The organism is Wolbachia endosymbiont of Anopheles demeilloni, from assembly GCF_018491735.2.
Lineage (GTDB): Bacteria > Pseudomonadota > Alphaproteobacteria > Rickettsiales > Anaplasmataceae > Wolbachia.
In genome coordinates this window covers 979,422-1,037,092 of record NZ_CP084694.1, presented here as the reverse complement: position 1 = coordinate 1,037,092, position 57,671 = coordinate 979,422, and the positions used below count along the sequence as shown (strand labels likewise).

General features: G+C 34.1%; 44 protein-coding genes, 2 tRNA genes and 10 pseudogenes (2 of these 56 cut by a window edge). 20 read left to right on the top strand and 36 right to left on the bottom strand.

Annotated elements, in window-relative coordinates; all coding sequences use genetic code 11:
- The 4 genes from gatA to JSQ73_RS05525 all read right to left on the bottom strand — a co-directional run.
- Positions 1-1,429: the 5' portion of an Asp-tRNA(Asn)/Glu-tRNA(Gln) amidotransferase subunit GatA gene (gene gatA, locus JSQ73_RS05540; RefSeq protein ID WP_214249986.1), read on the bottom strand. 38 nt of this gene lie to the left of the window's left edge; the window shows 1,429 of its 1,467 coding nt (coding positions 1-1,429); the start codon lies at positions 1,427-1,429; its stop codon lies beyond the left edge, outside the window.
- A 186-nt stretch (positions 1,430-1,615) separates the two neighbouring features.
- On the bottom strand, positions 1,616-3,988 hold the full coding sequence (gene gyrB / locus JSQ73_RS05535; protein ID WP_214249985.1) for a DNA topoisomerase (ATP-hydrolyzing) subunit B: 2,373 nt from the start codon (positions 3,986-3,988) through the stop codon (positions 1,616-1,618).
- A 221-nt stretch (positions 3,989-4,209) separates the two neighbouring features.
- Positions 4,210-5,442 (bottom strand): hypothetical protein, encoded by a 1,233-nt coding sequence (locus JSQ73_RS05530; RefSeq protein ID WP_214249984.1) that lies wholly within the window; start codon positions 5,440-5,442, stop codon positions 4,210-4,212.
- Positions 5,443-5,519: 77 nt separating this feature from the next.
- A complete protein-coding gene (locus JSQ73_RS05525) occupies positions 5,520-6,386 on the bottom strand; it encodes an ankyrin repeat domain-containing protein (protein ID WP_214249983.1) in 867 nt (288 codons plus the stop codon).
- Between the two features lie 218 nt (positions 6,387-6,604).
- Between JSQ73_RS05525 and JSQ73_RS05520 the strand changes: the two genes are divergently transcribed.
- The 5 genes from JSQ73_RS05520 to plsY are packed head-to-tail and all read left to right on the top strand — an operon-like array spanning position 6,605 to position 11,470.
- A complete protein-coding gene (locus tag JSQ73_RS05520; protein WP_063631019.1) occupies positions 6,605-7,288 on the top strand; it encodes a phosphatidylserine decarboxylase in 684 nt (227 codons plus the stop codon).
- A complete protein-coding gene (locus JSQ73_RS05515; protein ID WP_214249982.1) occupies positions 7,285-8,070 on the top strand; it encodes a CDP-alcohol phosphatidyltransferase family protein in 786 nt (261 codons plus the stop codon). Before JSQ73_RS05520 ends, JSQ73_RS05515 begins: the two co-directional genes overlap by 4 nt.
- Before the next feature lie 8 nt (positions 8,071-8,078).
- The gene (locus JSQ73_RS05510) at positions 8,079-9,413 is read left to right on the top strand and encodes an alanine/glycine:cation symporter family protein (RefSeq protein WP_214249981.1); all 1,335 of its coding nucleotides are present in this window, start codon (positions 8,079-8,081) and stop codon (positions 9,411-9,413) included.
- Positions 9,414-9,415: 2 nt separating this feature from the next.
- Positions 9,416-10,882: an alanine/glycine:cation symporter family protein gene (locus tag JSQ73_RS05505; RefSeq protein WP_214249980.1), complete on the top strand. Its 1,467-nt coding sequence runs from the start codon at positions 9,416-9,418 to the stop codon at positions 10,880-10,882.
- A 9-nt stretch (positions 10,883-10,891) separates the two neighbouring features.
- Positions 10,892-11,470 (top strand): glycerol-3-phosphate 1-O-acyltransferase PlsY, encoded by a 579-nt coding sequence (gene plsY, locus JSQ73_RS05500; RefSeq protein ID WP_410543636.1) that lies wholly within the window; start codon positions 10,892-10,894, stop codon positions 11,468-11,470.
- On the opposite strand, the pseudogene JSQ73_RS06950 reads toward plsY, so the two are convergent.
- The 4 genes and pseudogenes from JSQ73_RS06950 to uvrA form a co-directional block, all read right to left on the bottom strand.
- A pseudogene (locus JSQ73_RS06950) lies at positions 11,465-12,588 on the bottom strand (hypothetical protein); the annotation flags it as partial. The gene plsY and the pseudogene JSQ73_RS06950 sit on opposite strands and share 6 nt — an antisense overlap.
- A 7-nt stretch (positions 12,589-12,595) precedes the next feature.
- Positions 12,596-12,736 (bottom strand): annotated as a pseudogene (locus tag JSQ73_RS05485) (IS5/IS1182 family transposase); the annotation flags it as partial.
- Positions 12,737-12,994: 258 nt separating this feature from the next.
- Positions 12,995-13,700 (bottom strand): annotated as a pseudogene (locus JSQ73_RS06795) (ComF family protein).
- Positions 13,701-13,751: 51 nt separating this feature from the next.
- Entirely contained in the window at positions 13,752-16,565 is a 2,814-nt protein-coding gene (gene uvrA / locus JSQ73_RS05460; protein WP_214250203.1) for an excinuclease ABC subunit UvrA, read from the bottom strand.
- A gap of 325 nt (positions 16,566-16,890) precedes the next feature.
- Between uvrA and JSQ73_RS05455 the strand changes: the two are divergent.
- The 6 genes and pseudogenes from JSQ73_RS05455 to JSQ73_RS05430 all read left to right on the top strand — a co-directional run.
- Positions 16,891-17,670: pseudogene (locus tag JSQ73_RS05455) on the top strand (ankyrin repeat domain-containing protein); the annotation flags it as partial.
- A pseudogene (locus JSQ73_RS05450) lies at positions 17,669-18,124 on the top strand (hypothetical protein); the annotation flags it as partial. The pseudogenes JSQ73_RS05455 and JSQ73_RS05450, both read left to right, overlap by 2 nt.
- A gap of 44 nt (positions 18,125-18,168) precedes the next feature.
- The gene (locus tag JSQ73_RS05445; RefSeq protein WP_234301703.1) at positions 18,169-18,321 is read left to right on the top strand and encodes a hypothetical protein; all 153 of its coding nucleotides are present in this window, start codon (positions 18,169-18,171) and stop codon (positions 18,319-18,321) included.
- A 270-nt stretch (positions 18,322-18,591) separates the two neighbouring features.
- Complete coding sequence (locus JSQ73_RS05440) at positions 18,592-19,761, top strand: hypothetical protein (RefSeq protein ID WP_214249979.1); 1,170 nt, start codon at positions 18,592-18,594, stop codon at positions 19,759-19,761.
- A gap of 89 nt (positions 19,762-19,850) precedes the next feature.
- Positions 19,851-21,137 (top strand): hypothetical protein, encoded by a 1,287-nt coding sequence (locus JSQ73_RS05435; RefSeq protein WP_214249978.1) that lies wholly within the window; start codon positions 19,851-19,853, stop codon positions 21,135-21,137.
- 60 nt (positions 21,138-21,197) lie between these two features.
- Positions 21,198-21,740 (top strand): hypothetical protein, encoded by a 543-nt coding sequence (locus JSQ73_RS05430; protein WP_214249977.1) that lies wholly within the window; start codon positions 21,198-21,200, stop codon positions 21,738-21,740.
- On the opposite strand, the pseudogene JSQ73_RS05425 reads toward JSQ73_RS05430, so the two are convergent.
- From JSQ73_RS05425 to JSQ73_RS05415, 3 genes and pseudogenes are all read right to left on the bottom strand, one after another.
- Positions 21,714-22,031, bottom strand: a pseudogene (locus JSQ73_RS05425) (hypothetical protein); the annotation flags it as partial. The gene JSQ73_RS05430 and the pseudogene JSQ73_RS05425 overlap by 27 nt on opposite strands.
- 55 nt (positions 22,032-22,086) lie before the next feature.
- The gene (locus JSQ73_RS05420) at positions 22,087-22,983 is read right to left on the bottom strand and encodes a cation diffusion facilitator family transporter (RefSeq protein ID WP_214249976.1); all 897 of its coding nucleotides are present in this window, start codon (positions 22,981-22,983) and stop codon (positions 22,087-22,089) included.
- 28 nt (positions 22,984-23,011) lie between these two features.
- Positions 23,012-23,084: transfer RNA gene (locus tag JSQ73_RS05415), tRNA-Val, on the bottom strand.
- Between the two features lie 521 nt (positions 23,085-23,605).
- On the opposite strand from JSQ73_RS05415, the gene JSQ73_RS05410 reads away from it, so the two are divergent.
- From JSQ73_RS05410 to JSQ73_RS05400, 3 genes and pseudogenes are all read left to right on the top strand, one after another.
- On the top strand, positions 23,606-24,646 hold the full coding sequence (locus tag JSQ73_RS05410; protein ID WP_234301701.1) for a collagenase: 1,041 nt from the start codon (positions 23,606-23,608) through the stop codon (positions 24,644-24,646).
- A gap of 174 nt (positions 24,647-24,820) precedes the next feature.
- Positions 24,821-25,042, top strand: coding sequence for a hypothetical protein (locus JSQ73_RS05405; RefSeq protein WP_234301700.1), 222 nt, complete (start codon positions 24,821-24,823; stop codon positions 25,040-25,042).
- 114 nt (positions 25,043-25,156) lie between these two features.
- A pseudogene (locus JSQ73_RS05400) lies at positions 25,157-25,294 on the top strand (IS5/IS1182 family transposase); the annotation flags it as partial.
- Between the two features lie 168 nt (positions 25,295-25,462).
- On the opposite strand, the pseudogene JSQ73_RS05395 reads toward JSQ73_RS05400, so the two are convergent.
- A pseudogene (locus JSQ73_RS05395) lies at positions 25,463-25,678 on the bottom strand (recombinase family protein); the annotation flags it as partial.
- A 51-nt stretch (positions 25,679-25,729) separates the two neighbouring features.
- Complete coding sequence (locus tag JSQ73_RS05390; RefSeq protein WP_214249901.1) at positions 25,730-26,305, bottom strand: recombinase family protein; 576 nt, start codon at positions 26,303-26,305, stop codon at positions 25,730-25,732.
- 462 nt (positions 26,306-26,767) lie between these two features.
- On the opposite strand from JSQ73_RS05390, the gene JSQ73_RS05385 reads away from it, so the two are divergent.
- On the top strand, positions 26,768-27,556 hold the full coding sequence (locus JSQ73_RS05385; RefSeq protein ID WP_214249900.1) for a hypothetical protein: 789 nt from the start codon (positions 26,768-26,770) through the stop codon (positions 27,554-27,556).
- A gap of 309 nt (positions 27,557-27,865) precedes the next feature.
- Here JSQ73_RS05385 and rlmB read toward each other — a convergent pair whose 3' ends face one another.
- Entirely contained in the window at positions 27,866-28,633 is a 768-nt protein-coding gene (gene rlmB / locus JSQ73_RS05380) for a 23S rRNA (guanosine(2251)-2'-O)-methyltransferase RlmB (RefSeq protein ID WP_214249899.1), read from the bottom strand.
- 92 nt (positions 28,634-28,725) lie between these two features.
- Between rlmB and JSQ73_RS05375 the strand changes: the two genes are divergently transcribed.
- The gene (locus tag JSQ73_RS05375; protein ID WP_214249898.1) at positions 28,726-29,217 is read left to right on the top strand and encodes a Smr/MutS family protein; all 492 of its coding nucleotides are present in this window, start codon (positions 28,726-28,728) and stop codon (positions 29,215-29,217) included.
- Between the two features lie 11 nt (positions 29,218-29,228).
- Here the strand turns inward: JSQ73_RS05375 and uvrC are convergent, their stop codons facing one another.
- From uvrC to secB, 14 genes are all read right to left on the bottom strand, one after another.
- On the bottom strand, positions 29,229-31,046 hold the full coding sequence (gene uvrC, locus JSQ73_RS05370) for an excinuclease ABC subunit UvrC (RefSeq protein WP_214249897.1): 1,818 nt from the start codon (positions 31,044-31,046) through the stop codon (positions 29,229-29,231).
- Complete coding sequence (glyS, locus tag JSQ73_RS05365; protein WP_214249896.1) at positions 31,030-33,138, bottom strand: glycine--tRNA ligase subunit beta; 2,109 nt, start codon at positions 33,136-33,138, stop codon at positions 31,030-31,032. Before glyS ends, uvrC begins: the two co-directional genes overlap by 17 nt.
- Before the next feature lie 3 nt (positions 33,139-33,141).
- Positions 33,142-33,981 carry a glycine--tRNA ligase subunit alpha gene (locus tag JSQ73_RS05360; protein ID WP_214249895.1) on the bottom strand — a complete coding sequence of 280 codons (840 nt, stop codon included), beginning with the start codon at positions 33,979-33,981 and terminating at the stop codon, positions 33,142-33,144.
- Positions 33,982-34,025: 44 nt separating this feature from the next.
- Positions 34,026-34,784: a phosphatidylglycerophosphatase gene (locus JSQ73_RS05355; RefSeq protein ID WP_214249894.1), complete on the bottom strand. Its 759-nt coding sequence runs from the start codon at positions 34,782-34,784 to the stop codon at positions 34,026-34,028.
- Positions 34,785-35,475: 691 nt separating this feature from the next.
- A complete protein-coding gene (gene hemB / locus JSQ73_RS05350) occupies positions 35,476-36,474 on the bottom strand; it encodes a porphobilinogen synthase (RefSeq protein WP_214249893.1) in 999 nt (332 codons plus the stop codon).
- Positions 36,467-37,492, bottom strand: coding sequence for an NADH-quinone oxidoreductase subunit NuoH (gene nuoH, locus JSQ73_RS05345; protein WP_214249892.1), 1,026 nt, complete (start codon positions 37,490-37,492; stop codon positions 36,467-36,469). Before nuoH ends, hemB begins: the two co-directional genes overlap by 8 nt.
- Complete coding sequence (locus tag JSQ73_RS05340) at positions 37,476-37,925, bottom strand: hypothetical protein (protein WP_214249891.1); 450 nt, start codon at positions 37,923-37,925, stop codon at positions 37,476-37,478. Before JSQ73_RS05340 ends, nuoH begins: the two co-directional genes overlap by 17 nt.
- Positions 37,909-39,957, bottom strand: coding sequence for an NADH-quinone oxidoreductase subunit NuoG (nuoG, locus tag JSQ73_RS05335; RefSeq protein WP_458694697.1), 2,049 nt, complete (start codon positions 39,955-39,957; stop codon positions 37,909-37,911). The genes JSQ73_RS05340 and nuoG overlap by 17 nt, the downstream gene beginning before the upstream one ends.
- A 5-nt stretch (positions 39,958-39,962) precedes the next feature.
- Positions 39,963-40,175 carry a hypothetical protein gene (locus tag JSQ73_RS05330; RefSeq protein WP_214249889.1) on the bottom strand — a complete coding sequence of 71 codons (213 nt, stop codon included), beginning with the start codon at positions 40,173-40,175 and terminating at the stop codon, positions 39,963-39,965.
- 258 nt (positions 40,176-40,433) lie between these two features.
- A complete protein-coding gene (locus JSQ73_RS05325) occupies positions 40,434-41,930 on the bottom strand; it encodes a leucyl aminopeptidase (RefSeq protein WP_214249888.1) in 1,497 nt (498 codons plus the stop codon).
- A 96-nt stretch (positions 41,931-42,026) separates the two neighbouring features.
- On the bottom strand, positions 42,027-42,668 hold the full coding sequence (locus JSQ73_RS05320; RefSeq protein WP_214249902.1) for a protocatechuate 3,4-dioxygenase: 642 nt from the start codon (positions 42,666-42,668) through the stop codon (positions 42,027-42,029).
- A 166-nt stretch (positions 42,669-42,834) separates the two neighbouring features.
- On the bottom strand, positions 42,835-45,975 hold the full coding sequence (putA, locus tag JSQ73_RS05315) for a bifunctional proline dehydrogenase/L-glutamate gamma-semialdehyde dehydrogenase PutA (RefSeq protein ID WP_214249887.1): 3,141 nt from the start codon (positions 45,973-45,975) through the stop codon (positions 42,835-42,837).
- A 127-nt stretch (positions 45,976-46,102) separates the two neighbouring features.
- Entirely contained in the window at positions 46,103-48,706 is a 2,604-nt protein-coding gene (acnA, locus tag JSQ73_RS05310; RefSeq protein WP_214249886.1) for an aconitate hydratase AcnA, read from the bottom strand.
- A 6-nt stretch (positions 48,707-48,712) separates the two neighbouring features.
- Positions 48,713-49,201, bottom strand: coding sequence for a protein-export chaperone SecB (gene secB, locus JSQ73_RS05305; RefSeq protein ID WP_214249885.1), 489 nt, complete (start codon positions 49,199-49,201; stop codon positions 48,713-48,715).
- 163 nt (positions 49,202-49,364) lie between these two features.
- Here secB and JSQ73_RS05300 point away from each other — a divergent pair, with 163 nt between their 5' ends.
- Genes JSQ73_RS05300 through JSQ73_RS05290 form a run of 3 tightly spaced genes read left to right on the top strand, consistent with a single transcriptional unit; the run spans position 49,365 to position 51,378 of the window.
- Positions 49,365-50,024: a Tim44/TimA family putative adaptor protein gene (locus JSQ73_RS05300; RefSeq protein WP_214249884.1), complete on the top strand. Its 660-nt coding sequence runs from the start codon at positions 49,365-49,367 to the stop codon at positions 50,022-50,024.
- 14 nt (positions 50,025-50,038) lie between these two features.
- A complete protein-coding gene (gene dnaQ / locus JSQ73_RS05295; protein ID WP_214249883.1) occupies positions 50,039-50,743 on the top strand; it encodes a DNA polymerase III subunit epsilon in 705 nt (234 codons plus the stop codon).
- Positions 50,744-50,778: 35 nt separating this feature from the next.
- On the top strand, positions 50,779-51,378 hold the full coding sequence (locus tag JSQ73_RS05290; protein ID WP_214249882.1) for an SCO family protein: 600 nt from the start codon (positions 50,779-50,781) through the stop codon (positions 51,376-51,378).
- 52 nt (positions 51,379-51,430) lie between these two features.
- Here the strand turns inward: JSQ73_RS05290 and rnc are convergent, their stop codons facing one another.
- From rnc to JSQ73_RS05260, 6 genes and pseudogenes are all read right to left on the bottom strand, one after another.
- Complete coding sequence (gene rnc / locus JSQ73_RS05285) at positions 51,431-52,123, bottom strand: ribonuclease III (RefSeq protein ID WP_214249881.1); 693 nt, start codon at positions 52,121-52,123, stop codon at positions 51,431-51,433.
- 100 nt (positions 52,124-52,223) lie between these two features.
- Positions 52,224-53,291: a quinone-dependent dihydroorotate dehydrogenase gene (locus tag JSQ73_RS05280; protein ID WP_214249880.1), complete on the bottom strand. Its 1,068-nt coding sequence runs from the start codon at positions 53,289-53,291 to the stop codon at positions 52,224-52,226.
- 213 nt (positions 53,292-53,504) lie between these two features.
- Positions 53,505-53,576 (bottom strand) — tRNA-Cys (locus tag JSQ73_RS05275).
- Positions 53,577-53,581: 5 nt separating this feature from the next.
- The gene (locus JSQ73_RS05270; RefSeq protein WP_214249879.1) at positions 53,582-54,472 is read right to left on the bottom strand and encodes a class I fructose-bisphosphate aldolase; all 891 of its coding nucleotides are present in this window, start codon (positions 54,470-54,472) and stop codon (positions 53,582-53,584) included.
- A 58-nt stretch (positions 54,473-54,530) separates the two neighbouring features.
- Positions 54,531-55,232, bottom strand: a complete 702-nt coding sequence (locus JSQ73_RS05265; RefSeq protein ID WP_234301697.1) for a molecular chaperone DnaJ — start codon at positions 55,230-55,232, stop codon at positions 54,531-54,533.
- Between the two features lie 152 nt (positions 55,233-55,384).
- A pseudogene (locus JSQ73_RS05260) lies at positions 55,385-55,643 on the bottom strand (transposase); the annotation flags it as partial.
- Here JSQ73_RS05260 and JSQ73_RS05255 point away from each other — a divergent pair.
- A pseudogene (locus JSQ73_RS05255) lies at positions 55,632-55,763 on the top strand (IS5/IS1182 family transposase); the annotation flags it as partial. The pseudogenes JSQ73_RS05260 and JSQ73_RS05255 overlap by 12 nt on opposite strands.
- A gap of 91 nt (positions 55,764-55,854) precedes the next feature.
- Here JSQ73_RS05255 and JSQ73_RS05250 read toward each other — a convergent pair.
- A complete protein-coding gene (locus tag JSQ73_RS05250; RefSeq protein ID WP_214249868.1) occupies positions 55,855-57,075 on the bottom strand; it encodes a tetratricopeptide repeat protein in 1,221 nt (406 codons plus the stop codon).
- A protein-coding gene (locus JSQ73_RS05245) for a hypothetical protein (RefSeq protein WP_214249867.1) crosses the window boundary here: on the bottom strand, positions 57,072-57,671 show its 3' portion. Its footprint extends 132 nt past the window's final position; the window shows 600 of its 732 coding nt (coding positions 133-732); its start codon lies beyond the right edge, outside the window; it ends in the stop codon at positions 57,072-57,074. Before JSQ73_RS05245 ends, JSQ73_RS05250 begins: the two co-directional genes overlap by 4 nt.

The following is a 57,671-nucleotide window of genomic DNA, read 5'->3' as shown; positions in this document are numbered from 1 at the left end:
CTATCACACTTGCCATATTTAATATTCCAGCTTCATCGTAATAATTTCCAATTACTTGCAAAGCAAGTGGTAAGCCTTCATTGGAAAGTCCAACAGGAACAGAAATAGCAGGTAACCCCGCTAAGCTTGCCGGCACGGTAAACACATCATTGATGCACATAATTAGCGGGTCTGGCTTTTCATTTAAGCCAAAAGCTTCTGTTGGAGCAGATGGCACAAGTATGTAATCTATTTTTTCAAACGCTTTTATAAAATCATTTCTAATTAATGCCCTAATGCACTGTGCTTTTTCATAATACTCATTGTAATGACCTGAAGAAAGCGCATAATCACCAATTAAAATTCTCCTTTTCACTTCTTTACCAAAACCTTCTGCTCTTGTTAGCGAATACATTTCTTCAAGGGTGTCAGCATCAACCCTGAATCCGTAACGTACACCATCATAGCGAGCAAGGTTAGATGAAGTTTCAGCAGAACAAATTAGATAGTAAACCGGTATCGCATATTTAGTATGAGGCAGAGTAATGTCAACAACTTCAGCACCATTTTTTTTAAAATTGGAAGAAACTTTTTCCCAATGATGAACGATTTCTTCTGAAATTCCATCCATTCTATATTCTTTTGGTATACCAATGCGCTTACCCTTGATATCACCATTTATAAGATTAGAGAATTTAGGCACTGGTCTTTCGCTCGATGTTGAATCTTTTTCATCATAGCCACAAATTGTTTCCAGCATTAACGCTGAATCAGAAACGGAACGAGTAATTACTCCTGCTTGATCGAAAGAACTTGCAAACGCAATCATACCAAAACGCGAACACCTTCCATAAGTTGGCTTTATTCCAACAACTCCACAATAAGCTGCTGGTTGGCGTACAGAACCACCAGTATCACTTCCTAGTGCTCCAGCACATAAAAACCCAGCAACTGATGCTGCAGATCCACCAGATGATCCACCAGGAACAACTTTTTCTCCGTCACTTTTTCTAATCCATACATTTTTAACAGGACCAAAATAGCTATTTGTGTTCGCAGAGCCCATAGCAAATTCATCCATGTTAAGTTTACCAAGCATGGATGCTCCACTTTTTAAAAGCATATTAGATACCGTAGATTCATAAGTCGGGATGAAATTTTCCAGCATTTTTGAGCATGCTGTTGTTTTTATTCCTTGTGTACAGAATAAATCTTTAAAACCAACTGGTATGCCCATAAGTGATGAAATATTATCTTTTTGTTTTAAAAAGTATTCATCTGCTATTTTAGCAGCTTTTATCGCGATTTCTGGGGTTTTTGTTACAAATGCATTCAGTTGCTCATTTTCAACTGCATTAACATGCGTCTCTACAAGCTCAACAGCAGAAAAATCCCCCCGCCTTAGTCCATCATGCATCTCTGTAATAGTGAGCCTTCTCAATTCATTCATTAATATTCAATTTTAGCGAGGGATTAATTATAACAACAATAGGACAGAAAATCTATATATTTATGATCGAAAACGGGAATACAACCGAGATCAATTCAAATTTCTGAAATGGATTGGTTAGTAGTACGTTTTAAATAGCCGATTTGGCACACAATGCTAAGCCATAAGGGTTTAGCGTTTCTAAAATCAAATATCAACATCATGCACGTTAAGTGCATTGTTATTTATAAAGTCACGACGTGGTTCAACTATATCACCCATTAGCACCGAGAATATGCTATCTGCTTCCTCACAATCTTTTATTTCAATTTTTAGCAGAGTTCTAGTTTCTGGATTGAGTGTAGTTTCCCAAAGCTGATCAGCATTCATTTCACCAAGGCCTTTAAATCTCTGCAGAGTTAAACCTTTTTTACCATAATCCATTACTATTTTTGCGAGTGCACTTGGAGACTTTATTTTTATTTCAGTTTCTTGCGACTGTAAAAATGAATCACCATTAAATAAGTAAATTATGTTATCAAGAGAACTCAATATATTCCGTATTTCTTTACTTTCAAGCATACTAAGCGAGAATACATATTTATCTGCTAACCCTTGAAACAATTTAGCAATGTGAATTTTCTCATCTTTTACTTCTACTTCCCAATTATATTCACTATACATCAATTTTAAATATTTTAATATCTCATCAGCAGACAATAGAGCATTCTTTTTGCTTAAAATTAGCAATGATTCTAAGAGATCTTTTGGTATTTCCCTATCATAATTTTTGCTAATGTTTGAAATACTGAGGCACTTATTCAAAACGAAACGCAAATCTTTGCCTACACCATTTAATGTTAATTTTTTAATCGCTGAATTTACTATATACTCTTCAAAAGTTTCATCATCTTTGATATAAGTATCTTTAGCATTTTTTGTAACTTTATAGAGCGGTGGCTGCGCTATGTATAAATATCCTTTTTCAATTACTTCACGCATATGTCTAAAAAAGAAAGTTAGAATCAAAGTTCTTATATGCGAGCCATCAACATCTGCGTCTGTCATAATGATAATTTTATGATACCTAGTTTTTTCAATATCGAAGTGCTCACTCCCTATTCCAGCTCCAATTGCCGTGATCAGAGAGCCAATTTCTGCAGATGAAAAAATACGATCCAGCCCTGCACGTTCTACGTTTAGAATTTTCCCTCTTAAAGCAAGTACCGCCTGTGTTTTACGATTACGTCCCTGCTTTGCAGTACCACCTGCGGAATTACCCTCTACTATAAACAATTCCGATAACTCAGGAACTTTTTCCTGACAATCGGCAAGCTTTCCAGGTAGAGTTGCAATATTAATATTGTTTTTATTTTTAACTAACTCTCGTGCTTTTCTTGCGGCTTCTCTTCCTTTTGCTGACCTAATCGCTCTTTCTACTATACTTGCTGCTAACTTGGGGTCAGTTTCAAGTATTGTACTCAATTTGTCAAAAACTATGCTCTCTACAACTGCCCGCGCTTCAGAACTGACCAATTTATCTTTTGTCTGTGAAGAAAATTTAGGATCAGGCATCTTGAGAGATAAAACACAAGTTAAGCCTTCTCTAACATCTTCTCCAGTCAAATTCACTTTTGCCTTCTTCAAAAAACCTTCATTGTTTGCATAGTTATTTATACATCTGGTTAGTGCAGATCTAAACCCCGCCAAATGAGTACCACCATCCCGTTGTCTTATATTATTTGTGAAGCATAGCATATTCTCATAGTAGGAATCATTCCACTCCATTGATATTTCTACACTGGTACCTAGATCTTTTACATTATCTCTAATGCTGGCAATTTTAGTAACATGTGTCTTATTCTTGTCTAAGTACTGTACAAAATTAGCTGTACCAAAATTATCTTCAGACTCTTTACTATCGTTAAAATGAGACTTTACATGTGGTTTATTACGGAGATCACACAAAATGATCTCAATATTTGAGTTTAAAAATGCCAATTCTCTGATGCGACTCTCAAGAGTGGAGTAACTAAAATCAATACTACTAAAAGTCCCCGTTGATGGCATAAACGTTACTTTAGTTCCTCTTTTATTTGTGTTTTCATTAATTATCTTTAAAGATTCAATAGACTCACCATCTTCAAAGCGCATAAAATGTTCTTTTTTATTGCGCCAGATGGTTAATTCCAGCCAACTAGATAACGCATTAACAACTGAAATTCCAACACCATGTAATCCTCCAGAAACCTTATAGGTATTGCTGTCAAATTTACCTCCTGCATGTAATTGGGTCATTATCACTTCTGCTGCTGATATCCCTTCCTCTGGGTGAATGTCTGTTGGAATGCCACGACCGTTGTCGGTTACAGAAACTGAACCATCTTCATTTATGCTAACTTCAATCTTACTGCAATACCCAGCCAAAGACTCATCTATCGCATTGTCAACAACCTCATACACCATATGGTGCAAGCCTGATCCATCATCAGTGTCACCAATATACATACCAGGACGCTTTCTCACAGCATCAAGACCTCTTAGGATTTTTATTGCGCCAGCGTTGTAGTTACTTTCCATGGAATTGCTTTATTTATAAATATTAATTAATATTACATTTGTATGTGCTGATTAGCAACATCTTTAAGTTGAGAGAAGGATCCTTGACATATAGATAAAATATAACATATCACCTACACGAAGTGGTTTTACATGTTATTTCAATACATAAACTTAAGTTCAAATAATCATACAAAACTCTGCTTCATATTTCAAGATAAATGGCTACAATCAAATACAATTTACCTTCTTCTTTCAATTAGACTTTCTAGCTCAACACAGGATAAGTTGCTCATACACTCTTCTAATATTTCATTCTTTTTATCATTGTTTAATCTATTGCTGAACTCTTGACACCTTCTCTCAAGAGCTGAATGCGTAGTCATAATATACCTTACTGTTTCAGATGATAACTCTGGTAACTCGCTACGGATACTTTCTTGTTCTGTTCCAGAGAAATTGGTAAAATTGGCTCTGGCCATTTCAGGGAATTTTTGTGTGATCGTTTCTTTTATCATTGCTCTAGCCTCTTCTCCATCGAGAGTAATAACCACTAATGGATGTAAGCCATATAAAGACTCAAATAATTTATTGTATGTTCCACCTGCACAACTTTGACCTTGATTACCGTAAGTTGTTGCAGCGTCTACAAGACCTTTTAAAAACATATCTTTTCTGTTTTTTATGTCTTCATCATTCAAAGGAGTTCTTTGATTCTCTGTTCCTGTATTTCTATCATTGCAGGCTTTCCAACATAAAATAGCTGCTTGCTTTAGTGTTAACTTACTATGATTGTCTTTAAAATTATCTCCTGTTCTATTGATAAATCTTAAGCATTCAAGTGCATGAGATTTATCGCCTTCTGTAAATTCATTTGACTGTTTGATGTACTCTTCAATGTCGGTTGTGTTGCCTCTATTTAGCTGTACATAGAATTCATCTTTGCTTAAATTCTCTTTATACTTTTCTATGAGTCTATCAACACTCAAGTTTATACTAGCAACTGCACTTGGGTCATGAGTAGTTTGTGCCATAAAAGGAATGGCTGCTAAATCTTGAAAGAAAATAGGCCTTTCTTCCTCTGGAATTTGTTGTATTAAATCGTTAAACTGCTGTATTTCTTCAATGAGTGATTTGTTTAGCAACCATAAGCACAATATAGGCAGTACCAAAAGCACACAGGAATTAATAATGTGTATAATTAAAAAAATGCTTAATGTTATTCTAATAACATTTTTTGGCCACGCTGATAATCTTTTTTCATTTTCCCTTGGTTTGAAAAAATAATTTACTAATGATAAATACAAAGAGAGCCGTAAAAGAAGAAAAAATGAAGGAATCATACTTACTAATAAAACTATATTAATGAATCTTTTAATCTTATTAATGTTGTTGTAAGCATTTTGCACTCTTTCTATTAAAGCCTGTACTCTATTTCTATTTTGCTGTTGATTATTATTTTGACCTGCAAACATAACACACACCCTATTCTAACATTAATATGTCATGCTATAGAAAGAATGTAAATAAAGCAAGGAATTTAGAGCTGCTTTTATTTTTGTTTGATTGGTGATACCACTTCTATACTTTCCGCTCCATCTAAGGTACTATTTGGTTTTTCTACAGTAATCTTGGGAGTTACTTTATTCTCGATATCTGCTCCATATGAGCTAAGTACTTCAATGGCCTTTTCATTTCCACTATTGAGTGCAATATCCAAGGCATCCATTCCAGCTTTATTTTTGTGGTTGATAAAATTCTTCAACCGATCTTTACCAAAGCTTTCTATATATTGTTTAATGATGAGTTCCACTACTTTTTCAGGACAATTATTAGCAGCAGGAAAAAGTATTGTGTTGTTATTATTATCTTTTTTCGTTATGTCTGCTTTGAGTTTATTTATCAAATACTCGATAACTTCTACTCTGCTATCATCCTTTGCTTCAGTGCATTGCCTAATAGCTAAAAATAAAGCTGTACGACCATTATTATCAATATCTTCAATATTCTGTTCCTTGTCAACTAATGCTTGTATTACACTTTTATTTCCATATAAAGTAGCAAGGTGAAAAGGTGTATGTCCTTCAGTGCTTTCTCTTTCATCAATTGACGCACCATTGCTAGCTAGCAATTCTATAAACTCTGGCGTGTTTGCAAAAATTGCAAGGTGCATTGGTGTTAAGTCATCTTTGCCATGATTTCCAGTTTTTGCGTTAACGTTTGCTCCGTTATTTATCAGCAATTTCGCTATTTCAAACTGCTTATACCCGATAGCAATATGTAGTGGTGTACGATTACGTTCATAATTATCATTGACATTTGCACCAAACTTTATTAGCAGCTCTGTAGCTTCAATATCACCTATCCGAATTGCAGAGTACAAGGAAGGAGATTCATCTTTTTCTATTTCCCCTGTCATACGAAATTACGAACATAATAATTCATACATTATTAATAATTATTGTTAATTTTTTATTAAAATAATATTGACAACAGCTAAAAATCTTTAATTTTTATTAAAGATTTAATACCCATCAATGCTTATATAAGCATTCCAAAAGTGAAGAAGTGAAAAAAAGCTTTTCATGAGAAATTATAAATGATAAATTGTTAATAATGAATTATCGAGAATAAATTATGTGCTTTGGTTTACCTAACATAAACAGAGAAGGTTATTTATTTATAGTTGTTTCCTTTATCGTAACATGTATAGCATTCTCTATATCTTGGGGAGCTGGAATTACTTGCTTATTTCCAACGTTATTATGTACCTATTTTTTTCGTGATCCAGCAAGAGCTGTACCAAACAATAAGGACTTTATATTAAGTCCTGCTGATGGTGTAATTTCAAAGATAGAAGAAGTTAGTTACTCTTTATCAGAAGAGAATGAAGAAGAAAAGAAGTTTACGCTTGTTAGCATATTTCTAAGTGTTTTGAATGTCCACGTTAATCGTATACCAATATCTGGTACAATAAAGGAAATGAGTTATAAAAAAGGCAAGTTTGTTTCTGCAATAAGCAATAGGTCTAGTAATGAGAATGAAAAGCAGGTTATTGCGATTGAATATGAGAAGGGAAAAGAAATCATTGTAGAGCAAATAGCTGGATTTATTGCACGCCGTATTGTTTGTAATTTAAGGACATCTCAGAGTGTAAAAGCAGGTGAACGATTTGGAATTATAAGATTTGGTAGCAGAGTAAATATTTATATTCCCATTGGCATAGAAGTAAGAGTTTCAGAAGGGCAAACTGTTATTGGCGGTGAAACAGTTATAGCAGATTTTAATAAACAAGAAAAGCTTACTTTTGATGTTATATGAATAACGATGAAAGTAACAGTAAATTTTTACCTATTACCAAGTTATTCCCAAACTTTATAACTTTATTAGGTTTATGTGCTGGCCTTACTTCACTTAAATTCACATTTAATGAACAATGGGAATTTTCAGCAATTTTTATTATCATTGCAGCAATAATAGATGGAATGGACGGCAGGATAGCCAGAATTTTAAAATCAACCAGCGATTTTGGAGCACAACTCGATTCTTTTGCAGATTTTCTAAATTTTGGTTCAGCACCTGCTTTTCTTTTATATTTTTGGAAGTTAAATGAAATTAAAGTTGTAGGATGGATCTTAGTAATGATATATGTAATCTGCATATCAATAAGACTTGCAAGATTCAATGTTTCGCTACACTCAGAGCAATTATACTGGAAAAAAATTTTCTTTTCTGGTGTTCCAGCTCCTGTATGTGCTTTACTCGCTCTGTTACCAATAATTATTACCTTTCAATCTCATGAAAGTGAATATCTACTTCTTATAGAGCAATTTTTTAACGTAAAGAATACAGCTTGTTACTTTTTGACCATCTCATTTTTTTCGATAAGTCATATTCCAACTTTCTCTGCAAAATACATTTATGTCCCTAAAAGTTTATCCTATATATTTGTGTCATTTTTTGGAATATTGATCATATTTTTTATAAGTAAGCCCTGGATAACGCTACCAATTTTAGGTGCAGTTTATATCTTGACTATTCCAATAAGTACCGGACTTTATATACATTACGCATATAAAACTAGCCAGCTATATAAAAAATAGTGAGCAGCATGATTATAAAAGTAACTGATCTATTAAACTCTTTTTTATATATAAAGATATTCAACATACCATTTATAATTATTTGGGTAATTGCAACTGGGGTTTTTTGTACGATTCGATTCAAATTCATTAACTTTAGGTTGTTCAAATATGGGATACAAACACTATTCAACCTAGAGAGCCATAATAATAACGGCATAATCACCCACATTCAGGCATTTGCAACGGTAATTTCAGGAACAGTTGGTCTTGGAACAATATCAGGAGTTGCAATAGCTATTACAATAGGGGGGCCAAGTGCAGTTTTTTGGATGATAATTACCGGGGTACTTGGCATGTCAATAAAATTTGCTGAAGTAGTGCTTGCATTTACTCATCGCTCTGAAAACACAATTGGTGGGGCTTTTTATTATATGGAACATGGACTTGCAAAGATTGGATTTATGAAGACTGGCAAATTCCTTGCATTTATCTACGCAGTTATGCTGCTTGTTGCAATGATTCTAGGCGGCATACCATTTCAAGCAAATCAAATTGCAGCGTTGTCAAGTAACTTATTTGAATACAACACATCTGTTATTATCTCGCTATTTGTATTAATTGTAATACTGGGAGGAATAAAGCGAATTGCTTTAGTTGCAACAGGTTTAGGGCCGATAATGATAATGTTATATATATGCATGTGTATATATTTAATCTGTGTAAACGGAAATAATCTACTGAATGCTTTATCTATAATATTTCAAGATATCTTTAACAAATCAGCTATAGGAGGTGGAGTATTGAGTGGATTAATAGCAGGGGTAAGAAGGTCAGTGTTTGCTAATGAAGCAGGTACTGGAACAGCAGCTATAGCACATTCGATTGTAAAAGAGAAAGACCCAGTTAAAGTTGGAAGTGTTGCAATAATTGCACCATTTGTAGACACAATATTAGTCTCATTTTTGACTGGTATTGTGATAATTATCACCGATATGCATAGCACTAATACCGTAGGTGATATTACGTTAGTTAGCTCAGCATTTTCAACAGCCTTGCCTTTATTGAGCAAGCTAGCTCTTCCACTGATAATGTTTTCCTTTGTATTTTCCACAATAATAGCTTACTATTACTACTGTGAAGTTGCCCTAGTGTACTTATTTGGTAACAAAAAAGTACTGATATTGTTTCAGTTTTTTATAGTGGGTTCAGTGTATATCAGCTGTATATCAAAAAATATAGAATTTATATCTTATTTAGGTGATAGTCTGTTTATGTGCCTTATGATCCCAAATGCTGTTGCGATATATCTACTGAGAAGGGAAGTCTTAAATACAATAGATTCTTATTACAAAAGGTATTAAACATGATTTATAGAATGCTTTATATAGTGTTATTTTGCTTACCATTTTATGATGTATACGCTGCTTCAGTTTTTCATAAAAGTTATGACACTGCATTAAATGGAGTAAGCAACTTCATGAATGAAGTGTTGTTTTTCAAGATCTTTCACGTACCATTTATAATTCTTTTATTGGCCTTTGGTTATATATTTCTAACACTACGTTTTAGATTTCTCAACATAAGGATGTTTAAGCATGCGTTCGCTATTTTATGTGGAAAATATGACACAGATCATCATGATGGTCACATTACGCATTTTCAGGCATTTGTAACCGCGCTATCAAGCACAGTAGGCCTTGGAACTGTTGCTGGTGTTGCAATCGCAATTTCAATGGGAGGGCCAGGAGCGGTACCTTGGATGATGATTACAGGTTTTTTTGGTATGTCTGCAAAGTTTGCTGAAGTAACTTTAGCATTCAGACACAGAACAGAAGGCCAGGAGCAGTTATTCAGTGGTCCCTTTCAATATATAAGAAATGGATTAGAGGAATTTGGATTTAAGAAGCTTGGTATTGTGATAGCTGCAATATATGCAGTGTTTTTTGTATTGTCAGGTCTTGGTGGAAGTGTAGCATTTCAGACTAATCAAATGGTTTCAATATTATCTGGCTATTCAAACTGGATAGATAGTCATCCTTGGGTTCTTTCCTTCATAATTTCTACATTACTTGCTCTAGTGATTATCGGTGGAATCAGGAGAATAGCTAAAGTCTCTTCTGCGCTGGTGCCTATTATGTCACTCATATATATTTTGAGTTGTTTCACGATTATTGCATTCAATATTCACAATTTTAGCAATACATTAAAAATATTGTTTTCAAGTATGATAGACTTCAATGCTGTTGGTGGAGGAGTAGTAGGAGCATTTGTTGCTGGAATTCAAAGAGCAATTTTTGCCAGTGAAGCAGGTGTTGGTTCTGCTGCAATCACTCACGCGGTAGCTAAAGATGAGGAGCCAGTTAGAACTGGGCTGGTTGCGATGATAGAACCATGCTTTGATACAATGTTAATTTGTTGCTTGACAGGAATAACAATAGTAATAACTGGTGCATACCAGAACGGCATTGGCGAGGGAATATTGATCACCCAAAAAGCATTTGAAACAGTTTCTTCTTGGTTTCCTATACTTTTAACCATCGCTGCGCCTTTGTTTGCGTTTTCCTCAGTAATTTCATTTGTATATTGTTGTGAAATGGGATGGCTGTATTTGTTTGGTGTAAAAAGTGTAGTAATATATCGTATAGCGGTGGTGGTAATTGCATTTTTGTCAGGTTTGTCTAAAGATATAATGGCTATTGCTAATATTGGTGGGGCTTTATTCTCTTGTTTAGCACTCATCAATATGACAGCACTTATACTGTTTAGCAATCAGATTAACAATGAAGTCCAATGTTATCTAAAAAGGCTAAGGAATAATAAAATTAGCTAGATTTCTGCTATGATAGAGATATTTGTAGTCTTTGTATTATCTTACATATTAGGTTCAATACCGTTTAGCTTAATTATTGCAAAAATAAATGGTATAAATTTAAGAGAAGTAGGTTCAGGAAACATTGGTGCTACAAATGTTGCAAGAACAGGAAATAAGAGACTTGCTGTCCTCGCATTATTTTTAGACTCTTTGAAAGGATTTGTCGCGGTTTATACAGCACAACAATTTTGTGATAATAACGATTTTTATATATATGTATCTGCAATTTTAGCAGTTCTAGGGCATATGTTTCCTATTTGGCTAAGGTTCAATGGAGGAAAGGGGGTTGCAACAACTTTGGGAGTTTTAGTAGCACTTAACATTTCTATAGCATTAGCATTTGTATTTGTCTGGCTAATAGTATTTTTTATCTTTCGGTACTCCTCTCTTGCTTCCTTGGCTGCTACTGCAGCAGCTGTTATAGCATCTTTCTTTTTTCAAAAAGAATTATTCCTTATACTACTCACTGTAGCGATATTAATTTTCTTGAAGCATTACAAAAATATTGCAAATCTTCTGCAAGGCAGAGAGCATAAGTTTTTATAAGCAATGAGATGTTAAATCACTGACACTTAAACTACGAGATAAACTGCTTGATGGTATTATTTTATCTTCTTTATTTAAGATTGTAATTTTTACTCTTGTTATACTCTCTACTTCTTGAAGTATTAAAAATTCATCTTCAATGAATCTTTGCTTCACTTCTTGTATTTTTTCATAAAGTGTGGTTACATTGCGCTTATTTTGATTATAAATATCTTCAATCTCTATCTCTAGCCTGTGTGAAGCTTCTTTTTTTAACATGTTATTTATCACTGCTTCTGTTATTGCTAGCTTTTCTTGCAGAATTTTCTTTATTTCTTCTTTATCGTCTCTGCTGTTTTTACTCAGTTCCGTGTATACCCTATAACACCTTTTCTCTAGTGGTAACGTTCTTAAACTATCTAACATTCTGGCCACTTGACCCTTAATAGTCTTCTTGGCTTTCAATTTTAATTCTTTTACTTCTTCTTTTATTATTTTGCTAGCTATTCTCTTAGCTTCAGTTAAAGATGAGTCCTTGAGAAAAAATCTGTTCTAAGTAAATTTTGGTTTAAAAGCTCCAAAAAGACTTTTCCTTTGATGTTTTCGAGTTGATCGTCTAAACCATCCCCCTGTAGTTTATTTGTTATGTGCTGAGACAGCGCAAAGTGCTCTAATTTATTTAACTTTACAGAGCTGATATTTTTCATTAATGTCAGCGCAATTTGTTCACTATATTGAGAAGTAAAACTCAGTAATCTTCTCATTAAAGTAATGCTTACTTCTGCAATAAAATCATCAACTATTTTTTGACTTTTATCATCTTCATAATTATTTTGGGCGTTATGCCAAGCCCTAAGAATTTCTTTACTGTTTTTCTTATTTTTTAGCCTGTCTAACATAAACTTACGTGCTTCATTTTCTGCTTCTGTAAGGAGCATTTGTCTAGGTGGTGTAAACTTAATCTCTGGATCGGAATGAATACCCTCTAATGTACTTAACATTCTGTAGATAACACCAGTAAAACATGTGTTAGGAATTCGTTCTTTTCTAGAGAAAGTTTGGCTATCTAGTAAATTTGCAATCAACGCGTCTTTTTTATTTTTTACAGCTTCTCTATCTCCATCATTGCAGGCTCTCAGATCCTATTCATAATCTTTTCAGAAGCAAAGCAGCGAAAGCAAGAACGACCATTTGCAGGCTAGTGTTGAGTTTCCGCTCGCAATTTTTCCAAAGTCGCCTACATTTTTGCAACCAGGCAAAAGAAGATCTCTCAACAACCCATCTTTTAAGTGAATTTGTTAAAAGTGTCGGTGCTGAAGTTATATATCTGCCTACATATTCTCCTGATTTTAATCAAACCATTGGTTTGCTATAAAAAATTGAGCCAGAAAGAATATCCAGCTATTCGAATTATTAGAAAAAGAGCTCTAATTATAGAGTCAGTATACACTATAACTAGAATTTTTTTAAGAGAAATGATACAGAAGTTAGTACTAAGACACTAAACAGTTTTCAAAAATGAAAATTATACCTTAAAGCTGATTTTCATACAGTTCTTGCAAGCGATAGCACTCTCACTTCTCTTGCACCAGAGTTTAAAATTTCCTGAGAGCAAGACCTTGCAGTTGCACCAGTTGTTACTACATCATCAACCAATATCACGATTTTGTTTTTGATAATTTCGCTGTTGCTTATTTTAAAAGCCTTTCTCAATTTTTTTTTCACGCCTTTTAAGTGAAAGACCAGCTTGAGGTACAGTGTGACGAATACGTTTTATTGCAAATGGTGTATAAGATAAATGAGATAACTTACTTAATTCCTTCGCGAGCAATGCTGCTTGATTATATTTACGTTTAAATAAGCGTATTTTATGTAGAGGTATGGAAATTATGACCTCTGCATTTTGAAACATGTCTTTGTTAGCTTTTTACATCCACTTTGCGTAGACTTTCATGTAGTTTAAGTTATCAAAAAATTTAAAATTTATAATCATATTTTTGCTATGTTCATCGTAGGCAAAAATTGATCTTAATACTTTAAATGGTGAAGGGTTACTGATGCATCTACCACATGTATCAATGTTATCTGGAATTACTACACCACAAACATTACAGTAATGCTTAATTAAAAAATTGATTTTTTTATTGCATTCACTACATAAATCATAACTTTTATCAATTATACGTTCACAACTTACGCATACGTTTGGAAATATGAGATCTGTAGCTTTTTTTAATAATAGAAGATTCATGAATTAAATATGTTAGGTATACCTTTTAAAATGCTCCTCATAATCTAATTATTAAGAAATAGTCGATACTTGATCCAATAAATATGTTTTAAGATACTTGCCTGTAACGCTTTTTGGAGTCTGTGCAACTTTTTCTGGAGTTCCTACAGCAACCACTTCGCCACCTTTTACTCCACCCTCTGGACCAATATCTATTATGTAATCAGCAGTTTTTATAACATGTAAATTGTGCTCAATAACTATAACAGTATTTCCTAAAGCAACTAGCCTATGGAGTATTTTCAGTAAATTATTTACATCTTCAAAATGTAACCCAGTTGTTGGCTCATCGAGAATATACAATGTTTTCCCGGTAAATCGCTTTGATAGTTCCTTAGACAGCTTTATTCGTTGTGCTTCACCCCCGGACAACGTTGTTGACGACTGTCCAAGCGTTATATAACCAAGCCCTACTTCCTGTAAAGAAATCAACTTTTCCTTTATCATTGGAAGATTTTCAAAAAAGTCACATGCTTGATCTATTGTCATATCAAGCACATCAGAAATTGATTTTCCCTTGTAAGTAACTTCCAATGTTTCTCGGTTATACCTCTGTCCTCTACATTGCTCACATTTCACATAAACGTCCGGTAGGAAATGCATCTCGATCTTTAAATGCCCATCACCTTTACAAGCTTCACATCTTCCTCCCTTGGTATTAAATGAAAATCGGCCTATATTGTAACCTCGTGCCTTCGACTCTGGGAGACCTGCAAACCAATTTCTGATGTGAGTAAACATACTAACATATGTTGCTGGATTTGATGCTGGGGTCCTACCAATTGGTGATTGATCAACTTCTATAATTTTATCTATATACTCAAGGCCTTCTATTTTATCGCATTTACCATGCTTTGCAGATGAATGATTTATCTTCTGTGCTGAGTATTTATATAGTGTTTCTATTACTAAACTTGATTTTCCTCCTCCTGATATTCCAGTAACACAAATAAGATTCCTTATAGGAAATTCAACATTTATATTTTTTAAGTTATTCTCACATGCGTTAACTACCTTTATGAACTGAGTTGTTTGCTTTCTTCTTTTTGAAATTGAAATTTCCTTCTTTCCACTTAAATACTGTCCTGTTATGCTCTCTGAATTTTTTTGTACCTGATCTGGTGTTCCTTCTGCAACGATTTTTCCTCCATTTACGCCAGCTCCAGGACCAATATCAATCACATAATCAGCAGCCATTATTGTGTCTTCATCATGTTCAACAACAATCACAGTATTACCCATGTCTCTCAGATTTTTAAGTGTGGCAATTAATCGATCATTATCACATTGATGAAGGCCAATTGAGGGTTCGTCAAGCACGTATAGCACTCCTGTTAAACCAGAACCAATTTGCGAAGCAAGCCTGATCCTCTGGCTTTCACCACCAGAGAGAGTGCTAGATTCACGGTCAAGTGTAAGGTAATTTAGCCCTACATTCTTTAAAAATGTCAGCCTTTTGATTATTTCGTTTAATATTTTATTTGAAATTTGCCTTTGTTGTTCTGTAAGTTTATCTGATAAATTTCCAAACCACTTAAGGGATTCATCGATGCTGAGCCTTGATATTTCACCTATATGTTTTTCGTCAATTTTCACTGTAAGTGCTTCTTTTCTCAATCTATAGCCAGCACACTCTTTGCAGTCAGTAACAGAACAATACCTATCAATAAGTGATGCATCGTAATCCATCTGGCGTTCTAGGATACTGACCAAACCTTGAAATTTCATTTCTTTAGAGCCAAAAAGTATTAAATCCTTCACTTTTTGATCTATATTCTTCCACGGAACATCAAGGCTAAATTTGCAATTTTCAGCCAGTGATAGAATTGCATTTTTTAGCAATCCATAATTTGTATGCACTTGACGGAATATTGATCCAATTGGCTTTAAAGCACCTTCAGATATCGAGAGCGTTTCATCTGGCACTATTAGCTTTGCATCAACACTTAGTTTTTTACCTAGCCCATTGCATGAACTGCATGCACCGTAGGGGCTGTTAAAAGAAAACAATCTTGGCTCTATTTCTTCAAGAGTAAAGCCAGACTCAGGACATGCAAAATTCTCTGAGAAAGTTAAAGTTTGACCATTTTTATACTCGGAATTGTGGTTATCAGGTAAGTTCACTATTTCTGCATACATTAAGCCATGGCCCAGACTCAATGCTGATTCTATACTGCTTGGTAGTCGATTTCCTATATCATCTGATATGGAGATTCTATCTGCAATAACAAAAATATCATGTTTCTTGTTTTTATCGAGTTTAGGCAAGTCATCTATATTGTATGTTTCACCATCTATTTTTAGTCTCACGTAACCTTGCTTTTTAATTTCCAATATCTCTTTGAAGTGCTCTCCTTTTCTGCCACGCACAATAGGAGCAAGTATATATATTTTAGTTTCTAAAGGTAATGCTATAATAGTATCTACAATTTGAGATACAGCCTGTTTCGTTATTGGTAACCCAGTTACAGGCGAATAAGGTATTCCTACTCGTGCATATATCAAACGTACATAATCGTAAATTTCAGTAACGGTTCCAACAGTTGATCTTGGATTTTTTGAGATCGACTTTTGATTAATTGATATTGCAGGAGAGAGGCCTGTGATTGACTCAACATCTGGTTTATCTTGAATATTAAGAAATTGACGTGCATAAGCCGATAGACTTTCGACGTATCGGCGTTGGCCTTCTGCATAAATCGTATCGAATGCGAGGCTAGACTTACCAGAACCACTTAGTCCAGTTATAACAACTAATTTATTTTTTGGTATATTGACATCAATACCCTGCAAATTATGCTCTCTTGCACCTTTAACTCTGATCATACTTCATGTACCTTTGACCATTACAGCCTCAAAATACATAAACTTACAACAACTTTCTACTAATTTTTTCAACTATTACGGAAAACGAGATAGCACAACTAGTGCAAAACATTTTGCCACACAACTATATAAACATCTGTTTTCGCCAAGTTAGTTCGTACAACAAATGGTGTCATAAAAGTATGTTTTCTACAATCTCATCAAAAACATGCTTACCAATTTTTAGAAACAGCAAATTTTATTTTATATAAAATATAGAATATTGATAAATTTAACTTTTTTGTGAGATTATGCAGCGATAAAAATAAATTTAGAGGGAAAGGTTATGGCAATAGAGAAGGAGAAGTTTTTTGAAATAATAAATGAGGTAAGTGAAAGTAGCGATTTGGATGAAGATAATTTACTTGAAAAAATAAAGAATGAGTTAAAAGGAAAAGATGCAGGAGAGTACAACAAGTTTAGTAAAAATTTTAGTAAAGAATATCAATTTAGTATAAAAATTTCAGAAGAAGCTGCAGAAGATTGGACGTTGTTACATCTTGCTACAGCATGCAACAATATGTTAATAGTGGAACTTTTACTAAAAAAGAAAGCAAGTGTTAGCGCTCGAGTAAAAGATGGTTCTAAAAATGATGGGCTAACTGCTTTGCATATTGCTACTTCTTGTGGACATGAAAGCATGGTAAAACAACTACTAAGTGATGATCGAGTGAATCCTTCATTAAAAAGTAAAAATAAGACTCCAAGGGAGGTGGTAGGTAATACAGAAAATAAGGAAGCGATAGTACAAATGTTAGAGGAAGCAGAAGAAAATCATTCGCGAAAGAAGATAAAAGGCTTTCACATCCAAGTTGGAGAAGGAAGTTGTGACCACTCATCTCAGAATGATAATATAACTCGAGTCAGTTCATTTGTGAATGGAATTACTAAATTAGGAAATGATAGAGAAAAATCAATAGCAGTGGAAATACAAATGTGGAATGAAAGAAGGAAAGAGAATAATGATAATATTCAGAGTGAGCAAATCGCTTCTCATTCTATTACTGGTGAAAGTGTTAGTAGTGACGACAGCGGTCTAGAGTCTGAGGCTACATTTGATACTGCTGCTCGTTTCGTTAATTGCAACAATACCACTTGCAATGGTTTTAATTCTATCACAAAGTGAATTAAGGCCAAAGGATTTTAATCCATTTACGTTACTCAAAGCTGCTATAAGTTTCTTTTTAGAAGGCATAAAAGAAAATACTCGCAGTATGACAAATAAGTTTGATGGTACTTATGAGCATTTACTGCCCCATCAATTGAATGACGATATTAGTAATAATATTGGTAAGTTAATACGCAAATATGATCCAGTACCAGAAGATGCTATTAATAATGAGGGATTTAAAGAATTTATTGAATATATAAATCACTTACATATGCTTGATGGCTAACCATTTAGTAATGAGAATAAGGGAAAATTAGTAATGTTTTTGCAAGATTTTTGCAAAGGTAATGAGAAACATAGCTCTGGCTTTACTGGTGGACAAATTCTTCTGTTAGTTCTAAGAACCTGTACATGATCTCAAAAAAGGGATAGAATGAGAGGATAAAGTAGGATATGGGAAGTTTATATCCAAGTGATATAAGTCGAGGAAAGTTTGAGATTATTGTAGCAGATCTGAAGTCTTGCAGGAAGAGGACTCTTCCTGCAAGACTTCAGATCTGCTACAATAATCTCAAACTTTCCTCGACTTATATCACTTGGATATAAACTTCCCATATCCTACTTTATCCTCTCATTCTATCCCTTTTTTGAGATCATGTACAGGTTCTTAGAAAAATTTTCTACAGTAATGATTGAAAAATTTTAAAAGTGGAGTAATATACTGAAAATGTATAAAATTTTGTTAGCTAGGAGGGCTAAGTATGGATTACGAGAATGTACAAAGGGTATTACTAACATCTATCAAAGATAGATGATCCTCATAAAGGATTCAAGGAATTAGAAATTAAGAGATATTGTATTGCATATCAGACACTATTGCGTGAATGGGACAGGACAATAATAACACCATTTGTTAAGGAAATTTTAGAAAGCGGGACCTGTTGGAAAATCGATGACACCTTAGGTCACGTTGAGCTTAATAGGTATGCATTAGGGAAAAAATTATTAGCCTTAAAAATTAAAGATGGACAAAAACCTCTTCTTGATTCCTTTGATCGCTACAGAATTGCATGCTGGTGTTGTTTTGAAGACGAGATAAGAGCTATTTTTGAAGAATTCAAATTAACATTAGGTAGTAAATTAGTAGAGAGTCTAGTTAAAGGATGTGATGAAGGTGCTTTAATGATCTACTGGTCACATGCTATGAATAACCAGGAACATCAGTTGAAGTTAAATAATGAGCATCCATACGTTTATGCTTTTAAGTGTGCAATGCTAGAAAAGCATGTTGAAGCTTTAGAATTCTTTTGGAATAAGTTGCAATCAATTGATTGTGTATCTCCAAAAAGGAAAGAAGACTTATTAATGGAAGTAGCGTATAATAAAGGACGTTTTTCTACTGATGATGTTGGGATGGTTAATTTTTGCCTACGTTATCTCGATTCTAACAGATATCATGAATTATTAAAAAGGGATTTTAAACAAAATAAGTATCATTATACGTTAAGTAAGCTCACAGGAAGTTACTCCTTTGAAAGTGCTAGAAAGCTATTTGAGCATTTAGAGCCAAAAGGCTTATCTTCTGAAAAATATTCTGTATTAATGTTTACAGTATTAGATTCAATTACTTCTGCACCAGATGATAGTTTTGTTAAATCTGGTAGTGAAATGCTTACCTCTATGTGGAATAGTTTTGGCTTTGAGGATCATAAACAACACTATTTAAATAAGCTAAGCGAACAACTCTCGTCAACTAGAGATTTAGTTGCTTCTCTCATTGAAAAGAATAAAGCTGTTAAAATATTGTCTGAAATCGTTAACTCTCTTAATCAAGAGCAAATGCAATATATTATGGAAGAAGATAGGTCAGAATATGAAATATTTACTAGAATTAGAGGCATGCAATTAGATAGAGGAGCAGGTGATAGCCAGTCACCAGGTTCGTTGCTGGATATAGATACTTTACAACAAGAGGGTACTGATGTTAGAAGCAAAGTGTATTGTTTTTGTTACTTATACTTAAACGAAAGTAGGCAAAGAGCTTAGGTAATGGTAAAATTTTCGGAGGGTTAAAGTTAGGGGTAATTATGGTTAATAATAATCAGCAATAAGAAAGACCACAAGATTTAGAGCTAATGGAGTTACTTTTTGGTAAGGTAGATTCTTCAATTTCTGATGCAGTGGATTTACTCGATAAATCGTTTGAAGCAAGATTTCAATCATGGGTTGATCAAATACAATCTTATTTACATTCTAGTGAAAGGCCCGGCTTTTTTCCTCATAGATTTTTAGGTTCTTTTTTCATCGTGTTAGATACTAAGCTTAACGATAAGCTAGGTATAAAGAAGTTACACTTTCGTTTTGAGGGAGCAAGAACTTTAAAGGTCGTAGCAGAAACAGAATCCAAAATACATGTTTTTATTTTCACTGAAGATATAGAAGCTCAACATTCTAAACAAATAAATACTAAGAATTTTGAATTCACCACAGGTGAGTTGAAGAATGTGATGGGTAGAGATTACACTCCATTGGACGAACGTAAGCTTCAAATTGATGTGATAAAAATTTTGAAAGATAAGTATGAGTTAGTAAAAAGCAAGCCTAAATCAGACAAGGATGTTAAATCAAAGAAGTTATATTTATACCTGAAAAATAACATGCTGGAGTGTAAAGCTAAGGATATATATGGAAATATTCAAACAATTCAAATTAACTATGATGGGCTAAAGGGTCGTTATCTACCTCAAGATGAATTTTTTAAGAAAGCTAAGCAATTTCTAAATAGTTCAAGTAAAAATCTTGATGATTTTAGTAAGGAGATATCAAGAATTTTGTCATCAAAGGGGTATACTTTAAAGAGTGACGTGGAAGGTGAAAAAATAAACATTAAGGTAGAAAGCAAAAAGAAAATTGTAGATCAACCCATCGAGCCTGCAGCAAAGTTTCAAGAAGTGGTAAAAAAGTTAGGTAAGTCTATCTATCTAGAAAGTTATATTGAAAAGCTTTCTAGTTCAGATGAAAAGCAAGTTCAGGACAATCTCAAAGCCATTCTAAATTATATTAAAAAAGTTCATACCAATTTAAATTTACAAGATAATGTTTATGTCATTAAAGCTCGTGAAGCTGATCAGCATGGTTTTGTAGCAGGAGTATTTGATAACTTTCGATATCGTGATAATGCCAAACTCTATCTGGAGCAGTTTGCTGGCGGAGGTTACGCTGATATTGTTTTGCTTGTTCGTGGACCTGATCGTGCTATTGATTCAGTTCCAATTCTTATTGAACTCAAGGCTGGAACTGAAGGACAAGTTGATCCAAGTGATGCGCTGGAGAAAGCTAAAGGTTACATTGAAGGTTTTAGACCAAATAAGATCAGGATTTTAACCAATGCAGATAATGCCATTGCTGTTGGGTTAAATTAAGACTACGCAGAACCGTTTAAAGCTGAAGTAAAACCCATTAAACAACCACCAGCTCCTTTGATGGAGGAATTTGTAAAATTAGCTCACAGATGGAATAATCAACAAATTTCTGAAGAAGATTTTAAGCAGGAAATAGCAGGTTTGTTATCAAATGAATACCATACTTTTCCAGCAAATAAAGAAACAAAAGATCATTACTATTTCAGTAGAGATATACTAGGTCAATCAATTTTAATCAACAAGATTGGTCAAGATCAGGGTAACGTAAAAAAATATATATATTTATACAATGAGTATCCGCTAAATTGGCCTCAGGGAACAGAATACACTTTATCTAAAAGCCCTGTTACAACATTAATATTTGTTCAAGGTAATGAAGGGCAAGAGAAAACAGCATTCATTTTTCATATACGAGAGTCCAATACAAAGGAATTCTATGCTGATAAAAAAATTCCAGTGCTTAACATACCTGGAATAGGAAAAGTAGGCAATGTCATAGAAATTAAAATGAGCCTAAAAAAATATGAAACGGGGTTATCTTTTGAAGAACTTTTTGAAATAGAACAGTTAAGTAAATATAAGAAAAGTAGTTGTAAAGGTTAGATATGTTACAGAAGCAAAAAATAAAAGGAAAGATGCTATTTTGATTTTATTTTTCTCAAAAAATATTTCCCAATATTCCTTTTTACTTATTTTTTCCTGCTTTGCAGCTTTTATGTCTTTATAAACGTAAAAAGTTTTTATTTCAGATCTAAAAAACAATGTGGCAAAAGATAAAAAGACATTGGCAGGATTAACTAAAATGCTTAAAGAAACAAAAGCTGCGAAGTAATTTGCTATCTTTAATCTGTAAGAATCCTTTCCAGGAAATTGTATTTGGGAAATACCTATCATAGCCTACTCTCTATAATATTATGATATTGTAGTAATAACAAATAGCCTATAGATGTCAATGCTTAAGTATTTTACTGTCTACGCACTCATCGTATTCAATTTCAACTGTAGAGTGCGCAATTTCGAACCTATTTAATAGTATTTTTTTTATCTCATACAAAATATTAGTGTGTTGTCCATTTTGCTTTATCTTGGCATGCATAGTAAGTATAAAATAATTATCAGATAGTGACCATGCATGTATATGATGCACATCTATCACTTCAGGTAACTTAGATACAATCTCACTTTTTATCTCCTCAGCAGATACACCTTCAGGTGTACCTTCAAGAAGTATATGACAAGAATTCTTGAGAATTTTATATCCACTGTTTAGGATTATTACGCTGATAAACACTGACAGAATAGGATCCACTACTTGCCATCCAGTAAGCATGATGATTACGGATGCGAGTATAGCAGCTACAGAACCTAAAATATCTCCTATAACGTGCAATACAGCACTTTTTATGTTTATATTATTTTCGCATTTACTATGTAATATAAAAAAGACTATGATATTAGATATTAGGCCAAGTATAGAAATTATTAGCATTACTTTCCATTCAACATCAACTGGAAAAATAAATCTCTTTATTGACTCAATGATAATGACCACTGCGATGAAAAATAGAGTTAAACCATTAACAAATGCTGCGATTATCTGTAATCTGTGATACCCATATGACCTCTGTAAATCAGATTTCTTAGCTGAAAATTTGTGTGCTATCCAGCTTAAAACCAAGGCAAAAAGATCAGTGAGCATATGCCCTGCATCTGATAACAGAGCAAGCGAGTGTGAAATTACTCCACCTACTATCTCCATAAGCATTGTTATTGCAACTATTATTATGGAATAAATTAAGCGCTTGGACTCTGCTATTGAGTGTTTGCTATTGTGCACTGCTGTCATATAAAATCTTTTTATGAGCAAAAAAACGTGGGTAACACTGGGCTCGAACCAGTGACCCCTTGCACGTCAAGCAAGTGCTCTACCAACTGAGCTAATTACCCATCTTAACCTTAGTATAGTGCTTCAGTGAAATGAAAGTCAATTTGCTTTTAGACTTCTTGCTGAATGAAACTCCTTGACAAACCTTTCCACTTTCCTTATCATCTCAATAAGAGTATTTATCCTTATTTTTGATCCGCGCGGGTTCAACAACAAAAATTCAGTAAAAAACTCAGATATTTATTGGCAAATTACATAAAAATTATAGCGGCTGCATGTCTTTTTTATTTTTTCTACATTCAGCCAAATCGCGCTTGAAATAAGCGTTAGCACATTATTACAACGCCAATTTACATTGTTATAGGGTCAAAACTCGCTACATAGGGATTTTTTTGCCTTTTTCAAAGTTGATAAATTTCTTAATATTTATAATTCCGTTACTTGTTAGCAGCCACCTAAGGTTAGCTATAGAATTTTAGCCACATTCTAAATGTTACATATTAAGTTAACTATCTATACTTTTTTATTAAGATATAAATTATACCAGTATGAGAATTTACGTTTTTTTCAGATGAGTCACTTTATGCTTGATACTGTAAAGATTAATAAATTAGGGGTTAAAGTAATGACAATCAATCAACAAATAAATAAAAATATAACTAAAGAAGAATACTTTAACAATAAGCATATCATAGAAGTTAAAGATTTAAATATTAAAGTAGAAGTTTATTCTCATAATTTAAGAGCAAGTAAAGTTGCTCACATTGAAAGTGAGATAAGAGAAACAGCTACTAATTTTAAAGATGCATTTAAACTGGAGCCTGGTAGCTCAGAACAAACATTCAAAATTTATGTGTTTGATGATAAGGCTGATTACACTCACCTTGGTGGAAGCGAACGTTTTGGTTCTTACCTTGGAGATGAAGGTGGTAAGTGTTACTACAAAGGAGAAGCTGATGTTTTTGCTGAGATGTATGTCTATCAGCAAGGCGGCGTTCATAACCTTCAGCATGAATTTGCGCATGGTTTGACTTACTTGGCTACAGGAGGAAAATCTCTACCTACAGTATTAATGGAGGGAATTGCAGATTACTTTGAACATCATTCAGATCACAAGTTCAATGCTCAAGGGTCAAGCATTGATAAAACTGAAGCCGCAAATTTGGATCTGGGTGGAATTTTAAATTTACAATATTCAGCCAATGGTGAAGAAAACAGTTTAGTGTATAAAACAGGTCATGCGTTGATAATGTACTTACAGGAAAAAGATCCTAGTTTATTAAGAGACTACCTAGATGCTTTACGTCAAGGTAACTCAGATGAGTCAAAAAATTTTTTGAAAGACATAAAAGGACATGATACTGACTTCAAAAGTTGGCTTGCTGAGAATGATACAGAAACTGCAATGGAACATCTCAACGCTTTGCAAGTTACAAGAGGAGATTTTATAGCAATTGGTCAAGAAATAGTGGGTGGAGAAATTAAAAACATATCCTACTATAAAGCAAATATAGAAAAGATAGATGGAGAAAACGTTGGAAATTTTTCTCCTGTAGAACATGTTGCATTTTATGATGTTGCTCGTGCTATTAATAGGGCAACAAATGATAACCTCGATATATAAAAGGAATATCATTTTTTAAAGGTAGTAAAAACTCCTGATGGACAGGATAAACTAACTTACTCTGACCAACAAGGTAATGAATATAAAAACAGTCAAGAGTATAAAAATCAGGCTTTTAGAATATTATCAAAATATGATACAAAAATTAAGAGTGAGGCAGACAAATTCGATAATTTGAATAAAGAACGTGGTGAAATGTATCAAAAATATCATAAAGGAGAGATTACTATTGAAGAGTTACGTAATGAGGAAAATACAAAATACAGACCAGCATTCTTAAAGTTTGATCAACTAAAAAACAAAACAGTTGATGAGATTGAAAATAATCCTCAGGCAGCAAAAATATTAGTAGAGCTGGTCAATATCGATCCAAACTTGATAAGAACCTGTACATGATCTCAAAAAAGGGATAGAATGAGAGGATAAAGTAGGATATGGGAAGTTTATATCCAAGTGATATAAGTCGAGGAAAGTTTGAGATTATTGTAGCAGATCTGAAGTCTTGCAGGAAGAGGACAAATTGAGAGATCTTCTTTTGCCTGGTTGCAAAAATGTAGGCGACTTTGGAAAAATTGCGAGCGGAAACTCAACACTAGCCTGCAAATGGTCGTTCTTGCTTTCGCTGCTTTGCTTCTGAAAAGATTGTGAACAGGTTCTTACAGAACTTCCGTAATATGCATAACGACAACGCTTACATACGATTAAACCTTGTAGTAAATGTTTTGCTCCTCTTTCTCTTGTCCTTGCTATTTTTCTATTCTCAGCTAATTGTTCTTGAACTATATCAAATACATCTTCGTTCACTATATTTGGCACTTTAACATAAATCCAATTTGCTTTTTCAACAGAATAGGTAGAGTAATTATCTTTCGGTTGTTCACAAGAATGTTTCTGTGGTCTGATATGTTGTAACTTTATACCTACTTTTGTTTTAACAAAAGCCGCTTGTCCTTTGTAAGTAGGATTTTTTAACATACCCCAAATCATACTTCTATCCCAGCACTTTTTTCCTGTTCGTGTTATAATAGACATAGTGTTTAGCCGACGACACACTTCCCCAACACTTGTCCTTTCTCTTCCTACTCACAAAAATACTTTCCTAACAACATTAGCTTCTTCTTCGTTTATTTCAAATAAAGCTTGTCCTCCTCTCATATATTTATCTATATAACGATAACCATAAGGAGCTCCTCCCATTACGCTTACACAACCTTTATTAGCTGCATAAATCTTTACGCGACGACTTCGTTCCATAATTTTCGCTCGTTCATATTCTGCTATCATACCTTGCATTTGTAACAGCAATTGAGATTCTGGATTATCGTTAATCTCATAATTTAAGAAACCCGTTTCTGCTCCTGCTTTCTCAAATTCTTCAAGTAATACCATTTGATATGCATATTTTCTAGATAAGCGATCAGGTGAATGAAGGTAAATTCTATCAATTTTACCTTCTGTTACTTTATCACGTAACTTTTCTAGATCAGGACGGACTAGATTAGATCCACTGTAGCCATTATCAATAAATTTATACTCACTTAATAATTTGTATCCATCCGTACTAATTTGCTTCTCTAAAGCTGCAACTTGACTTGCTATTGTATTTTCTTGTGCTTGTTTCCCCGAAGAAACTCTTGCATATAAACTCACTGTTACCATTTGATCCTCCTTGAATCCCATTTTTATGTTTTAAATTTTTTTGGCTTACTTGCTTTGACACGGCTTTTTCATAAGCATCTAACAAATACTTTTCTGCCAACCGGTTAGTTTCATAGCTACAGCTAATCCGTATAGCTAATCTCTTATTTCCCATGAACTTTCCTTGAAATAATATGTTCATATCATACATTGAAACTGATGGTTAATTGATTGTTGGCACTATAAATAAATGGCACTCTTGTTTTTGGACATAGAAATTTTCGAGAAATGCTTTTCTCTAATTTTACGTTTTTTGCAACATTGTTGGCGGTGTAATGATGACATCGTCTACTACATACTTAGATCACAAAAGAAGAATTCTGAAGCGAAAAGCTTCAAGGAAATCTTATGCAAAATCTAGTATTTACGGAATTTATATTATTTTCATGCACCCTATGGTTTTTATAATTAACAGAGGGTGATATGACTACTACAATAAAAGATGCAGCAGACGATGCTAGTTTTATAACAGCCCTAATGGCATTACAAGGATTTAATGACAAGGTATATATTAAAGCTGCTCCAGCTGATGAAGTTTATACTAAAACTGCTTCTGATACTGCATTCGTTAAAGCTACAGAGCTTAAAACAAAAGCTGCAGCGAAAGATGTCGTGGATGCTATAACTGCTTCTTCTGATTTTACAAATAAGGTATATATTAAAGCTGCTCCAGCTGATGAAGTTTACACTAAAACAGCTGCTGATACTGCATTTGTTAAAACTACAGATCTTGCAACAAAAGTTGCAGAACAAGCTGTTGTGGATATTCTAGTTCCTGCTCTTGCAACAGTTGGTACTGATGATACTAAGAAGGTTTACACTAAAGGCACAGTAGATACTAGTTTTGCTAAAATTGATGCTTCCAACTTTACAGAAGCTATTCTTTCTGCTAAAGATGGCCAAAAATCAATCTTAATAAATAAACTTGGTGAAGCTTTGGATAGGGTTGCAGATGATAAAGCTACCGATAAAGTATATGGTGCTAAAGGTAGTGAAAAGATAGCAAAAGATTTCTTAGCTGATAAAGGATTAAAACCAATGCCTAAAGATGTAGCCACCGAGCTAGCAAAAAACGCAGTTTTTCAAGCTAATAACAAAATTCAAGTAAGTTCTCAAGACCCAGAATTTCAAGCAGCTGTAAAGACAGTAATGTCACAGCCATCCTTCGAGATTCCAATAGATCCAAGTGCACCACTTTCTTGGGATTGGTAATGTAAGTGCCAGTAGATGATATCTCGCTATGTCATTCACTGTTGTCATTCCAGCATGTGATACACAGCTGTACGAACATTATTCTGTAGGAAGATATCATGCCAGTGCCCAGACACTGGCATCAATTTTTCCATCATCATCAGAAACGTTATATTTTAACATTACTTTTATACTCGCAAATTTAACTGGATCCCAGTGTCACGCACTGGGATGACATCTTCCAGCTGTGCATGTGAAGCTAAAATGGCATTCTTTTTTCTAGATTCCAACAGTCTTGATAGCAGGCAAGAAGTATATTTTTCATTGCAACTAATTTGCAGTGATTTTTGTTTTAATGTAGATGGAATATAGTCCTATTGCTGCTGCGTTTGAAACATTTAGACTATCAATTACGTTTGACATTGGGATTTTTAAAAGATAATCACAATTTTCTTTAACTAGTCTCCGCATTCCTTTCTCTTCAGAACCAAAAATAATTACTCTTTTTTGCCCAAAATTCTTTATTTCATCTATATTTTCCTTTGCATTGCAATCAAACCCATAACACCAGTAGCCTATCTTTTTTAAAGACTCCATCGTCTTTACTATGTTTGTAACGTATATTAGAGGAACAATGTCTAATGCGCCACTTGCTGTTTTTGCGATAGATGCATTTTCGCTTGGTGAATGGTGATACGGTAAAACCAATGCATCAATGTTGAAACAAGCTGAGATTCTTAAAATCGACCCTATATTGTGTGTATCAGTAATTTGATCTAAAATGACTATAGTAGAGTTTTCACCTGATCTTTCAGCTATTTCTTCAATATTTAAGCTGTGAAAAATAGGAGTAACTTTTAAAGCAATTCCTTGATGATTTACACCTTTGGGTAAAACATCATTGAACATTTTGTTCTCTACCAGTCGAGCTTTAATGCCCTTACTATCTGCACATTGTTTAATTTCTTTCTCAAATTCTCTGTAGAAATTTTCTGTTACTAACAGTTCTATACACCGCCTGTTTTTGTTTCTTAATGCTGAAATACAAGTGTGCTTTCCATATATCCAACAGTTTTCATTAGCTTTTGATGATTTCATCTCATTATTAAAAATCAGATTTTTATAGAGTAAGCAATATTTTACTGTGTTTATATATTGTTGTAAAATTATGCAGTTCAATTAATGAATTTATGTCAGATGATGAGTTAGATTGGCAAAAAAATGTTAAGCCAATAGAATGTGGAAAAGTTACTTTGAAAGTTGATCACAAAGTAAATATAAAATCTATGATTGATAAAGGTGCCTCTAGTTTACAAGAAAATTTTCTTAATACTGATAATGGTGATTCATCATTTTGTCTTGACTACAATACAAAATTAAAGATCGATAGGGGCAAATATTTTATAAGCGATAAACTCGATTTGCACGGCTATAGTATAGATACTGCTTATTGTAAATTGATAGATTTTATTATCAAAAATTATCAAGCAGGGAATAGGTGCTTATTGGTAATTACGGGGCATGGTAATAGTACAGATAAAATAGACACTATAAAGAATAGCTTAAATAAGTGGTTGAATGATACAAAAGTTCTGCATATGATCTTATACTACCAGCAAGCCACAAAAAAACATGGTGGTAAAGGGGCTTTTTATGTCTTATTAAGAAGAAATAAAAGTTAATTTTAGAGTACCTATTTAGGAGTACCTTTCTTAGAATTCAAGTGTTGAAAAATGATTTCTGCTAAACCTTTACCAATTCCAGGTACGTTTTGAATTTCAGCTAGAGAAGCTTTGCTTATATTTTCTACCGAACCAAAATGAGACATGAGTGCCTTCTTTCTTTTACTGCCAACACCAGATATTTTGCTTAATTGTGAAGCAAAAAACTGTTTATCGCGTTTTTTCCTATGCGAAGTTATCGCAAAACGGTGAGCTTCATTACGCAGCAATTGTAAATAAAGCATGACCTTGCTGTCACTTGCTAGAGTAAATTCTTCTCTGTCCGGCACATAAAATCTTTCATTTCCTGCATTACGATCATGACCTTTCGCCATACAAGCAAAAGGAACTTTTATATTCAATATTTCCAATACATTCTGCACTATGGAAACATGTCCTAGACCGCCATCAATCAGTAAAAAATCAGGGATTATATCTTTTATATTGCCAGAGAAACGTCTAGTCAGCACTTCTCTCATCATTTTATAGTCATCACCTGAAATTTCTTCTTTTATAGTAAATTTTTTGTATTCACTTTTTAAAAAACCTTCCTGCCCTGCAACAATCATCACACCAACTTGTTGATTTCCAGATATATGGCTATTATCATAAACCTCGATACGCTTTGGAATATTTGGTAACGAGAAAATCTTCCTAAGCTCTTCGAGCTTTTTTAGGTTATTTCTATAATCAGTAAGCTTCTGCTCTAGGCTATGCTTAGAATTATTGTAAATAAAATTCAACAAATCACGCTCTTTACTATTTTTTGCATACAAAACTTTTATTGATTTTTGAGTAAGAGCATAAAGTGCTTGTTCTATAATTTCCTTATCCTTAATAAAATCGGGAACGTAAATGTGCGCTGATGGTGTATTAACTGAATTATACAAATTGACCAAAAAGGTGGATAAAATTTCATCATTTGGATGATCACTACAATTCTCAATGAAGTAAGGAATGCTTCCATAGTTACCTTTATCTCTGAAAGATAGTACACCAATGCATGCTAAGTCTGCCTCACCTACAACGCTAAAGAAATCTGCATCTTCTTCAAAAGAAAAATCCATTGGCTGCATTTGAATTTGCTGAAGAAATTTCAATCGATCTCTATAGACAGCAGCAAGCTCGTAATTCATTTCCCTACTGCACTTTTCCATTGTAGAAAATAGCTGTCTTTGCACTTCTTTATTCCTTCCTAGCAGAGTATCTTGTGCTTGTTTTACTGATTTGCAGTAATCATCTTTTGTAATTTTATCTACGCATGGTGCTGAACAGCGCTTAACTTGATACTCAAGACATGGTCTTTTTGTTGAAGAGAAATATTGATCTGAACATACTCTTAAGAGAAAAGCTTTTTGCAATGATAATATAGTGTTCTTAACAGCAGCAGCAGATGGAAAAGGGCCGTAGTAATGAAACTCATTCTTCTTAAACTTACCTCTATATTTTGCTATTCTTGGATAATCATGCTTAGAAATTGTTATATAAGGATAAGATTTTCCATCCCTAAGCAAAATATTATAAGATGGTTTTAACGATTTTATTAACTGTGCTTCAAGAAGCAATGCTTCGATTTCATTCTCAGTGATGAATATTTCAACCTTAATAACCTGTGAGATCATTACTCTGATTCGTTCAGAAAGGTTTTCGAATTGAAGGTAGTCGGATAATCTCGACTTCAAGTTTTTTGCTTTACCAATGTATAAAACCTTATTCTTATCTCCAACCATCTTATAAACGCCACAGGATTGTGGAGATGATTTGATTTGTTCCTTATATTGCTTGAGCATTTATCAATTGTTTAACCTGTATAAGGTTAAACTCTGCTACTAAATGAAAGGTAGAAACAACATTTGCAAGCAAAGATAACCTGTTTATTCTAAGCTCATTAGAATCACAGTTAATCTTTACACTGTCCATAAATTGATTGATAAATGGAGCAAAACGAGCAAGTTCATCAAGCGCTGTATTAAAGTCGTTATTTTCTATCGCTTGTTTTATGTTTTTACAAGCATCTATAGCACAATTTGATAGCGCAATCTCCTCATTTTCAATCAAAAACTTCTTACTGTAAGATGCATTATAAGTAGTGCCATCACTTTTTCTCACTTTGCTCATCATGTTACTGGCTCTTTTATAAGTGCTTATAACCTGTTCACCTTCTTTTGTACTAAGATAACGATCCAATATCACAGTTTGCTTTTCCGCTTTCAGCAGATCATTAATATCGACTTTATATAGTATTGAATCTACAACATCTTGCCTTATATTTCTATTTTTTAAAATAATCTTGAACCTTTCTAAGCAGAATTTCAATACTAGTTCTGAAATTTGTTTTTCACTTGGCTTATCAACTGGAGTTATATTTTTATTCAATAGAAGCCTTGAACATAAAGATACTGACTTATCTATCAACAATCTAATTAGAATATGCAAATTATTTTCAAGTATTGTTCTAATTATACCAATTGTCATTCTCCGCAAACCAAACTGATCATATGAACCAGAGATTTTCTCACCTGCTGCAATTAAGCCAACCAAACTATCCATTTTGTCTGCAATAGCTACAGCAATCGCAGTAGGAGATTTAGGGCATTCTTGGTCCGATCCAATTGGCTTATAGTGCTCAGTTATAGCTTCCACTACTTCTTTATCCTCTTGAAAATAAGAAGCGTAGTATCCACTCATTATTCCTTGCAATCCCGGAAATTCTTTCACTATCAACGTTGCAAGATCTGCCTTTGCTAAATATGCAGCACGTTCAACTTTAATTAATGAAGCATGTGGAATAAATATCGCTATATACTTTGAAAGAGCGATAATACGCTTCACTTTTTCTTCTACGCTACCGAGCGAAGCATGAAATGAAATAGAGCTCAATTTTTTGACATAGTAATCTAGGTTTTCCTTCTTGTCTTGAGATATAAAAAACTGGGCATCAGAAAGACGTGCTTCTAATATTCTTTCATGGCCTTTGACAACTTCATTGTTGTTAACATTTACAACAGTAACAAAATGTGATATTTTCTGTCCATCACTTAAAGCAAGATACTTTTGCTGCGTATTAATTATACTAAGTATTACTTCCTTCGGTAATTCTGATGATTTTACTTTACCAAATAATACTATTGGCCACTCTATAAGCCCTGCCAATTCATTAAGTAAATAATCATTTTTTTTAAGTTGTAAGTTCTCCTCTTTTGTAAACTTATTAATCTGATCTAGTATAAATTTCTTTCTTTTATCCAACTGGAGAATGACATTATTTTTTTCTAACAATTCAAAATAGTCTTTGGGTGTTTTAACAGTAAGTACTGCATCACCTGAAAGAAACCTATGACCATACGTCACGTTGCATGCTGTAACCCCTGCAAAAGATATAGGTATTATTTCGTCATTTAAAATACATAGAATATTTTTAATTGGCCTAACCCATCTCTCTTTTCTTTCACTCCATCTCATACTCTTTGGCCAAGAAAAGTTTTTTAGCATTTCCTCCAGTTGATTTTTGAGAAACCCGTTGATGTTAAATAAGCAGCTTTCTCTCTTAATGAAGTAAAAATCTTCATCATTTACTTTGCAAATGAGTAAATCTTCTTCACCTTTTCGATTTTTTCTCAAAAAACCTTCGATAGCACTTTTCTGTGCATTAACTCTTGGTCCTTTAATCTCATTGTTAGAATCTTTTAGCTCCAAAGCACTTATGCCATCAATAAAAAGAGCAATGCGACGTGCAGTCACATAAACTTCTATAGATGCAAATTTCACATTATTTTTACTAAAAGCATTAGTGATATAGCTCTTAACCTGAGCTGCAGATGAATTCTGCATTCTTGATGGAATTTCTTCTGAAAGACATTCAAACAATAATTGTGACAACATATTCTACTTTGCTCTATATAATTCACAGCATTTTTTTGTTAACTCTCTCACTCTACCAATATAGGCTGTACGTTCATTCACACCAAGCACACCTCTTGCATCAAGTAGATTAAGTAGATGGCTCGTTTTAATACATTGGTCATAAGCTGCTATCGGCAATTCTTTTTCAACAAGGAATTTACACAGTTTTTCTGTATCCTCAAACTGCTGTTGTACTACTTTAGTATCATAATAATCAAGTGCCAGGTAAGAAAATTCTCGCTCTCTTTGTTTAAAAATATTTCCATAAGTTGCACCGCTACCGTTCCACATTATGTCGTAAACATTATCTACACCCTGTATGCACATTGCTAAACGCTCTAACCCATATGCTACTTCACCAGGAATTATTCTGCAGTCAATACCTCCCACTTGCTGTATATAAGTAAGTTGTGTTACTTCCATTCCGTTGCATGTAACCTCCCAACCAAGACCGGATGCACCAACACTTGGGTTTTCCCAATCATCTTCAATAAACTTAATATCATATTCTTTTGTCGATACACCAAGAGCTTTTAAGCTATTTAAGTAAACATCTTGCAAATTGCTGCCAGATGGTTTTATTATAACTTGGTATTGATGATGCTGATATAAACGATTAGGGTTGTCGCCATAGCGTCCGTCTGCAGGTCTGATTACTGGTTGTAGATACGCAATTTTTGTTGATTTTTCGTCAATCGCTGACATGATTGTTGCGGGATGTAGTGTTCCAGCTCCAACTTCAGACGTATATGGATGAAGTATAGTACACCTTTCATCTGCCCAAAAATCTTGTAATCCCTTTATTATATCCTGTAGATTCACGCAAACTGTATATCTTTTAAACTGAATACATAAGCAAATAAGTACTATTCTATACTTATTTTTTTAATAGTGCCATGGAAATAGTCACTTAAGGCTATTGAACTTTCTTTTACATACTCAAATATGCTTTTATTCAAGACAATCGCATCATGCATAGTCAGATCGCAGAATATAAATGCAGTCAAGTACAATAAAATCACTGCATAAAACACATGAAAAATCCCTTCAAATGTGATTGATATTGCATTGTTATAACTAAGCTGTATCGTACTTATCGGCCATGGTTTTATTACTTCTACAATATTAAAAAATAAATAAGGTATTATAAAGAAAAAGAACAAATGCATAAGATCATTAAACCAAAATGGACATTTAAGTATTGCCTTGCATATACTTAAATAGAATTTACTTACAATATAATAAATTGACATTATTGCCGGCATCGAAAGCGCAACAGTCATCACCTGTCCTGATGCTATTTGTATTACTATATTCTCATCACTGCTAGCTGAAGGATCTTGAGTATGAAAAATAGATATGCCAACTAATTGCAGCACTAACATAACTATTGCTAGCTTGGTAAAAATAGCAGCTACAACTATGCCTGAATTCGGCATTTTATATAATATAAAATCACCTCCGTATGTAAGCATTAATATAATGTCAGTAATAAATAATATTAGAAAAGAAGACCAATAATGCTGCCAACCAGGTAAATATCCTACTCCTAAAAAAGAGCTTACTATTTTGGCAGGAAAAACCTTGCCTAGCACCTTACCCAAAAATTGAAAAAAAATCCCCATGTCCTAACTAACACTTGACTTATATTTTTCACAATACTGAATTGTAATGGACTTATCAATAAACTTCTTGCATAGAAAAAAGGCAAATAGTTAAAAACGACCTAAGTTTAGCAATAACCGTTGCCCCTTCTATCGTCATCCCAGTGCCCAGGGATTGGCTCTTTTTTTTCTAGATTCCAGTACTGGAATGACATCTTCAATATTCTTACATCTGATCTCAAACTATGGAATAACACCGTTATAAGTACTGGAATATGAGCATCATTCAAGCAGCTGATCTCTATGATGGCATCATCCCAGTACTGAGATCCAGAACAGGTAATAAGAACTGGTCACGCGCTGGCCTGAAGTTTTAACTATAAATATTAAAAAATTTACCAAGCGAAAAAAAAGGCAAAAGAACCCCCCAGTAGTGAGTTTTAACCCTATAATAATCTAAATCGGCATTGTAATAATGTGCTAACGCTTATTTAAAGCGCGTTTTGGCTGAATGTAGAAAAAATAAAAAAGACATGCAGCCGCTATAATTTTATGTAATCTGCCAATATATATCTGAGTTTTTTACTGAATTTTTGCTGTTAAATCTGCAGAGATTAAAAACAAGGATAAATACTCTTATTGATATGATAAGGAAAGTGGGAAGGTTTGTCAAGTCACTTCGGTCAGCTACCTACTTAGATGTTCCACACTGCTAAGTAGATACCAAATTTTTAGCAACATCAAGTGCAGCATAGGTAAATATTGCACTTGCACCTGCACGTTTAAAACCAATTAAGGACTCATAAATCACTCTGTTATAATCCAGCCAGCCATTATTTGCTGCAGCTTTTATCATTGCGTATTCACCGCTTACTTGGTAAGCAAAAATCGGAAAATTAAACTTTTCACTTGCTATTTTTATTACATCTAAGTATGGCATACCCGGCTTTATCATAATAAAATCTGCACCTTCATCTATATCCATTTCGATTTCGCAGATTGCTTCACGTGCATTTCTATAATCCATTTGATAACCACTTTTGTCGATGAAATTTGATGATGCGCACGAACCGACAACTTGCCTGAACGGCGCATAGAAGCTAGAACAGTACTTTACTGCATAGGACAATATTGACACATTCTGAAAGTTATTATCATCCAATGTTTTTCTTATTTTTCCTATCCTGCCATCCATCATATCAGAAGGAGCAACTACATCGCATCCTGCTTTTGCTAAAACAAGTGCTTGCTTACATAATGCTGACACAGTCTCGTCATTTTCTACATCTATCCTACTGCTTTTTAAAATGCCATCATGACCGTGAGTAGTGTATGGGTCTAGTGCAATGTCTGCAATAATGCCAATATCCGGTACATTTGATTTTACAGCACAAGTTGCTTTACAGATTAAATTGTCAGGATTGTAAGCTTCCTCGGCGTTTTCAGATTTTAGTTTACTATCAACTACAGGAAAAATTGCAACAGCATTAATCCCCGAGACCTTAGCTTTCTGAATTATAGAAATTAATCCATCTATTGAATAACATTTGATATCAGGTAAGCCAGAAATTGGCTCAATTGTTTCTTCTCCGTCATGAACAAATAAGGGAAAAATCAAATCATTTACTGATAAAGTGCTTTCACTTGTTAAATTGCGAATCCACTTGCCTGAGCGCCTACGCCTTAACCTTGTATTTGGGAAATTAAACATTGGATCCAGGCAAATTCCCAGTAAAAAGCAACACTCCTGAAATGAATATTACCCAAAGTACCGATATTGGCAAAAATACTTTCCAACCAAGACGCATTAATTGATCATAACGATAACGAGGTATTGTAGCTCTAATCCAAACAAATATAAACAAAAGTACAACTATCTTCAAAACAAACCAGATTAAACTAGGAATTTTATACAGCAAACTAAGCTCTAATGGAGGATACCACCCTCCTAGAAAGAATATTGTCATCATAGCGCTTGCTAAAATCATATTTGCATATTCTCCCAAGAAAAAGAGAGCAAAAGGCATTGATGAATACTCGACGTGATACCCAGAGACGAGCTCTGCTTCAGCTTCTGGTAAGTCAAATGGGTGACGATTAGTTTCGGCAAGCAAAGAAATAAAAAATATTATTTCTATAGGCATTAGTAATAAATTAATCCAAAATGGCATATTATGTTTCGCCACCACCATCTCTCCAAGATTTAATGTGCCAGTTGTAATAACAACTGTAGCAACTATTAGACCTATTGAAACTTCATATGAAATCATTTGAGCAGCTGACCTTATAGCGCCAAGAAATGCATAATTAGAATTACTAGACCAGCCTGCAATAATAATGCCATATATTCCCAAAGAGGATATAGCTAGCACATAAAGCACTCCAACATTAATATTTGCTATTACCTTAGGGATTATTACCTGCTGTCCATTTTCTGTAATTATTTCAGCTCCAAATGGTATAACTGCCCAGGAAATTAATGCTAAAATAAAAGTGAGCATTGGAGCCATAATAAACAGTATGGTGTTTGCTCTAAATGGTATTATCGGCTCTTTAATTATCAATTTGATAGCATCTGCAAATGGCTGTAGTAGCCCAAATGGCCCTACTACACTTGGACCATGCCTTAGTTGAATTGCACCAATAACTTTACGCTCAAAGTACACTAAATATGCTACTGAAAGCAAAAGTGGAATAAGAAGAAAAAGAATATCAAATATCAAGTACATGCAACCCTAAATCAAAAAAATAGTTCATGATTGTGGCAATAAAAAATACAGCAAATGCTCTAGACACAAAAGACAATGTCCCTATTGAAATCAATAGGACAACACTTTTCTGTACAGCATTTAGCTTAATAGAATAGTAAAATGATATGCATATGAATGATACTAGTGACATCATAATTAAGATCATTGTGATAGGCAAATAATTCCCTCTTCCCTCGCTAACTATAATAAATGTTATTGCCATCCATACATATCCTTCCGTAAATAGTGCAATAATATCATTGATAAAATCAACTAGCTTATAAACGAACTGTTTTTCTAATGTATTTTGTTCTTTACACAAAAATATAGAGTTTAATTTTCGTTGAAAATATACCAGAGTTATTAGTAATAATGGTGTTAGAATAAATAAAATATTAAGTAGAGTGTTCATAAAAATCCTTAGTACAATCTGCCATTATTTTTGAAGCGCGACTTATTGAGTCTGTCATATAAAAATTACACTTTTTTAGAGTGAAAGAGATATTACTTAATTTTATTTCATCACAGGTAATTGGTACCCATTTGTTTTTCACCACTTGGTCAGCATCTCTAAACTGTGGACCAATAGTGTATAATTTCTTCCTCACATCAAATAAATTATCGTATAGTAAGGAAAGGCCCAAATATTGGGATAAATTTTTTATAATCAACCAATCTTCCTTTGCTTCACCAGGAGGAAAAATAGCTAAATTTGTTCTCTGTACTCGCCCTTCAGTATTTACATAAGTTGCATATTTCTCTGTGTAAGCAGCTCCAGGTAGAATAATATCTGCTATGTGTGCTCCACTATCACCATGATGGCCTTGATAAATTACAAATGTACTTTCTAACTTTGATATATCAATTTCATCTGCGCCAAGAAGATAAACTACTTCTATCTCACCACTTTCTGCCTGTTTTAGAATCTGATTAATGTCTTTTCCACCTTTGCTAGGAACAAATCCAATATCGAGTCCACCAACCCTTGCTGCAGCCTTATGCAGTACGTTAAAGCCATTCCAGTCATCTCTGATCATGTTAAATTTTTCTGCAATTTTGCCAGCTAGAGCTAAAACTGATTCAGAATCATCTCTTATTAATGCATCTTGACCGATAATTAGCATAGGGTTCTGAGTCGCACTCAGTAACTCGCAGAATTTGTGATTTCCCTCTTCTATTTCTTTTAGAACGTTTGGACCATCACCTAATCTTTCAACATTATATAGATATTCAAGATTAGGACCAATATTTGCAATAGTGAAATTACCTTGTAAATATCTCTTTCTCAATCTTGCGTTAATTATTGGTGCTTCTATTCTTGGATTTGTATTTATAAGCAGACATAAATCTGCATTTTCTATACCCTCAATAGTGGTGTTGAATACATATGACCCACGATTATTTGGTATAAGCTTTGCTCCATCTTGCCTACAATCTATATTCCCCGAGCCGATCTTCTGCATCACTTCTTTGAGTAGAAGCATAGACTCACAATCTGCTAAATCACCTGCAATTGCAGCTATTTTATTTGATTTTGTATTCTTTAATTTCTTTGCAGCAACAGTTAGTGCTTCATTCCAATCAACTGGGGCTAACTTACCATCTTTTTTTACATAAGGTTGATCAAGACGCTGAACTTTTAGTCCATCATAGGCAAAACGGGTTTTATCTGATATCCATTCTTCATTTACCTCTTCGCTCAGCCTTGGTAATATTCGCATAACTTCCAGGCCACGATAATCAACTCTAATGCTACTTCCCACAGCATCTAGCACATCTATAGTCTCACAATGTGATAGCTCCCATGGACGCGCTGTAAAGGAGTAAGGCTTTGAAGTTAAAGCCCCTACCGGGCAGAGATCTATGATATTTCCAGATAATTCAGAACTAATATGCCTTTTTATGTAAGTGCTAATCTCTACATTTTCTCCCCTTCCGATTCCTCCAAGTTCATTTGTACCTGCAACATCAGACAAAAATCTAACACACCGAGTGCAATGAATGCATCGATTCATCGCAGTCTCAATCAGTGGTCCGAAGTGTTTTTTTGGCACAGCCCTCTTATGCTCATCAAGTCTGCTGGTTCCTTTCCCATAAGCCATCGTGATATCTTGCAAATCGCATTCACCACCTTGATCGCAAATTGGGCAATCAAGCGGGTGGTTAATTAGCAAAAACTCAAGCACACCTTCACGTGCTTTTTTAACCTTAGGGGTATCAGTGTGAATAACCATCCCTTCTGCAACTGGCATTGCACAAGAGGCTACTGGTTTTGGAGGTCCACCCTCCACTTCAACCAAACACATTCTGCAGTTACCAGCAATTGCTAAACGCTCATGATAACAGAAACGTGGAATTTCAACGCCCACAACTTCACAAGCTTGAATTATAGTGAGCCCATGCTCTACTTCACATTCCTTAGAATTAATAGTAACTTTAACCACAACTATTATACAGCTTCCCACTTTATAGGATTGCAGCTTATCTCATCTTCAACCAGATTGCCGTTGTCATATTGAGCAGACATATAATTCATGCGCGAGTCACGATCTATATATCTAACAGGTTTTACCGGTTTATCTTTATACATTTTTTGCTCAGCTTTCTTACGCTGAGTAGGGTTATTTTTACTAGCTGTTTTCGCTTTTCCGCCTGCTGCCATATAAACTCCTAAAAACTTCTTATTTTATTTTAACACTTAAGTATACACCGTCAATGCTAAATAGCTTTAAAGTTTTAATAGTCCATCATTACAATCATCATTTGAACAAAATACTTTCTCTTGATGCTGCTCAAGTGTGTAACTTTAGAATCCCCAAAAAAAGAAAATGTAAGTTACTTTGATGATATCATTTTCTACGTCTTATAAATAGACATTCATGTAGCCATAAATTAAGCTATAAACTCAATACAAAGATCCTTAATTATTAATCTCATAGTACTTCTCAACCAACTTATTTAGCAACCTTACACCGAAACCTACTGCCCCTCTTGGAGAAATATCAGTGCCTTTTTCGTGCCAAGCAGTGCCTGCAATGTCTAAATGTGCCCAACAAGTGTCGTTTACAAAACGCTGTAGAAACTGTGCAGCCATTATACTATCTCCATCAGAACCTGCAGGAGCTATATTTTGCACATCAGCAATCGGCGAATCAATAATTTTGTTATAAGTTTCATTCATAGGAAAGCGCCATAATTTTTCATTTACTTCATTTCCTGCATCAATCAGATGATTCGCTAATTCATCGTTATTTGAAAAAAGACCAGCATATTCATTATTTCCCAGTGCAACCACTATAGCACCAGTTAAAGTTGCAAGGTCGATCATAAATTTCGGTGCAAATCTATCTTGTGTATACCATAAAGCATCCGCAAGTATTAGTCTTCCCTCTGCATCGGTATTTAATATTTCTATTGTTTGTCCAGACATTGAAGTGACTACATCGCTCGGTCTTTGAGCATTACCATCCACTGCATTTTCTGCAAGTGCAACCACACCAATTGCATTTACTTTTGCTTTTCGCCCAGCTAGAGTACGCATCACTCCAACTACAGTAGCAGAACCTGCCATGTCATATTTCATTGACTCCATACCGCGTGAGGGTTTAAGTGACACTCCACCAGTGTCAAACGTTATACCCTTGCCTATAAAAGCTATTGGTTTTTGTTCTTGAGAAGCCCCATTCCATTTTATCACCACTAACTTTGGCTCTTTACTACTTCCTTGTGCTACTCCAAGCAGGGCTCCCATTTTTTTCTCTTCCATTTGCTTTTTATCAAGCACTTCAACCTCAAGACCAAGTTTAGTAAGTTCAGCTTTTATACGATTAGCGTAAGACTCTGGATATAAAATATTAGGTGGCTCAGTAGTAAAAGCACGTGCAAGAAAGATGCCTTCACCTTCGTGTTTTAAACGCTCAAATGATTTTTCAATGCTACTTAACTGTTCATCTTTTACTAATAATGTAATTTCCTCTACTTCTGTAATTTTTTCATCCTTTTTAGTTTTATACTTATTAAATTTGAAACTGCGCAGAAATGCTCCATATGCAACATTTGCTGTACTGTCCTCGATTGAAATAGCTGCTCGCTTGATTCTTAATCTGCTTAGCTCACAATATATTTTACCACCAATATTTAATCCTTTGCTTTCATCCCATTCATCTCTCATTCCAAGACCAGCAACTATAATATTTTTTCCCTCTGATGAAGTAACGGAGAAAAATTCACCAAAACCTCCATTAAAACCACTAAATTTCTTGATGTTATCTATAGCTTGCTTATCTTGTAGAACATTAGTTATGAGCTTATCACCCTCAAACAAACCTACCACTAGCGTCTCAAAATCGGGTAAAGCTTTAGAAATTGTTATCTTCATCGTTGACATCTCCGTTGCAAATAATTGTAAGCTGCACATAAAACATAGTAAAAATATTAGTAAGATATTTTTCATATACATTTTAAGTACAATAGCGCTTAAGACTACTATGAACTCCCCTGATATGCAAGGGCTTTATCTTTTATCAGAAAATTTGTTATGCCCACCTAGGGTTATATTAAATGTGTAGGTCTTCATGGCCTGATTGTTATAAGTAAATGGTGCTATCAGAAGGCTTGCAAGTCCACTCTCAATAAGATTACCAAGAAGAAGATCATCACAGTTATCGCAATTATGATCAGCAAAAAACATTTGTGTTGTGAATTCTGGAAAATCTGGATGTTGGACCAAAAAGTTGATGTGTGGAGCCCTATCACCAATTTTACCTGGTACTATTGTAATAAAATTATAATAGCCAAGGTTATTTACTACAAATCTTCCTGATCCAGCAAAATTTGGATCAAGCTCCACATTTTCATCATAATAGCTCATGCCAAGTGAGTCTGCGTGCCATATAGAAACCACAGCATTTTGTATCGGTAAGCAATTTACATCAGTAACTCTACCCACTACATTTATTAATTCTCCTGCTGCATTATTTGGAGAACCAGGCTTTCTTCTTAAATTATTTGAAGAGTTAAAGCTTTTTGGCCTTGTTTCAAGATCATAAATCCCTGGTATTTCAATACAATTAAGCAAAATAGGATCAGCTGCAAATAATGATAAATCGAATATAAATTGTACTAAAAACGCTAATAAGATATTTTTTACATTCATTTTGTTTATAGTGCTTTTATCAGAATTATAGCAACCTTTTTCTTTTATTAAAGACAAGACTTCCTTTGAAGCCTCCTTAGAATCACAACTATCCTTTCAGTGTATGAGTTTTAGGTTTTAGTACTGCATACACAACTGCACGGACTTCCAATTTAGAAATTGCAAATCAATCCAAACACGCCAGTGTAATGTTACCTCCACATGCTGTAGTGTTGACACTTACAACCTTTTCTATAGAAAAACGTTGCAGATAATTAGGACCACCAGCTTTTGGTCCGGTACCTGACAGTCTTCTACCGCCAAATGGTTGTGTTCCAACTGCTGCACCTATTTGATTGCGATTGATGTATACATTTCCAACTGATATTTTCTTGCTTATTAAAGCGATCTGACTTTGTACACGGCTTTGCAAAGAAAACGTAAGTCCATATCCTGTATTGTTTATATCACTTATAACTTCATTTAACTGCGACTTATTAAAACGTATGATATGTAAAATAGGCCCAAACACTTCTTGCTTTAATTGCGAAATTTTTTGTATCTCATAAATATACGGAGGAAAGAAATAACCATTATAAGAATTTGTATCCATGGGTACCTTGGACAAAAGGTTTGAATCTTCATCCCTTGATATTTTTTCCGTATGTTTAGTGAGCATATCAATAGATGCTTTGTCAATTATTGGACCAATATCTGTGCTCAGTTGTATTGGGTCACCTATCTTTAATTCTTGAGCTGCATTGCATATCATTTTTATCTGTTTTTCTGCTATATCTTCTTGAATAAACAGCACTTTGAGAGCAGAACAAAGTTGACCGCCACTGCGAAATGCAGAAATTAAAACATCCTTAGTTACCTGCTCTAAAAGAGCAGAACTATCAACAATCATAGCATTTAGTCCACCAGTCTCAGCGATAAGTGGCACAATAGGACCATCTCTACTAGCAAGCATTCGATTAATTATTTGAGCAGTTTGTGTTGAACCAGTAAAAGCTACACCGGAAATTCTATTATCTGGTACTAATGTTTTACCTAAATACCAACCATCCCCTGGAATAAGGTTTAGCACATTTTTTGGTATTCCAGCTTCGTGTAGTATCTTAACGGCTTCATAGGCAATAATCGGCGTTTGCTCTGCCGGTTTTGCCAGCACTGCATTACCTGCTGCAAGTGCAGCTGAAACCTGTCCAATGAAGATAGCGAGTGGAAAATTCCACGGTGATATGCATAAGAAAACTCCTCTGCCTTCAAAAAAGATGAAGTTATCTTCACCTGTTGGACCTGGCAATTTTTTCCAGTCATTCAGTTCATTTTTTGCTATCATTGCATAATAGCGCAAAAAGTCGATTGCCTCTCTTACTTCTGCTATTGCATCGGATAAAATTTTTCCTGCTTCTACAATCAAAATATAAATTAACTCTTTCATCCTTTCCTCAAGCAAATCTGCAGCTTTTTCAAGGCATTTAGCGCGCTCTTCTGCTGAAACATTCTGCCACTTAGTAAAAGCACTATGTGCTATTTCAAGAGCATTTAAAGCCTGAGCACTTGTTGCACTTGACACTTCTCCAATTACATTTTCCAAATGTGCAGGATTCACTACTTCGGTAAATTCCGCACTGTCAAGAAACGACTCTCCATCAATTATTGGGCCAACTTGCCATTTCTTTTCATTAAATTCCCTTACATCATTTGCAAATTGTGAAACTGCAATTGAATCGCTAATATCCATTCCCAAGGAGTTTTTTCTTTCCTCTCCAAAAATATCTCGTGGCAACGGAATGCTTGGATGAGGCTCATATTCTAAGCTTTTTACTTTTTCTAATGGATCTGAGACTAATTCTTCAATTTTAACGTCAGAATCATTTACTTGATTGACAAACGAGCTATTAGCTCCATTTTCAAGAAGGCGCCTAATAAGGTATGACAATAAATCACTATGTTTACCAACTGGTGCATATATACGACAATTGATGCTTGTTGCAAGTTCTGAAATTGCATAATCATACAAACTTTTACCCATTCCATGTAAGCGCTGAAACTCAAATCCAGGATGATTTTTATCGGCAAGCTCTATTATAGTAGCAAAAGTATAAGCATTATGAGTTCCAAAACATGGATAAAAGTGATTCTCTTTGCTTAAAAGTTTCTGCGCACAGGCAAGATAGCATACATCTGTGTGGCTTTTTCTAGTAAACACCGGATAACCAATTAACCCTAATTCTTGTGTGCGCTTGATTTCTGAGTCCCAATATGCTCCTTTTACAAGCCTCACCATAATTTTATGCTTTGATCGAATTGCAACATCTTCAACAAAATCAAGAACAGATAAAGCACGTTTTTGATACGCTTGCACAGCCAAGCCAAGCCCCTCCCACTTAGAAAGTGAATCATCAAGACGCAATTGCTCAAATAAAACTAATGACATCTCAAGTCTTTCTGATTCTTCTGGATCTATACAAAGTGAAATGTTATATTTCTTCGCTTCATGACACAGCTCCAGCAACTTAGCTCTCAGCTCTTCAGCTATATTACCAAATTGGCTAAATTCATAACGTGAGTGCAGTGAAGACAATTTGATTGAAACCCCTTGAGATTTAAAGCAATCATTTATGTCAGCAGATTCACCTATGGCTTTTATTGCATGCATGTATAAATTAAAATACTCTTCCGCATCCTCAACTGTGCAAGCAGATTCACCAAGCATATCAAAAGAGCATAAATACTTACTGTAGTCATCTGATTTCACACTTTCCAATGCTTTTTCTATAGTTTCTCCAACAATAAAATGCTTGCCAAGAATGGATATTGCTTGTTTCACCGCTTTGCGGATTATTGGCTCTCCTAAATTTTTCAATAACCTGGAAATTATGTGATAGAATTTTAAATCCTCTTCATTGTTTCTTAATATACTACTTCCTATAATTAAACTCCATGTAGAAGCATTAACAAACAATGAAGAGGAACGCCCCAGGTGTTTATTCCATTCTTGGTTGGCAATTTTATCTTTGATCAATTCATCTATTGTGTAATCGTCTGGTATTCTAAGTAATGATTCAGCAAGACACATTAGCGCTACTCCTTCGTCGTTAGAAAGTGAGTATTGTTGTATAAAAGAATCTATAATGCCTAATTTACTACCTCTAATCTTTTCGACAATTTGTTTTGCAATATTGTAAATTATGTTTTTTGAATCAGCCGAAAGTTCTGATTTTTCTACAAGATAGCGTACGTGACTTTTTTCATCAGCACGATAAAATGCCTGCAATCGTTTTCGTAATGCGTTAGGTTCTTGTATAGAACTGATCATAATTATCTACAAAATACCCTTTACCATATATAAGATAAGATTATATCATAACTTTACATCGAATAAATTATTATTTAAATAAAGAGCCAGAATCGATTCAAAAAACCTAGTTGATGACTGTGATAGCTCAAAAGGACTGCGCAAGTATATAGCTCAACACTCCACCACTCATCAAGTACTTAACCTCAGTTGCAGTTTGTACACAGCACTTGAGTTGAATGGATTGCTCTGAATCATCCTTTCCTTTAATGATACATTCTAGATTTCCATTTGGTACTACTTCACCTTTTATGCTCACTATCTCACTACCATCAAATATCTTTCTCGTTACTCCATCCTGAAATGCAAGTGGAAGAACACCCATACCGATCAAATTGGACCTATGTATGCGTTCAAAACTTTCTGCAATCACAGCTTTAATTCCCAGTAATGCAGTACCCTTTGCTCCCCAATCCCTACTTGAACCCGTACCATATTCTTTTCCTGCAATGAGAACTAATGGAACAGCTTCTCTTTTATATTGCATTGCTGCATCAAAAATTGACATAGTTTCTTGAGAAGGAATATGTTTTGTATAGCCACCCTCAGCACTCACCATTTTATTTCTTATTCTGATATTAGCAAAGGTTCCACGCATCATTACGTTGTGGTTACCGCGGCGAGATCCATATGAATTGAAATCTTGCGATTCAACTCCAAGACCTTTTAAATATATGCCTGCAGGACTATTTGAGGCAATATTTCCAGCAGGGGAAATGTGGTCGGTAGTGACGCTATCGCCAAACATCGCTAGTATTTGCGCATTCTTTATATCAACTATGTTGCTTTTATTGTTCTTAGTCGATAAATTATCAAAATATGGAGGGTTTTGTATATAAGTGCTTTTCGCGTCCCAATCATAGATTTCACTTTTCTCACACTTTATCTTTTGCCAATGCTCATCACCAGAAAAAACATCCTTATACTTTTGTATGAACATTTCACGCGTCACAACACTTTTAACACAGCTCTCAACTTCACTATTTGTTGGCCATATATCTTTGAGATAAACATCACTTCCATTCTTATCTTTGCATATAGGATCTTTTGTCAGGTCAATTTGTACAGTACCTGCAAGTGCATACACAACAACAAGTGGCGGAGATGCCAAGTAATTAGCTTTGACTAAAGGATGGATTCTTCCTTCAAAATTACGATTACCGGATAAAACTGCTGCAACAGTCAAGTTTTTATCCTTAATATCACTTTCTATATCTTCATTAAGCGGACCGGAATTTCCAATACAAGTTGTACAGCCATACCCAACCAAATTAAAACCCAAAGCATTTAGATCTTCCTGTAACCATGACTTTTCTAAATATTCTGTTACAACTTGTGATCCTGGAGCAAGAGAAGTTTTAACCCAAGGCTTTGATTTTAATCCAAGGTTGACTGCATTACGCGCTACAAGTCCAGCAGCAATCATTACACTTGGGTTTGAAGTATTAGTGCAGCTTGTTATTGCTGCAATGACTATACTTCCATCTTGGAGTTTATCGCTTTCCTCTGACTCATTAATTGGAAATGATTTAGAAAAAGATTCTGCCATTTGCGAAAGAAAAACCTTATCTTGCGGTCTTTTTGGACCGGCCATTACTGGCTCTACGCTCGATAAATCAAGCTCCAGTGTGTCAAAGAACGCCAATTCGTCATTATTACGCCACAGCCCTTGTTCTTTTGCATAGACTTCAACCAATTTAACCAACTCTTTTGGCCTTCCGGTTAAGTTTAAATAATCTAGTGTCTTCTGATCAATTGGAAAGAATCCACAAGTTGCACCATACTCTGGAGCCATATTAGCTATGGTTGCTCTATCTGCCAAAGATAAACAATCTAAGCCATCACCATAAAATTCCACAAATCTGCCAACAACGCCTTTTGTTCTCAGGATATTAGTAATCGTTAGCACTAGATCAGTTGCTGTTACTCCCTCTGAAAGTCTTCCTATTAATTTAAATCCTACTACTTCTGGAATTATCATACTAATTGGTTGACCAAGCATCACAGACTCAGCTTCTATTCCACCAATACCCCAACCAAGAACCGATAAACCATTTACCATAGTAGTGTGACTATCTGTACCGACTAAGGTATCTGGATATAGAACTCCGCTATCGTTACATACAACTTGCGCTAAATATTCAAGATTCACTTGGTGGCAAATTCCAGTACCTGGTGGCACTACTCTAAAATTTGTGAAGGATGACTCTCCCCATTTTAAGAATTGATATCTCTCCAAATTTCTTTTTACTTCCAGTGCAACATTTTTACCAAATGCAGAAGTGTTTCCGTAACTATCTACTTGAACAGAGTGATCGATCACAAGATCAACAGTTACAGATGGATTTATTTTGCTTGGGTTACCTCCGTTTTTCTTCACATAATTACGCATTGAAGCTAAATCAACTACAGCAGGAACTCCTGTGAAATCCTGCATCAAAACCCTTGCTGGCTTGTAGCTAATTTCGTGATTAATGTGTTTCTTGACGCAATTTGCTAATATCTTTATGTCATCTAATTTAACGCTTACTCCATCTTCGTTGCGCAATAAATTTTCAAGCAATACCTTGAGTGAACAAGGCAATTTGGTTAAATTTACTCCTAAGAATTTACCAGCGTTACTTAGGTTAAAGTAGTTATAAAACCTTCCATCAATATTTAAAGTCGTCTTTGCATTTAAAGAATTGTTCATCCTGTATTAGTTAAAATTAGAATTACTAGCGCTACTTTTTTGTTGTTGACTTTGCTGCTGATACATAGTTTCAAAATCTATAGGATCTAGCATAAGTGGAGGAAATCCACCACTACTTGTAGTTCTTGCAATTATTTCTCTTGCAAAAGGGAAAAGAAAAGTAGATCCACCAATAAATAAAGCTTGTCTCACCTCTTCTTCACTTAGCTCTGTAAAGTTTTCTATTGAAAAAATACCGCAATACTTTACCTCGCAAATGAAAGCTATATCATCTTTTACCGTTGCTTTGGCTTCTATATGCAAAGTAATTTCATGAAAAGGCTTTTCTTCACTTATTCCTTTTTTATTTTCTGTTCCTTCTAATTTTGCTGAATTAATATTAACCATTACATTAATATCAGGAGCTTTACTAGAAGGAAGGAATGGTGAATTTGGATTCTCAAACGAAAAATCTTTGACATACTGACCATGAATTTTCATTTTGTGTTGTAACATTTCTTACGTCTCCTTTAATTAAGTTGAGATGTTTAATACTTTCTTATATAATATATCCATTTACAAATGAATAGCAAACCTAACTATAGGTTAATATGAAAAACATATTTTTATCAAAAATTAATAATATTTAGATACTTTATATATCAAGGAGTAAGTTACCATGATAGAGCTTGTAATATATGCTTTACTAGCGGCGTTTATTTTTTCACGCTTATATAATTCTTTAGGAAGATCATCAAGTCTCAATCTAAAAAAGCTAACAGGTGTATTAGATGTAAGTCAAAGTAAAGAGGATGTGGTAGAAAATATCGAAGATTATACTTATAGCAATAACAAAAGTTCAATAGAAGCTACTTATGAACAAATATTACAAAAAAACAGAGAGTTCTCTATTTCCAATTTTATAGAAGGTTCAAGCATAGCTTTTGAATTAATAATAAAATATTTTAACCAAGGAAATTTACCTCAATTAAAATCCCTTCTGGACAAAGACTTATATAACAGTTTTGTAGATAAGATTAAACATCGTAAAGAGACACATGAGTCCATAATTGTTTCTATCGTTTCACAAAAGATCTTAGAAATAAAGCTAGTAAAAAACGTAGTATTTATTGCAGTATACTTCCTTTCAGAGCAAATTAACTTCGTTAAGAATGGTGAAGGAGACATCATATCAAGTAGTACGTCTACTATTAACAAAGTTGAGGATGTATGGCAATTCAAAAAAAATATTAATTCATCAGATCCAACCTGGTTGCTTGTTTCCATTAACTACAAGAAGGCAAGTACCGATAAAAATTTAACAGCAAATGACAAGTAAGATTAGTTACACCGATGGAAAGTAGGCTACGAGAAATAGTACTTGATACTGAAACTACAGGTCTTGACACTGAGTCTGGCCATCGAATTATTGAGATAGGATGTGTAGAACTAATTAACCGTATTCCAACAGGTAAAACATTTCATCGATATCTTAATCCAGAGAGAGATATACCTTACCACTCATTTAAGATTCATGGTATTAGTGAGGAGTTTTTGGAAGATAAGCCACTATTTTCAGATGTTGCACTTGAATTTCTTGACTTCATATCTAATGACATCTTGGTAATTCATAATGCTGAGTTTGATATTAAGTTCCTTAATATGGAGTTAAACAAATTGAATGCCGGGTTAATTTCCTCAGATAGAGTGCTAGATACATTATCAATTGCAAGAAAAAAGTTTGTAAGATCACCTGCTTCTTTAAATGCATTATGCAAGCGTTTTGATATATCGCTAGAAGGTAGAGAGTTACACGGAGCATTAATTGATGCTCAATTGCTTGCAAAGGTCTATGTTGAGCTTACAGGAGGATTGCAAACCTTTTTATTTAATAATGAATGTGCTCAGGACAATAACTCTACGTTTATTCAGCATAAAGTGCGTAATTTAGCTCGCAGAGAACATTCACCAAGTATTAAAGAAATTGATGAGCATAAGAAATTGTTAGATAAAATTAACAACCCACTTTGGAAGGAATATATTGAATCAATCAACTAATCAATATATGATTTAACTTTATTGGAAACGCTTTAATGATAAAGTTTATAAGGTTATTGTCTAGTTTGTTAATAACAGTAGCAGCTATCTTCTTAGGTTATTGTTATTTTACCAAGCAAGGCATATTTGTTTCACAAAATACAGAAATTAAGGTAGGTGGAGATTTTTCTTTGATCAATCAAGACGGACAAACAGTACGCAGTAGTGATTTTAAAAATAAGTATATGATGATTTTTTTCGGATTTTCCTCATGCAAAAGAATTTGCCCTATGAATCTCGGCATAATTTCAGAAACACTTGCAAAGTTAGATAAGAAAACTGACAATAAGTTACAAACATTTTTTATCACAGTTGATCCTGAGCGCGATAATACAGAAAGGCTTAAAGAATTTCAGCAGCAATTTGACCATAGAATACAAATGCTAACTGGTGAAAGACAAAAAATAGATGAAGTAGTTGCAAAGTATAAAGTATATGCAAGTAAAGTAGATGGAGAAGAGGAAATCAACCATTCTTCAATGATATACCTTATTAGCCATGAAGGAAAATATGTCACACACTTTGTAGCTGATTTAAATTCAGATGAAAGTCAATCTGATAAGATTCTGGCTGAGATAAAAAAATATGTAAGCTGAACTAAAGAGCTTAGCTTACTTTAAATTTATGCTAACGGCTATTTTGATTAAATTAAGTCGTTTTTTTAATTTTTTCTAAGATCAACTCAGCAGCTTTTTGTTCAGCAATTTTCTTACTAGGAGCACATGCAGAAACTTTGTCATAACTCTCTATGCAAACTGATATAGTAAATTCAGGATTGTGTGCTGGTCCAGTTTGTTTTACAAGCTCATACTTCGGTAAAGGTAATTTATTTCTCTGAGTCCATTCTTGCAGTGAAGTTTTAGGATCTTGAGGAGGATCGAGGATGTCCTTAGCTAGCTTTTCCCAATGTCGGATAATAAATTTCTCAACACTCTCAAGTCCGCCGTCAATATAAATTGCACCTATTAGTGCTTCAAGCGAATTTTCTAAATTTTTTAAGTTACATTTTCCTCCGTTACAACGTTCACTATTATTCATGATAATAAAGTTACCTAACTCTATTTCTTTAGCAACATTAGCAATTGTACTGCCACAAACTAAATCCGTTTTTCTTTTTGCCAATGCTCCTTCTTTTTCTTCAGGAAACATTTTAAACAGCATAACAGACACAACCATATTCAAAACACTATCGCCCAAAAACTCTAGCCTTTCGTAGCTTACAACCTGGTCTTCGCTATTTCTCTTATTTACGCTTGAGTGGGTTAATGCCTCTTCTAATATTGCATAATCTGTAAATTTATAATTAATAACTTTAGATATTGTATCGTTCAAAACTCTCATATTAATCATTAAATAAAAAAGCACTCTCTATCATACCTCTACACTAAAAAGTTAGCTCTATTTCACTAAGACAATATCCATAACTTCCAAAATGTACAGTCTAATGTATACAACCCACTGCTTCAGTAACATTACTAAATCCATCTCTTCTTACCAATTCCGCAAGTTCCAGGTTGATTTTGTTCACAACTTGATGCCCCTGGTATACAAGAGCAGTGTACAGTTGTACTAAAGAGGCTCCTGCCTTTATTTTTTCATATGCATCAACACCACTTGAAATTCCTCCGCATCCTATCAATAGAATTCTACTTTTAGTAAGCTTGTACATGTCACTCAATAACTCGGTTGAAAGTTGAAATAATGGCCTGCCGCTCAACCCACCACTCTCATTATAGTAAGAATCTCGACTTATCGTAGTGTTGCTCACTATTAAGCCGTCAATTTTATATTCTAGTGCAAGCTCAGCGATATTTTCTTTTGTTTGCTGATCTATATCTGGAGAAATTTTTAATATTATCGGTATCGATTCAGAGCTATCAATTGATTTTTTGGTTAGAGTAATAGACTTCAACAACTTGGATAATTCTTGTTTGTTGTGTAAATCACGCAAGTTAGTTGTATTTGGGGATGAGATGTTCAGTACTATATAATTGCTCTTTCCATATACTATCTTTATTAAGTCAACATAATCGCTGATTTGGTCCTTTGATGTACTATTTTTTCCTATATTGATGCCAAAAATGCAATTATCAAGCTTAGTTTCACTTATCTGCTTAAGAAAATAGTCCACCCCTTTATTATTGAATCCCAATCTATTAATTATTCCTTCATCTTTAATTAACCGAAAAATTCTCGGTTTTTTGTTTCCATATTGGGGATATTTAGTTACAGTACCAGCTTCAATAAATCCAAAACCAAATGAGAGCATGGGCCTTAGAACTTCCGCATTCTTATCAAAGCCTGCGGCAAGACCCACAGGACTTTTAAGTTTATTACCAAAAAAGTTTACATTTAAAGACTCTGGTAGCTCTCTAGGTTTCTTAAAGGGCATTTTTTTTAACGCCATTATTACCAAGGAGTGAGCAATTTCAGGTGGTAGCAAAAATAGTAAATTACGCAATATCATTTTGTAAAACACTTTGCTCATTTTTAGTTTATTTTTTACCATGCAACAAGAATAACTTAGAAAGATTGAGGTTTATCGAAATAGTAAGTATATAGTTTCTATGCAGAGAAAAACTAATTTTTCTGAAGGGAAACATCAACTTGATTAGTATTTTTATCTAGTAATTCTAGGTAGCCAAATTTGTTAATTTGAGATTTTATTAGTATAGGAATCTTATTTCGATTTAAATAAAATCAATGATCTAATTGGAGTAAGAGGCCGGGACCGGAATTGAACCGGTATAAAAGGATTTGCAGTCCTCCGCATAAGCCATTCTGCCACCCAGCCATTTTTTATGCGTAGATATTAATTATATCTTTTAGCATAGATAAAGCTTCTTCTCTTTTGCGTTGAAAAGTATTACGCCCAATTATTGAGCCATTACCACCGCCTTGCTTAATTTCTTTTACCTCACTACTTATATCACCCACTGACTTTGACTCACCACCAGAGAAAACTACTATTCTTTTTCCTGCAAAGCAAGACTTTTTAATATATTCAATTCTTTTGAATAATGATTCAATATTTTCTATTTTTTCTCTTTCCATATGGTTGGTTGGAAGTTTTACTTTTATTATGTTGGCACCGAGCAAAGCCGCTATATGCGCAGCATAAGCAATGACATCAACTGCTGTTTCACCTTCTTTGGAAATCCCTTCACCACGTGGATAAGACCATAGCACTACAGCAAGGCCACAAGATTTAGCCTCAGCTATAATTTTGCGAGCTTCTTCCATCATATCAAAACACTTAGCAGAACCAGGATATATAGTAAACCCAACAGCCACGCAGCCCAAACGTAGAGCATCTTTTACAGAGGAAGTTATTGCTTGATCTGAAGCTAAGCTTTTTGAGTGCAAAGAGTTAGCGCTATTAAGCTTCAAAATAAGTGGTAGCATTCCAGCATAAGTTGAAGCACCAGCTTCGATCATACCAAGCGGAGCAGTGTATGCACTTACTCCTGAATCAACTGCAAGCTGAAAATGATAATGTGGATCGTAAGCATCAGGGTTAACTTCAAAACTTTTTATTGGTCCGTGCTCAAATCCCTGGTCTACAGGGAGAATTACTAACTTGCCAGTTCCACCAAGTTTCCCATGCATAAGAATGCGAGTAAGATTCGCTTTTACTCCAGGGTTTTCACTTTCGTAGTAACTTAGGATTTGTTTTACTTCTTCACTCATTAATATCTTCAAATTTACTAAAAGTGTAGCAAAAACTATAGTTGAAGCAAAGACCTTTTTATGCTCTTGTTCCTACGCCTATATTTAAAGGTGTAACTTTAGGATCAGTAGTATGCTGTTGTGATTTTTCTTGAACTAAATCTTCAAAATACATTTTAACAATAGGAAGAACGAGCGGCATAAGTACTAATTTGTAGTCATAACATGCAAATTTTTCTTTATAACTAAATTCCGCATCTTCTTCATATAAACACTGGATACAGTATTCACCATATAGTTCAAAAGCTTTTATAAAAGTTCTAAGTAAAGCAATAAGTAATAAATCTAATACTAAATTAGCCATAAGCACCATTCCATATTGAACAGGCCAGCCATTTTGTGCAATTTCCGATACTAAACTGCACACAGCAAACGCTGCTGCTATACATATCACATAATTATCAGCAGCAATAAGTAGATTGTATCTTCTATTTAACCTATCTAGATTTCCTTCTTGTGAGCCTCTTTGTTTACTTGCTGCATAGATAATACTACAAAAGGATATAATAAATAACCATGGCCAAACTCCGATGCTGAATGCATAAAATTTATAAGCAATATTTTGCACTTTGCCAATGTTAGCAAGTTGTGATAAGCAATATTTGACTTGAGGCGACGGACCAAGTACCACATTTGCTAATATAAAAAATAAACATGCTCTATTCACAGCTTTCTCTCTACGCAATAGAATCTCATTGATTCTCCTTTGTTTTTCCTGCACTTCTCGCTGTAATGTTATAGATATGCCAGGAGTTCTTCCTGCTTTTAAGTCGTTAAGATATTTCTCTAGCTTATCTTTATCTGCACTAAGTTTTTTAAACTTTTCTTCAGCTATTTTTTCTCTTTCTCTCCTACTACTTTATCAGAACCTGTTCATAATCTTTTGAGGAGGAAAGAAGTAAAAGCAAGAACGACCATTTGCAGGCTAGTGTTGAGTTTCCGCTCGCAATTTTTCCAAAGTCGCCTACATTTTTGCAACCAGGCAAAAGAAGATCTCTCAACAACCCATCTTTTTGGCAATACAGCAAAGGTGTGTAATTCGCTTCACCTCAACAGTTGCACCAATAGTTACTTTCATCTGTGTTGCAAAATTTTCTCCTGTGTAGCCAGCATCAACTAGTATGTTGTTGAGAGATCTTTTGCTTGGTTGCAAAAATGTAGGCGACTTTGGAAAAATTGCGAGCGGAAACTCAACACTAGCCTGCAAATGGTCGTTCTTGCTTTCGCTGCTTTGCTTCTGAAAAGATTATGAACAGGTTCTAAGAAACTCACAGATTTACTGTTTTGAGATAAAGATTATATTAAAGCAATCTCGATGTAAAAGTATCACACCTTATGGAGTCTTATAATATAAGGTAAATACAATTAAGACTATTGCAACTTGAGCACTTATAATCCCATTGCTTTAGCTCTTTATTACAATCAACACATTTCCAACCTGGATCAGGCACAGCTTCTGAGTCCATCTTATTTAGCCAGTAAATTGCTTGATCATACTCTTGTAGCATAATCTTGAGCTGTACCATAATAAGGTAGATTGATATGTAATTAGCTTTTTTCATAGCAATATCTAAATGCTGACTTACAAGATCATATTTCCCTAAGCTAATTGAAGACAAAGCAAGCAAGCAATAACTAAAATAATAATCAGGGCGTAAGTTATATAGTCTTTCAGCGCCTTTATTATTTAACTTGATATACATTCTAGCTGATTGAGGAGTAGGATTTACTCTATACTCTTCCTCTAATACTGTGGAAGCTTTTCTGATTTTTTCAAGCTTGATATATAATTCTGCCTTTAAATAATTGATGGGCTGAAAAGTTGCATAATAACTTTGTGCTTTAGCTAAATAATCTATAGCTTTGTAAAAACTTCCTTTACTTTCGTATTGCTTTGCTAAAGCGCAATAAAAAATCGCTAACATCTTTTTACGATCAAAGGGAAGAAAAATATTGAATTTGATAGCTTCCTTTAACTTTGAAATTGCATTTATCCAATCTTCTTGCAATATACAATGCTCTATTTGAAAGGGAATAGACAAAATTTTATCATTAATTGAACTAGAGCAATATTCTATAAATTTTTGAAAGACTAACCTTTCTTGCTTTAGGTGAATAATCAGTTTATTGATCAAAAGTAGAGCTAAGTTGCGATTTTTACTTGCAATACTCGTTAAATTATGGCTGAAAAAGCTGTAATTTCCCGTTTTACCTGAATTAAAGAGCTTTACTAAAGATAATTTATCACTTTCTTCATTTAGATTTTTAATTAGCTTATTGGTGTTCTCTATATTACCTAAGTCTAAGCTAAAGAAAGCTTCAAAGAGAAGCAATTCTTCCCTACTTCTTCTTCTATTTTTTATGTTAGCAAATGTTGATGAAATAGAAGAACAAAAACGTGCAACTGCAATCAATAAAAATAATAAGACTACGCAAGCAAGAATAACGAAATATAGATCAATACTTATAGTGTAATTTCCTAATTCCAATTTTATTACTTCACCACTTACCTTGATCCATATGCCAAATAAAAACGAAAAAGCAAAAATTATAAAATAAATCATGAGATGTATTGTAATAAGTGACGATATATTATTGAAGTATTCTTGAAAGCTACAATAAAATCATTCAATTTATTAAGCCATAGTTTGAATTCTGGGTATGTTAAGTCACTTATTGCGGTGGCTATGCTCTGCCAATCATTATCGCTTATTAATTCTTCAATTTCCGCAAGCTTTAACCTGAGTGGATCACTATGATCATCTATCTTTATCCAATTTGAAATGATTTTTTTAAACAAGTTACTTTTATTATAGTTAATAACAGTCATGTTCTTCTCAAAAGACAATTTCAACCCGCGTAAAGTATCTACCTCTTTCAAATTTTCCAATTCATTTACTGCATTTTCTATTTCTGGATCGTCAAGCTCTGATATCAAAGGCTTTATTGAATTTATATGATTATCAAACTTGGCTTCTCGCAATAATGAATTCTTCATCTTAATCACAAGTAGCAGCAACTTTGCGAGGTTCTTATGCCTTAAACTAACATCACCCTGCTCACATTGAGTGTGAAGATTTCTCTTTAAGTCAAATATCCTTTTTTCTACCCTAGATTGATTAATTTCAAGCAACATTCTAAGTTCATCTATCTTTTCCGT

Excerpts from the sequence above, each read along its gene's own strand:
- hemB (WP_214249893.1), bottom strand. The coding sequence starts at position 36,474 with ATGTTTAATTTCCCAAATACAAGGTTAAGGCGTAGGCGCTCAGGCAAG.
- plsY (WP_410543636.1), top strand. The coding sequence starts at position 10,892 with ATGATAGAGATATTTGTAGTCTTTGTATTATCTTACATATTAGGTTCA.
- dnaQ (WP_214249883.1), top strand. The coding sequence starts at position 50,039 with ATGGAAAGTAGGCTACGAGAAATAGTACTTGATACTGAAACTACAGGT.
- gyrB (WP_214249985.1), bottom strand. The coding sequence starts at position 3,988 with ATGGAAAGTAACTACAACGCTGGCGCAATAAAAATCCTAAGAGGTCTT.
- JSQ73_RS05300 (WP_214249884.1), top strand. The coding sequence starts at position 49,365 with ATGATAGAGCTTGTAATATATGCTTTACTAGCGGCGTTTATTTTTTCA.
- rnc (WP_214249881.1), bottom strand. The coding sequence starts at position 52,123 with ATGAGAGTTTTGAACGATACAATATCTAAAGTTATTAATTATAAATTT.
- uvrC (WP_214249897.1), bottom strand. The coding sequence starts at position 31,046 with ATGCTCAAGCAATATAAGGAACAAATCAAATCATCTCCACAATCCTGT.
- JSQ73_RS05530 (WP_214249984.1), bottom strand. The coding sequence starts at position 5,442 with ATGTTTGCAGGTCAAAATAATAATCAACAGCAAAATAGAAATAGAGTA.
- JSQ73_RS05525 (WP_214249983.1), bottom strand. The coding sequence starts at position 6,386 with ATGACAGGGGAAATAGAAAAAGATGAATCTCCTTCCTTGTACTCTGCA.
- JSQ73_RS05410 (WP_234301701.1), top strand. The coding sequence starts at position 23,606 with ATGCTTGATACTGTAAAGATTAATAAATTAGGGGTTAAAGTAATGACA.
- JSQ73_RS05445 (WP_234301703.1), top strand. The coding sequence starts at position 18,169 with ATGGGAAGTTTATATCCAAGTGATATAAGTCGAGGAAAGTTTGAGATT.
- JSQ73_RS05390 (WP_214249901.1), bottom strand. The coding sequence starts at position 26,305 with ATGGTAACAGTGAGTTTATATGCAAGAGTTTCTTCGGGGAAACAAGCA.
- nuoH (WP_214249892.1), bottom strand. The coding sequence starts at position 37,492 with ATGTACTTGATATTTGATATTCTTTTTCTTCTTATTCCACTTTTGCTT.
- JSQ73_RS05250 (WP_214249868.1), bottom strand. The coding sequence starts at position 57,075 with ATGATTTATTTTATAATTTTTGCTTTTTCGTTTTTATTTGGCATATGG.
- JSQ73_RS05515 (WP_214249982.1), top strand. The coding sequence starts at position 7,285 with ATGAATAACGATGAAAGTAACAGTAAATTTTTACCTATTACCAAGTTA.
- JSQ73_RS05420 (WP_214249976.1), bottom strand. The coding sequence starts at position 22,983 with ATGACAGCAGTGCACAATAGCAAACACTCAATAGCAGAGTCCAAGCGC.
- JSQ73_RS05270 (WP_214249879.1), bottom strand. The coding sequence starts at position 54,472 with ATGAGTGAAGAAGTAAAACAAATCCTAAGTTACTACGAAAGTGAAAAC.
- JSQ73_RS05430 (WP_214249977.1), top strand. The coding sequence starts at position 21,198 with ATGGAGGAATTTGTAAAATTAGCTCACAGATGGAATAATCAACAAATT.
- putA (WP_214249887.1), bottom strand. The coding sequence starts at position 45,975 with ATGATCAGTTCTATACAAGAACCTAACGCATTACGAAAACGATTGCAG.
- glyS (WP_214249896.1), bottom strand. The coding sequence starts at position 33,138 with ATGTTGTCACAATTATTGTTTGAATGTCTTTCAGAAGAAATTCCATCA.
- secB (WP_214249885.1), bottom strand. The coding sequence starts at position 49,201 with ATGTTACAACACAAAATGAAAATTCATGGTCAGTATGTCAAAGATTTT.
- rlmB (WP_214249899.1), bottom strand. The coding sequence starts at position 28,633 with ATGAAATCATCAAAAGCTAATGAAAACTGTTGGATATATGGAAAGCAC.
- JSQ73_RS05510 (WP_214249981.1), top strand. The coding sequence starts at position 8,079 with ATGATTATAAAAGTAACTGATCTATTAAACTCTTTTTTATATATAAAG.
- JSQ73_RS05340 (WP_214249891.1), bottom strand. The coding sequence starts at position 37,925 with ATGAACACTCTACTTAATATTTTATTTATTCTAACACCATTATTACTA.
- JSQ73_RS05320 (WP_214249902.1), bottom strand. The coding sequence starts at position 42,668 with ATGAATGTAAAAAATATCTTATTAGCGTTTTTAGTACAATTTATATTC.
- uvrA (WP_214250203.1), bottom strand. The coding sequence starts at position 16,565 with ATGATCAGAGTTAAAGGTGCAAGAGAGCATAATTTGCAGGGTATTGAT.
- JSQ73_RS05505 (WP_214249980.1), top strand. The coding sequence starts at position 9,416 with ATGATTTATAGAATGCTTTATATAGTGTTATTTTGCTTACCATTTTAT.
- acnA (WP_214249886.1), bottom strand. The coding sequence starts at position 48,706 with ATGAACAATTCTTTAAATGCAAAGACGACTTTAAATATTGATGGAAGG.
- JSQ73_RS05520 (WP_063631019.1), top strand. The coding sequence starts at position 6,605 with ATGTGCTTTGGTTTACCTAACATAAACAGAGAAGGTTATTTATTTATA.
- JSQ73_RS05325 (WP_214249888.1), bottom strand. The coding sequence starts at position 41,930 with ATGTGCAGCTTACAATTATTTGCAACGGAGATGTCAACGATGAAGATA.
- JSQ73_RS05435 (WP_214249978.1), top strand. The coding sequence starts at position 19,851 with ATGGAGTTACTTTTTGGTAAGGTAGATTCTTCAATTTCTGATGCAGTG.
- JSQ73_RS05375 (WP_214249898.1), top strand. The coding sequence starts at position 28,726 with ATGTCAGATGATGAGTTAGATTGGCAAAAAAATGTTAAGCCAATAGAA.
- JSQ73_RS05330 (WP_214249889.1), bottom strand. The coding sequence starts at position 40,175 with ATGGCAGCAGGCGGAAAAGCGAAAACAGCTAGTAAAAATAACCCTACT.
- JSQ73_RS05355 (WP_214249894.1), bottom strand. The coding sequence starts at position 34,784 with ATGGGGATTTTTTTTCAATTTTTGGGTAAGGTGCTAGGCAAGGTTTTT.
- JSQ73_RS05385 (WP_214249900.1), top strand. The coding sequence starts at position 26,768 with ATGACTACTACAATAAAAGATGCAGCAGACGATGCTAGTTTTATAACA.
- JSQ73_RS05280 (WP_214249880.1), bottom strand. The coding sequence starts at position 53,291 with ATGGTAAAAAATAAACTAAAAATGAGCAAAGTGTTTTACAAAATGATA.
- JSQ73_RS05290 (WP_214249882.1), top strand. The coding sequence starts at position 50,779 with ATGATAAAGTTTATAAGGTTATTGTCTAGTTTGTTAATAACAGTAGCA.